The 57,671-nt window shown below is 44.0% G+C and carries 45 protein-coding genes (1 of these 45 running past the window's edge); 8 read left to right on the top strand and 37 right to left on the bottom strand.

Annotated elements, in window-relative coordinates:
• Both ACE5CV_RS11475 and eat read right to left on the bottom strand, forming a co-directional pair.
• On the bottom strand, positions 1-722 hold the 5' portion of the coding sequence (locus tag ACE5CV_RS11475) for an ethanolamine ammonia-lyase subunit EutB (protein ID WP_374950315.1). Its footprint begins 667 nt before the window's first position; 722 of the gene's 1,389 nt are visible here — the first part of the coding sequence; it begins with the start codon at positions 720-722; its stop codon lies beyond the left edge, outside the window.
• Positions 723-725: 3 nt separating this feature from the next.
• The gene (eat, locus tag ACE5CV_RS11470) at positions 726-2,066 is read right to left on the bottom strand and encodes an ethanolamine permease (RefSeq protein WP_374950314.1); all 1,341 of its coding nucleotides are present in this window, start codon (positions 2,064-2,066) and stop codon (positions 726-728) included.
• A gap of 255 nt (positions 2,067-2,321) precedes the next feature.
• Here eat and ACE5CV_RS11465 point away from each other — a divergent pair, with 255 nt between their 5' ends.
• Entirely contained in the window at positions 2,322-2,975 is a 654-nt protein-coding gene (locus ACE5CV_RS11465; RefSeq protein ID WP_374950313.1) for a phosphatase PAP2-related protein, read from the top strand.
• Positions 2,976-3,069: 94 nt separating this feature from the next.
• Positions 3,070-4,641: an alpha,alpha-trehalase TreA gene (treA, locus tag ACE5CV_RS11460; protein ID WP_374950312.1), complete on the top strand. Its 1,572-nt coding sequence runs from the start codon at positions 3,070-3,072 to the stop codon at positions 4,639-4,641.
• Positions 4,642-4,823: 182 nt separating this feature from the next.
• On the opposite strand, the gene ACE5CV_RS11455 is transcribed toward treA, so the two are convergent.
• From ACE5CV_RS11455 to ACE5CV_RS11445, 3 genes are all read right to left on the bottom strand, one after another.
• On the bottom strand, positions 4,824-5,117 hold the full coding sequence (locus ACE5CV_RS11455; RefSeq protein WP_374950311.1) for a TIGR03643 family protein: 294 nt from the start codon (positions 5,115-5,117) through the stop codon (positions 4,824-4,826).
• 94 nt (positions 5,118-5,211) lie between these two features.
• The gene (locus tag ACE5CV_RS11450) at positions 5,212-7,248 is read right to left on the bottom strand and encodes a glycoside hydrolase family 65 protein (RefSeq protein WP_374950310.1); all 2,037 of its coding nucleotides are present in this window, start codon (positions 7,246-7,248) and stop codon (positions 5,212-5,214) included.
• 13 nt (positions 7,249-7,261) lie between these two features.
• Positions 7,262-8,590, bottom strand: a complete 1,329-nt coding sequence (locus ACE5CV_RS11445) for a vanadium-dependent haloperoxidase (protein ID WP_374950309.1) — start codon at positions 8,588-8,590, stop codon at positions 7,262-7,264.
• 199 nt (positions 8,591-8,789) lie between these two features.
• Between ACE5CV_RS11445 and ACE5CV_RS11440 the strand changes: the two genes are divergently transcribed.
• The gene (locus tag ACE5CV_RS11440) at positions 8,790-9,728 is read left to right on the top strand and encodes a hypothetical protein (protein WP_374950308.1); all 939 of its coding nucleotides are present in this window, start codon (positions 8,790-8,792) and stop codon (positions 9,726-9,728) included.
• Between the two features lie 4 nt (positions 9,729-9,732).
• On the opposite strand, the gene ACE5CV_RS11435 is transcribed toward ACE5CV_RS11440, so the two are convergent.
• From ACE5CV_RS11435 to ACE5CV_RS11400, 8 genes are all read right to left on the bottom strand, one after another.
• Positions 9,733-13,023, bottom strand: coding sequence for an FG-GAP repeat domain-containing protein (locus tag ACE5CV_RS11435; RefSeq protein WP_374950307.1), 3,291 nt, complete (start codon positions 13,021-13,023; stop codon positions 9,733-9,735).
• Between the two features lie 47 nt (positions 13,024-13,070).
• Complete coding sequence (locus tag ACE5CV_RS11430) at positions 13,071-16,370, bottom strand: VCBS repeat-containing protein (protein ID WP_374950306.1); 3,300 nt, start codon at positions 16,368-16,370, stop codon at positions 13,071-13,073.
• Between the two features lie 81 nt (positions 16,371-16,451).
• Positions 16,452-17,996 (bottom strand): RagB/SusD family nutrient uptake outer membrane protein, encoded by a 1,545-nt coding sequence (locus ACE5CV_RS11425; RefSeq protein WP_374950305.1) that lies wholly within the window; start codon positions 17,994-17,996, stop codon positions 16,452-16,454.
• A 13-nt stretch (positions 17,997-18,009) separates the two neighbouring features.
• On the bottom strand, positions 18,010-20,991 hold the full coding sequence (locus ACE5CV_RS11420; protein ID WP_374950304.1) for a SusC/RagA family TonB-linked outer membrane protein: 2,982 nt from the start codon (positions 20,989-20,991) through the stop codon (positions 18,010-18,012).
• A 503-nt stretch (positions 20,992-21,494) separates the two neighbouring features.
• Positions 21,495-23,111 (bottom strand): DUF6377 domain-containing protein, encoded by a 1,617-nt coding sequence (locus ACE5CV_RS11415; protein WP_374950303.1) that lies wholly within the window; start codon positions 23,109-23,111, stop codon positions 21,495-21,497.
• Between the two features lie 265 nt (positions 23,112-23,376).
• Positions 23,377-25,836, bottom strand: a complete 2,460-nt coding sequence (locus ACE5CV_RS11410) for a glycoside hydrolase family 31 protein (protein WP_374950302.1) — start codon at positions 25,834-25,836, stop codon at positions 23,377-23,379.
• Between the two features lie 219 nt (positions 25,837-26,055).
• Positions 26,056-26,583, bottom strand: a complete 528-nt coding sequence (locus tag ACE5CV_RS11405) for an adenine phosphoribosyltransferase (RefSeq protein ID WP_374950301.1) — start codon at positions 26,581-26,583, stop codon at positions 26,056-26,058.
• 104 nt (positions 26,584-26,687) lie between these two features.
• Positions 26,688-27,419, bottom strand: coding sequence for a helix-hairpin-helix domain-containing protein (locus ACE5CV_RS11400; protein WP_374950300.1), 732 nt, complete (start codon positions 27,417-27,419; stop codon positions 26,688-26,690).
• A 62-nt stretch (positions 27,420-27,481) separates the two neighbouring features.
• On the opposite strand from ACE5CV_RS11400, the gene ACE5CV_RS11395 reads away from it, so the two are divergent.
• Positions 27,482-29,239, top strand: a complete 1,758-nt coding sequence (locus tag ACE5CV_RS11395; protein ID WP_374950299.1) for a lysophospholipid acyltransferase family protein — start codon at positions 27,482-27,484, stop codon at positions 29,237-29,239.
• Between the two features lie 55 nt (positions 29,240-29,294).
• Here ACE5CV_RS11395 and ACE5CV_RS11390 read toward each other — a convergent pair whose 3' ends face one another.
• The 8 genes from ACE5CV_RS11390 to rpsT all read right to left on the bottom strand — a co-directional run bounded on the left by ACE5CV_RS11390 (position 29,295) and on the right by rpsT (position 36,644).
• Positions 29,295-29,834, bottom strand: coding sequence for a DUF962 domain-containing protein (locus ACE5CV_RS11390; RefSeq protein WP_374950298.1), 540 nt, complete (start codon positions 29,832-29,834; stop codon positions 29,295-29,297).
• A 51-nt stretch (positions 29,835-29,885) separates the two neighbouring features.
• On the bottom strand, positions 29,886-31,451 hold the full coding sequence (gene rny, locus ACE5CV_RS11385; RefSeq protein ID WP_374950297.1) for a ribonuclease Y: 1,566 nt from the start codon (positions 31,449-31,451) through the stop codon (positions 29,886-29,888).
• Positions 31,452-31,748: 297 nt separating this feature from the next.
• On the bottom strand, positions 31,749-32,042 hold the full coding sequence (locus tag ACE5CV_RS11380; RefSeq protein WP_121246295.1) for a cell division protein ZapA: 294 nt from the start codon (positions 32,040-32,042) through the stop codon (positions 31,749-31,751).
• Between the two features lie 21 nt (positions 32,043-32,063).
• Positions 32,064-32,354: a hypothetical protein gene (locus ACE5CV_RS11375; protein ID WP_374950296.1), complete on the bottom strand. Its 291-nt coding sequence runs from the start codon at positions 32,352-32,354 to the stop codon at positions 32,064-32,066.
• 80 nt (positions 32,355-32,434) lie between these two features.
• Complete coding sequence (pheT, locus tag ACE5CV_RS11370) at positions 32,435-34,834, bottom strand: phenylalanine--tRNA ligase subunit beta (protein ID WP_374950295.1); 2,400 nt, start codon at positions 34,832-34,834, stop codon at positions 32,435-32,437.
• Between the two features lie 234 nt (positions 34,835-35,068).
• Positions 35,069-35,308 carry a hypothetical protein gene (locus ACE5CV_RS11365; RefSeq protein ID WP_374950294.1) on the bottom strand — a complete coding sequence of 80 codons (240 nt, stop codon included), beginning with the start codon at positions 35,306-35,308 and terminating at the stop codon, positions 35,069-35,071.
• A 102-nt stretch (positions 35,309-35,410) separates the two neighbouring features.
• Positions 35,411-36,109 carry a DNA repair protein RadC gene (radC, locus tag ACE5CV_RS11360; protein ID WP_374950293.1) on the bottom strand — a complete coding sequence of 233 codons (699 nt, stop codon included), beginning with the start codon at positions 36,107-36,109 and terminating at the stop codon, positions 35,411-35,413.
• A 280-nt stretch (positions 36,110-36,389) separates the two neighbouring features.
• The gene (gene rpsT, locus ACE5CV_RS11355) at positions 36,390-36,644 is read right to left on the bottom strand and encodes a 30S ribosomal protein S20 (protein ID WP_374950292.1); all 255 of its coding nucleotides are present in this window, start codon (positions 36,642-36,644) and stop codon (positions 36,390-36,392) included.
• A 300-nt stretch (positions 36,645-36,944) separates the two neighbouring features.
• Between rpsT and ACE5CV_RS11350 the strand changes: the two genes are divergently transcribed.
• A complete protein-coding gene (locus tag ACE5CV_RS11350; RefSeq protein WP_374950291.1) occupies positions 36,945-37,919 on the top strand; it encodes a zinc dependent phospholipase C family protein in 975 nt (324 codons plus the stop codon).
• Here the strand turns inward: ACE5CV_RS11350 and ACE5CV_RS11345 are convergent.
• From ACE5CV_RS11345 to ACE5CV_RS11315, 7 genes are all read right to left on the bottom strand, one after another.
• Positions 37,909-38,568 carry a DedA family protein gene (locus ACE5CV_RS11345; RefSeq protein WP_374950290.1) on the bottom strand — a complete coding sequence of 220 codons (660 nt, stop codon included), beginning with the start codon at positions 38,566-38,568 and terminating at the stop codon, positions 37,909-37,911. The genes ACE5CV_RS11350 and ACE5CV_RS11345 overlap by 11 nt on opposite strands.
• 46 nt (positions 38,569-38,614) lie before the next feature.
• Positions 38,615-39,370 carry a DUF4397 domain-containing protein gene (locus tag ACE5CV_RS11340; protein ID WP_374950289.1) on the bottom strand — a complete coding sequence of 252 codons (756 nt, stop codon included), beginning with the start codon at positions 39,368-39,370 and terminating at the stop codon, positions 38,615-38,617.
• A gap of 11 nt (positions 39,371-39,381) precedes the next feature.
• Positions 39,382-40,023 (bottom strand): DUF4397 domain-containing protein, encoded by a 642-nt coding sequence (locus tag ACE5CV_RS11335; RefSeq protein ID WP_374950288.1) that lies wholly within the window; start codon positions 40,021-40,023, stop codon positions 39,382-39,384.
• A gap of 191 nt (positions 40,024-40,214) precedes the next feature.
• Positions 40,215-41,339: a DNA polymerase III subunit beta gene (dnaN, locus tag ACE5CV_RS11330; protein WP_374950287.1), complete on the bottom strand. Its 1,125-nt coding sequence runs from the start codon at positions 41,337-41,339 to the stop codon at positions 40,215-40,217.
• 35 nt (positions 41,340-41,374) lie between these two features.
• The gene (gene gldG, locus ACE5CV_RS11325; protein ID WP_374950286.1) at positions 41,375-43,774 is read right to left on the bottom strand and encodes a gliding motility-associated ABC transporter substrate-binding protein GldG; all 2,400 of its coding nucleotides are present in this window, start codon (positions 43,772-43,774) and stop codon (positions 41,375-41,377) included.
• A gap of 115 nt (positions 43,775-43,889) precedes the next feature.
• On the bottom strand, positions 43,890-44,393 hold the full coding sequence (locus tag ACE5CV_RS11320) for a hypothetical protein (RefSeq protein WP_374950285.1): 504 nt from the start codon (positions 44,391-44,393) through the stop codon (positions 43,890-43,892).
• Between the two features lie 28 nt (positions 44,394-44,421).
• Complete coding sequence (locus ACE5CV_RS11315; RefSeq protein ID WP_374950284.1) at positions 44,422-45,126, bottom strand: ATP-binding cassette domain-containing protein; 705 nt, start codon at positions 45,124-45,126, stop codon at positions 44,422-44,424.
• Positions 45,127-45,258: 132 nt separating this feature from the next.
• Here ACE5CV_RS11315 and ACE5CV_RS11310 point away from each other — a divergent pair, with 132 nt between their 5' ends.
• Together ACE5CV_RS11310 and ACE5CV_RS11305 are read left to right on the top strand one after the other, a co-directional pair.
• Positions 45,259-46,737, top strand: coding sequence for a glycine--tRNA ligase (locus tag ACE5CV_RS11310; RefSeq protein ID WP_374950283.1), 1,479 nt, complete (start codon positions 45,259-45,261; stop codon positions 46,735-46,737).
• Between the two features lie 207 nt (positions 46,738-46,944).
• On the top strand, positions 46,945-48,084 hold the full coding sequence (locus tag ACE5CV_RS11305; protein WP_374950282.1) for an AI-2E family transporter: 1,140 nt from the start codon (positions 46,945-46,947) through the stop codon (positions 48,082-48,084).
• 71 nt (positions 48,085-48,155) lie between these two features.
• On the opposite strand, the gene ACE5CV_RS11300 is transcribed toward ACE5CV_RS11305, so the two are convergent.
• The 5 genes from ACE5CV_RS11300 to namA form a co-directional block, all read right to left on the bottom strand.
• Positions 48,156-49,490, bottom strand: a complete 1,335-nt coding sequence (locus ACE5CV_RS11300; protein ID WP_374950281.1) for a M16 family metallopeptidase — start codon at positions 49,488-49,490, stop codon at positions 48,156-48,158.
• An 11-nt stretch (positions 49,491-49,501) separates the two neighbouring features.
• Complete coding sequence (locus ACE5CV_RS11295) at positions 49,502-50,884, bottom strand: M16 family metallopeptidase (protein WP_374950280.1); 1,383 nt, start codon at positions 50,882-50,884, stop codon at positions 49,502-49,504.
• Positions 50,885-50,955: 71 nt separating this feature from the next.
• Positions 50,956-51,546, bottom strand: a complete 591-nt coding sequence (locus tag ACE5CV_RS11290) for a DUF4230 domain-containing protein (RefSeq protein ID WP_374950279.1) — start codon at positions 51,544-51,546, stop codon at positions 50,956-50,958.
• Between the two features lie 84 nt (positions 51,547-51,630).
• Positions 51,631-52,050 carry an OsmC family protein gene (locus ACE5CV_RS11285; RefSeq protein ID WP_374950278.1) on the bottom strand — a complete coding sequence of 140 codons (420 nt, stop codon included), beginning with the start codon at positions 52,048-52,050 and terminating at the stop codon, positions 51,631-51,633.
• A gap of 88 nt (positions 52,051-52,138) precedes the next feature.
• Positions 52,139-53,212 (bottom strand): NADPH dehydrogenase NamA, encoded by a 1,074-nt coding sequence (gene namA, locus ACE5CV_RS11280; RefSeq protein WP_374950277.1) that lies wholly within the window; start codon positions 53,210-53,212, stop codon positions 52,139-52,141.
• A 161-nt stretch (positions 53,213-53,373) separates the two neighbouring features.
• Here namA and ACE5CV_RS11275 point away from each other — a divergent pair, with 161 nt between their 5' ends.
• A complete protein-coding gene (locus ACE5CV_RS11275; protein WP_374950276.1) occupies positions 53,374-54,567 on the top strand; it encodes a cation:proton antiporter in 1,194 nt (397 codons plus the stop codon).
• Between the two features lie 27 nt (positions 54,568-54,594).
• On the opposite strand, the gene ACE5CV_RS11270 is transcribed toward ACE5CV_RS11275, so the two are convergent.
• The 4 genes from ACE5CV_RS11270 to ACE5CV_RS11255 form a co-directional block, all read right to left on the bottom strand.
• Complete coding sequence (locus tag ACE5CV_RS11270; protein WP_374950275.1) at positions 54,595-55,299, bottom strand: SDR family NAD(P)-dependent oxidoreductase; 705 nt, start codon at positions 55,297-55,299, stop codon at positions 54,595-54,597.
• Complete coding sequence (locus ACE5CV_RS11265; protein ID WP_374950274.1) at positions 55,296-55,694, bottom strand: type II toxin-antitoxin system VapC family toxin; 399 nt, start codon at positions 55,692-55,694, stop codon at positions 55,296-55,298. The genes ACE5CV_RS11270 and ACE5CV_RS11265 overlap by 4 nt, the downstream gene beginning before the upstream one ends.
• A complete protein-coding gene (locus tag ACE5CV_RS11260) occupies positions 55,648-55,893 on the bottom strand; it encodes a hypothetical protein (RefSeq protein WP_374950273.1) in 246 nt (81 codons plus the stop codon). Before ACE5CV_RS11260 ends, ACE5CV_RS11265 begins: the two co-directional genes overlap by 47 nt.
• A 22-nt stretch (positions 55,894-55,915) precedes the next feature.
• A partial coding sequence (locus ACE5CV_RS11255) for an aromatic amino acid hydroxylase (RefSeq protein ID WP_374950272.1) occupies positions 55,916-57,671 on the bottom strand: 1,756 nt, incomplete at its 5' end.

Here is a 57,671-nt window from a genome sequence, read left to right as displayed (position 1 = left end):
ACGGGCGCATTCTGATTTATCAGCTGGATGGTAGTCGTGATGTGGTTAAGTACACACGATTGGGTAGGTATCTCAAATTGTTCGCGAAGGCGATCAACCAGCGTAAGGATCTTCAATACGGCAGCCGGGCTATCCGAGGCAGGATTAATACCTATACAAGCATCGCCGCTGCCATACAGCAAACCGTCTATTAAACTGGCGGCAATTCCGCGGGCATCATCTGTAGGGTGATTAGGCTGCAAACGCGTTGCAAAATGCCCTGTAAGGCCAATAGTATTTCTAAAACGGGTAACCACCTCGCATTTTTTGGCCACAAGGATCAAATCCTGGTTGCGCATGATCTTGGATACGGCCGCAACCATTTCTGGCGTTAAACCTTGCTGAATATCGGTGAGGACGGCTGTGGAAGTTTCTTCCTCCAATAACCAATCGCGCAGTTGGCCAACGGTGAAACTACTTACCGACTGAAAAGCGATTGTATCGTGGCTGTCCATTATCAGTCTGGTAACTTCATCCTCCTCATATGGAATAATGGCTTCGTTCAAAAAATCCTTCAAAGGCACATCCGCCAGCGTCATTTGTGCTGCTACCCGCTCTTCATAAGTTTCGGCACAAAGTCCGGCCAATGCGTCGCCGGTCCTAAAGGGTGTTGCTTTGGCCAGCAGTTCTTTTAAACCGCTAAATTTATAAAGGCGGCTACCGATGGTGTGTTGATAAGCCATTCATTAAACGGGTTGTGGTGCATTCATCAGTTCATCATCCAAAACAGGCTTTTTATGTATGCCCATCAGCATAAACACAAGCAGGCAAAGCGCCAGTCCGCCAAAAAATAAAAGGCTGATCTTAAAATTATAGTACATAATGGCAACCATGCAAACAGCCGATAGCAGCAAGGCAATTGCCGGGAAAACCGGATAGAAAAAGGCTCTGAAGGGCCGCTCTAATAGTGGCTCGCGGCGGCGCAGTACAAAAAGGCTTACCATGCTCATCATATACATTACCACCGCCCCCATTACCGATAAAATGATGATCTGGCTGGTGGTGCCGGTATAGAGTGCTATAAAACTAACAAGCCCACCGGCCACTATGGCCCAATGCGGCGTTTTGAACTGGTGGTTAACCACAGCGAGCGGCCCGGGCAGAAAGCCGCTGCGGGCCATTGCAAATACCTGGCGGGATGACGCCAGTATAGTACCATGAAACGATGCAATTAACCCAAACAAACCTATACTGGCAAATAGCTGCGTTAATCCGCTGGTTTTGCCTAATGCAATGCCTATGGCTTCGGGCAGCGGGTAATCCAGTGCGCTTAGCTTGTGCCAGTCGGTGATACCGCCGGCAAAAATCATCACGCCAAGCGCCAAAAATACCAGAGTAGCTAACGCCGATAAGTACCCGCGGGGAATGTTCCGTTTAGGGTCTTTCACTTCCTCGGCCACCATGGCAACGCCCTCTATAGCCAGGTAAAACCAAACGGCAAACGGTAAGGCAGCAAAAACGCCTGCCCAGCCAAATGGCATAGGGTTGGTCATAAAGTTTGCCATTTTAAAATGCGGCCCTACCACGCCCATAAACAGCAGCAACTCCGCTACTGCTAAAATGGTAATGAAGACAGAGAACCCTGCCGACTCCTTCACCCCCCAGATATTTAATAAGATAAATACAATATTGAAAGCAACTGCCGACCAGAAAACATCAACCACAGGGTATAAAAAATGCAGGTAACTGCCCAGGGCAAAAGCAATGGCGGGCGTAGCAAATAAGAAATCTACCAGTGTGGCATATCCCGCAATTAGGCCGCCAAACGGCCCCATAGCGCGGTAGGCATACGCAAAGGCCCCGCCTGCGTGAGGTATAGCCGCGGTAAGTTCGGTATAGCTAAAAATAAAGGCTACATACATTACCGTTACAAGCAGTGTAGCAATTAAAAATCCCACAGTGCCTGATACTGCCCAGCCAAAGTTCCACCCAAAATATTCGCCGGAGATAACCAGCCCGACGGCAATGGCCCAAAGGTGCACCGGCCGTAAAACCTTTTTAAGTTGCTTGTTGTCGGGCGTTTCCAATGGTGGGTAAATTATAAAATTTGCAATGCCTTAAGATAACACTTATAAATTTTTAAACAAAAGCTTTTATTATTAAATTATTTATAATGATTTAGGTTCTATGTTAAAGACTGTAACAAGCGGCACCTGCCTTGCATCTTACACATAGCAATGTAATATTATCCGCAACACTGTTAACAGTACTTCAATGTTTACCTAACCTGTGCTTAATATTGACGGTTTTATTAAATTTGCGCTCCAAACTAATATTTGATAGTGCCTCAAAATAACACCCCTACGATAAGGCAGGTATGGACAGCTGCCCTGCAAACACATTACACCCGGTATAAGATACTTTCAGGTTCGTTTATCGTTGCGGTTATTTTATCGGCATTGCCATTGTTTTTTAACCAGATACAGAAACGTGAGGGCGTTGTACTTAACGATCTTGTATTAGCTTATTTGATTCCGCATAACGTATCAATTGCTATTTTCGCCTGCATTTGGGGGATGGCAGGGCTTGTCTTCTATCGCGCCCTTTACAAGCCCGAAATTTATATACATTATGTTTGGACGCTGATCTTTATCAGCATTGCACGGATCATCACCATCAGCATCGTTTCCCTTAACCCGCCTATCGGGCTGGTTGAACTTGTAGACCCGATTACCGGCGTATTTTATGGCAACACCGTTGTAACCAAAGACCTGTTTTTCTCGGGCCATACTGCCACTATGGTATTGATATGCCTTTGCCTTGAAAAAAAATCTGATAAAATCATTGGAGCTATTGCCACCTTAGCAGTAATGGTTTTATTGCTAATTCAGCATATCCATTATACAATCGATGTGTTGGCAGCCCCCTTTATAGTTTACATTATTTTCCGCCTGACCAAGTACTTTCTAAAGCGCGACCACACGCGCCAGTGGTAATCATTTATAACTTGCATACAGCTTGCAAATAGCCTGCTTTTAAGTAAATTTAGCATTCAGAACCGCTCTTTTACTTTAATAAATTAAGGCTCTCATGAAAAAGAATTTCCTTTTAGCGATTTGTTTGTTTATCAGCTTTTGGGCCGCGGCACAACAGCAAACCCCAAGGCAACAATTCCCCGGTTTGTTTGAGGCTGTGCAATCGTCAGATATCTTTCCGGATAACAAAACCTTTGTAGATTGTACACCCAAGTACGCCCCCAACCTGATCATGAAGGCTTATAACGAACAGCTGGGCAAAACCGGGTTCGACTTAAAAGAGTTTGTATTGGCTAACTTTACTGTTCCTGCAGGTGTTACCCATGCATTTACCACCAATGTTGATGAAGGTATCCGCAAACATATCGATACTTTATGGCAGGTGCTGCAGCGCAAGCCGGATGCAGCTACAAAGCTATCGTCATTAGCAGCTTTGCCTAACCCGTACATTGTACCTGGTGGCCGCTTCCGCGAGATTTACTACTGGGACAGCTATTTCACCATGCTGGGCCTGCAGGAAAGCAAGCAGTTTAAGGTGATCAATAACATGATAGACAATTTTGCTTATCTGATAGATACCTACGGTTTTATCCCAAACGGAAACAGGGCTTATTACTTAACCCGGTCACAGCCGCCGTTCTTCTCGCTGATGGTAGGTTTGCTGGCTAAAAGCGAAGGCGATCAGATCCTGGTTAAATATCAGCCGCAATTGATAAAAGAATATAATTACTGGATGCAGGGCAGCAATACATTAGGTTTAAACAGAGCTGCGCACCGTACGGTACGCATGGCCGATGGTACCCTGCTTAACCGCTACTGGGACGAAAGCGACCAGCCGCGCGAAGAATCATACATTAAAGATGTGGATGCCGCTAAAACCACCAAACAGCAATTGCCGGTGTTTTATCATCATATCCGGGCAGCAGCGGCTTCGGGCTGGGACTTTAGCAGCCGCTGGTTTGATGCGTCCGGCAAACTGGCTACCATCCAAACCACCAACCTGGTACCGGTAGACCTAAATTGCTTAATGTATAATCTGGAAATGACCATCGCTCGCAGTTACCAGGCTAAGGGCAACCTTGCACAAGCCAAAATTTACGAACTAAAGGCCCGGGCGCGCAAGAAAGCTATTCTGAAATTCTTTTGGGATGAAAAGAACGGCTGGTTTCAGGATTATAACTGGACCACAAAAAAATTATCTGCTATTCCAACCCTGGCAGCTGTATTTCCGCTGGAGTTTAAGATCGCATCGCCTGTTCAGGCACAAAAAATAGCCAATGGATTGAAAGCGAATTTCTTGAAACCGGGCGGGCTGGTAACCACACTTAATTTTAGCGGCCAGCAATGGGATGCACCAAACGGTTGGGCGCCGTTGCAATACATGGCTATAGATGGATTAGAAAATTATAATCAGCACGACCTGGCTAAAAATATTGCCACCCGTTGGATGCAGTTAAATATCCGTGTGTTTAAACAAACCGGTAAGCTTTTGGAAAAATATAACGTGGTAGATACCAGCCTTACCGCTGGCGGGGGTGAGTACCCACTACAGGATGGCTTTGGGTGGACAAACGGAGTGTTGCTGAAGCTGATGAACAAGTACCAGTTTGACAAGCAAGGTGAATAAAAACCAGTGTGAGTAAACCCATAATCGATGTAAGACCAAGCTGCTTTTTAAACCGATTTTATGTTAACCCAGATTTTTCATAACATATTGATTATCAATTAAATGATAGGAATTTTCAGAAAAAGTGTAAACCTTTGTTAATAGTTGTTCACTTTTTTTAAAGCTATTGAAATCGGATTTCATTAGCGCTTGCTGATCTTATTGAGCGTTATTTGCCGTTGCAGGTTACATTTGAAACGGTTAGTACCATCAACTTGCAGTTTGGAATGTTTGGTTTGCCTTCCCTGTACCCTTGCCCGCCACATCTTAAAACTCGAAAGCTTCATTTGCCTGCGCATCAGGTCGATCACATTTTGCTCGGTAAGTCCAAACTGACTTTTTATCGCATCGAAAGGTGTACGGTCCTCCCATGCCATTTCAATAACACGGTCGGTGTCAATAGCAGAAAGATCTTTGATCGTTTTGGAAATACTCATGATTAAATAACTCCACTAAAGGCAATTTGTTAGCGGTACAAACAAAAAGAGACGCTATACTTAGCGTCTCTCTATAACTACTTTATGGTATAGCTTACTTCACCGTATAAGTGGCTTTGTTTACCCCAACCCCCGTTATCTTTAAAGATTTCCAGTTAGCAGGCAGTTTGCTTTTGATCTGGGTTATGCCGGTAGGGGTGATATCCAGTCCCCCGAAGCCCATCAGCATAGCCTGAATAATGCCACCTGCACCCGTCGCAAAATATGGGTTGGTGCCACCCTTAGTTTCTGCAATTACCCGGAACGGCGGGTTCAGGTTGGGTTCGTAAGCATCTTTAAACCAATGATAAGCCTTTTCGCCATTACCAAGCCGCGCATACAACAGGGCAAAAACACCCTGCGTCATGGCAGGGGTGCCTTCGTTTGGTACGCGGGTTTCATAATACTCCAGGTCTTTTTTGATCTGTGCAGGATCGGTAATCGTTTTCAACGGATAGGCCAGTAAATTCACATCAGCCTGTTTTATGCCTTCGCCTTTATAAGTGGCAAACTCGCTGGTTACCCCATTGCTTATTTTTAGGATAGGGATATTTTGCGCTACGTGCTCCCAATCGGGATTGGCCGTCATACCTAATATTTTGGCGGCAGCGGTTGCGTTGCGCAGATTAACCTGCGCGGCGGCGTTAGTAAAGGCATTGTTATCAATATTTTCGGCCCACTCATCGGCCGCAACTACGTTTTTGATATCATAGTGGCCGGGGCCGTTACGTTCTACCCTGCTGCTCCAAAAATCGGCAGTTGCCTGCAGCAAAGGCCAGCCACGTTCACGCAGCCACTGCTTATCCTGTGTTACGCAATAATAGCTCCATGCCGCATTGGCCACATCGGCAGTAATGTGGTGCTCAAAGGGGCCACTTAGTGCCCAAACAGGCGTTTCCTCTACCCCGCTATCAGCACTCTCCCAGGGAAACATTGCCCCTTTATATCCGTGCGAGAAGGCATTCTTTCGCGCATTTTCCAATCTTTCAAAACGATACTCTACCATTGACCGTGCTATCTCCGGGTGCAGCACCAGCATAGCAGGATACATCCATAAGTCGGTATCCCAAAACACGTGGCCGTTATAACCCAGGCCAGACAGCCCCATCGGCGATGGTGACAAAGCCGTACCCTCACGCGAGAACGAGTACAAGTGATACAACATACTGTGCACATCCTGCTGTGCCTGCGCATCGCCTTCGATCTGGATGTCGCTTTTCCAAAGTTCATCCCAGGCCTTGTTATGAAATTGGATCAACCTGTCGCGGCCCTCCAGCTTTGCAAAAATGGTTAAACGTTCAGCTTCATTGAGCGGATCGGCATGGTGTGCAGAAGTGATAGATGACCCGGTTACGCCGTACTTATAAGTTTCGCCAGCGGCAACAGCACGGCTGAATTTCATCAGGTGCATATTGTTATCCCACATCTCGTGAATTACGCGCGGTTCTTTACCATGCTCCTCGTTGAATAGAAACGAGGTAGATGCACAAAGCTGCAGCTTGCCCGTTGGGCTTTTAGCTGTAGATGTAAGCAAACTGATGGTAACGTGCGGCCTGTCTATCTCGTTGTAATAGTTTTCTACCTGCTTCAATGCGTCGGGCGCTTCCATAACACTGGCCGCAGTAATATTGACGGGCTTTTTGGCCGTTACGGCTACATCCATTAAAACGGTAAACGGCAGCTGGCGCAACGAGTAGTAAGTGTAGCTGATAGTGGCTTTATCCGCATAGTCGAACGTTGTGGTAAACGCGGCGTGGTGCATATCCAGTTCCTGGCGCATGTTGCTTACCATTTTTGCATCAAGGCGCCTGCCATCAACTTCCAGGTACATATTCAGGAGGTTGAAGCTGTTCAAAAAATTGCTCACCCGGCCACGGCCATAAAGGTCGTACGCACCCGCAAGCACTACGTTTTTTACCTTGAACGGCTCGGGCGACGATACGATGCCAATCATCCCGTTAGCAGCGGTAATGCCGTAGTAGTTGGATGGGTCTATCTTGTCTGCCTTGATCACCCATGGGCTAACCGTTTGCGCCCGCAGCTGCAGCGAACCAAGTAACGACAACGCTGCCAGCGTAAATATTCTCTTCATCTTAAAAGTCTTTCTATTTGATCTTTAATTGTAATCTCTGATTTATCAACTGCCCGATACGGCGGCCATTCATGCTGCCTACAATACAGGCGTTTTTATAGTGGATACCGCCATAAACACGCGATAAGGCCGCCTCTTGTGCTGCTGCTCGGAAGGACGGAAACTTACGCGGCTCTATCCCGAATTCAGATTCGGACGAATCGGTGTAGGCTACGTTATCTCCAAAATCATGGGTGAGTACCTCTGCAGCTGCGGCCGAAATAACCGCATGGCCACTAATATATTCCGGGAATGGTGGTGTTTGGATATATGGCCGCCAGTCGGGGTCTATCAACTTAGTGATCACCGTTTCGGGCCTTACGCTGTTGGCTTTGTATTTAACGTACCAGCAGTTTATAAAGGCATCAAATAGTGCAATGGAGGTTTCGGTATATGCGGCTACGGTAGTACCGAAATCGGCCTTGGCAATCCTTGAACCCTCGCCTGCAATGTTCATCCAGTGGCCGCCTGGCGAGAATTTTTTAGTAGCGAATGATGCATGCCCGATAACATTCAGCTTGAATGCGTTGTCGTCCCAAAAATCGGCCATGTGGCGTTGTTCTTTATTTAAGCTATCGCCCAGGGCCTTTACCTCCATCACCGCTTTGTAGAATGTACCATTCTTGTCGGTCATGTTATACGGCGGAGCCTCGGGTGCAGGGATCTGCGATGCCGAATCGAGCACCATCGGGCGGATCTCGCCCCAGTGCGGCTCAAGCGCCTGGGCATACATAGGCGGCGTCGGGATCCAGCGGCCATCCTTACGGTTAACGGTGTATTTGCTGGCACTACGGGTTTGGGCATAATTATCGGCTTTGCTCCACATCATGATGTGTTTGGCAACAGAGTCTGCGTAAGCAACAGTATTGTCAAAAACAGCCGACGGCATACCGGCATCTTTTGCCTTCTGCTTCAGATCATCAATGTAAACCGACATACTGCCTTCCGGAAACGTTACTGTGTTACCTACGCTGCAAAACGCTAATAACGATGCAAACGGAAAATCAATTTCCTGATCCTTAGCAGGCTTTGGTGTTGGGCTGAGGTGTTTGATCTGCCCGGCTAATGAGCGAAAATGCTTAGGGTTGCCGGCTGCGATTACCTCGTAAGCGGCAACATTTGCGTAAGCATAATTACGTGATGCAATAACAGGAGGAAAATTATTTTCAAGTACGATATCATTAAGCTTTTTTACGGTAACACGGTACAGTTCAGGATCATCTGTGACCTTTTGGTAATCAGCTTTTTTACAGGAGGCAAATAGCAGCAATATACCCGCAATTAAATACAGGAAACGGTTCATAGCAATTAATTGGTTAAAGGAAAATATTTACCAGGTGGTAAAATGCAAAATGGCGATTTCCCTTTGTTTGAAGCTAATATAGCGTTTTTTAACAAATTGGCCGGTATAAAAACTGTTTGATTTTAACTGCCTTAATTAATTACTTTTGCAGCGGAAAAGCTATCCAACCAATTGCTTTTCCGGCTACTCTACTATTGTTATGAAAAAACCCGCCCTGTTAGTTATCGGCCTATTGTTGCTTGCCTTTATTAGTATTTACTTTATCATTCCTCAGAATATTTCAGCAGAAAGCGTTGTGCATATAGACGCTACCGACCGTAACGTTGCCAAATTTGTGGTACTAAAATCATCATGGAAAAAATGGTGGCCCGGCGAAAAAACCGCTAACGACAGCATCAACTACAGCTACAAAAACGTTAAGTACAGCCTTCTGAAAAGCTCAAACGGTGACATACAGATAAAGATTAAAAAAGGCAACGATACCCTCAGCAGCAAAATAAACTATCTTGCAACCGGCGAGGGCGAAACGGATGTTGCTTGGACAGCTACCCAACTCAGCAGCACGAACCCGTTTACCCGGATAGCGCAGTATACCAAGATCAAAGCGATTCAGACTGATATGGCAGAGGTACTTGCTACCTTCAAAAAATTCATGCAGATTGATGAAAATGTGTATGGATTAAAAGTTGCAATTAAAAAGGTAACGCAGCACTACTATCTAACCACCTCAATAAATACAACTGCTTACCCGGCTACAGAAACGGTTTATAAATTACTGAACGATCTTCAAAAACAGGTTACAGCAAAAGGCGCAAAAACAACCGGCAACCCTATATTAAACGTTAACCAAACCGACGACCGGGCATTTAGTGTTATGGTAGCATTACCCGTTAACAAGAATTTTGCTGCCGATGTTAATACCAAGATAAATGAAATGGTAGTTGGCGCCAATTTATTGCAAACCCAGGTTACCGGTGGCCGGCAAACTATTGCCAATGCATTTACGCAACTAAAACTGTATCAGAAAGACCACGTGCTCACATCCCCTGCAATGCCGTTTGAATCACTGATCACTAATCGGTTGGCAGAGAAAGACACTGCCAAGTGGGTAACCACCATTTACTACCCGATCTTTTAATAGCTTACCTGGTGATCAATACTAACTTACCATCATAAGTTGTGGCAACGTAACCGGTGCCACCGGCAGTTTTTATAGCTTGTAAACCATTTATCTCTTGCGAGTTAAGCATTGGGTTTAGCCAATACTGCGGCACCGACATCTGTTTGGTACGTTTGTCGTAATGCATGGTAACCAAACCTAAAGCATCATACTTGCCTTCGTAAGGTACAACGCCCCAAAAGTTGCCGTTTAATAATAGATCACCTTGGCCGTTGTTAAGGGACATAATTGAACGGATAGGTGCCTGTTGATACAAATAAGGCAATTCAGTAACCGCTTTAGCGTTCAGCACATCGCTAATGTAAATACTGCTAAATTGGTTAGCAATCAGGCGGCCGTTATCCGACAATTTGTCTTTAAAGATCTCGTCAGTTGTTTTATCAGCCATTTTCTGAAAACTCAAAAACTCTTTCTTTAAATAAGGCAGTTCCTGCTCCAGGTCATTCTTAGGGCGGAACGGGTAATAGTTCCCTTTATAAAAATAAGACAGTATCAGGTCATTTTTACCGTCGTTATCCATGTCATCGTTATAACCATAAAGCGGTTGTTTACCTGTAACGTTATACTTATTGTTCTCGCCCCAATTACCACCAATCAAATCAGCTTTGCCGTCTCCGTCTACATCGGCAATGGCGGCAGACTGCCACCAACCTTTGGCATCATCTAATAAAGGGGTTGAAAATTTGACCAGTTTATTGTTTTTGTTGAGGAAGATTTGGATAGGTTGCCACTCCGCAGCAATCACCAGATCATCCTTACCATTATGATCGATATCAGCTGCCGAGATCTGTGAAACAAATTGAATACCGGTTATCGCCGCGAACTGCGCTTTAGGCGCAACTGCAAAATTACAATCGCGTTTGTTCAACAGCACAACTGATGCCGCAGGAGCGGTATAATTAGTGAAGGATACACTGCTTGCCAGGAAAATGTCCTTTAAGCCATCACCGTCAAAATCATACAAAAATATTTTCGAAACCATATCCGCCACTGCCGGCAACGGTTTATACTGAAACTGAAAATTGCCTTTGTTAATGTACAGCCGCGATGGGGCGCGTTTATTTGCATCCAGAAAAGGGTGGTTAGCGCTCAGTACAATCAGGTCCTGCAAACCGTCGCCGTTTACATCGGCCCATTGCGCCCCGGTATCCCCATGGTCTTTATAAGCGTCGAACCCTTTAACGGTTACCTTTGTAAAGGCCCCGCTTTTTGAACCGGCAAGAATGTACTTTTCCTCGCCTGCAATCCCGCCGACATAAATATCATCCATCCCGTCATTATTAGCATCCGCCACTGCTACGGCAGCGGTATGCGGCAAATAAGCATGCGGCAGCAGGTTGTAGTAATTAAAGTCGGGCGTTTCAAAAGTTGATACCGTGGCTAATGTTTTAGCATTTACGGCAACACTTGTAAACTGTTTATCTGGTTCGATGTATCCGGCAACAAGCCCCGCCACATCTGTTGCTGTTTGCGTTTGCGCTTTATTGTAAGTGATTACCGTCTTTTTATTCAGGTTGAAGTTTTTGATGACCTGGTAAGAATTGTCGGGCCAAAGCACCATAATTTCTACCGGCTTATCGCCCGGCAAAAACGTAAACTGCAGGTTATTTCCCTGGGTGCTCTCATAGGCCGTGCTGGTTTGGATCTCCTGGTGATCTACCTGTTTTTGCGACCGCATAAAAAGTTTTGCCCCGATTCCGTCCGGATTTGATTTGGTGTATCTAACACTTAGTTTTAAAAATGACGGCTTTTTGTCGCCGCTATTCTCCATGGTCATATTCTGGTAGATATAGGCGTGTTCATCCATGTTGTTGGTCACCAGTTCCAGGTCGCCGTCATTATCCAGATCAACAGCTACAGATCCTGCCGAAATGGAAGGTTTTTCCATATCGTTACCGGTAGAGATATCATTGAACTTCAACTCGTCGGCACCATGATACAGATAGTTATGTACTTCGCCGTTAGGCATCAGGTTAATCTTTTCCCTGTCGAAGAAACGGCTGGTTTTGAAATCTTTTATAACGTTAGGGTCGCCCAGGTATTTCAGGTAATCCATATCGTTTAACCGCTTTTTTATCCCGTTCGAAAAAAACATATCCTTACGGCCGTCCATGTCAAAATCCTGCACCAATGGCGACCATGTCCAATCGGTAGCAGACATGCCCGAATAAAGCGCTACATCCACAAACTTTTTACCGTTACCTACATTTAGTTGAAGCGAATTTTTTGAATACTGATAATAATAGCCGGCGTTCACTTCCTGGTTGTAGATATCCAGCGGCTCATCGTTGATGGTAGATTTTAAGGCCTTGATATCTTCTGGCAGCATATCCGTGCTAATCACATCCAAATGGCCGTCCTTATTTACATCGCTTAAAGTATTGCCCATCGAGAAGAGGCTGGTATGGCCGAAGGCATTCTTCATTTCTTCTTTAAAAGTGCCGTTTTGCTGGTTGATGTAATAATAGTCCTGTTCAAAAAAGTCGTTGCTTACATAAATATCATCCCAGCCATCGTTATTGAGGTCGCCTACGCTGACACCCAAGCCATACCCGATCGGAGCAGAGTAAATGCCAGATCCTTGGGTAGCATCGACAAATTTGCCGTTATCATTACGAAAAAGGTGATCGCCGGCGTCGTGGCTTACTTTAAAACGCTGAGTAGAATCGCCGTAGGTATCATTGCTATGTACCGATGAGGTAAGCAGGAACATATCCAGGTCGCCATCTTTGTCATAGTCAAAAAAAGATGCCTGGGTGGAGAAACCTGCGAAATCCAATCCGCATTTAGCCGCAGATTCGGTAAACGTCATGTTGCCGTTGTTGATATACAACTGGTTCTTCCCTTTAAAATTCTTAAAATTAGCAACTACACTTACGTAGATATCTTTAAGCCCGTCGCCGTTTATGTCAACTACAGTTACACCGGTTTTCCAGTTACCGGTACCTGCCACGCCGGCTTTAGCGGTAATATCTTCAAACTGCAGGTTGCCCTTGTTCTGGTACAATTTGTTTGGCCCCTGGTTAGATGCAAAGTACAGGTCCTCTAATCCATCGTTATTAAAATCGGCAGATGCCACACCGGCACCATTATAGAAGTATAGATAATCAAGGATATTGACAGAATCCGACTCGGGGTTTTTATTCACGAAATCCACATGGCTTTTTTCTACAGGGAGCAGCTTAAAAATGCCGTCGCCGGGAGCTTTTTTCTGGCAGGAATTAAGGATGCTGACAATAGCTACAATCAGCAAACAGCAAAATGTAAATGATCTGTATATATTAGCTTTAAGCATGCGTACTAACGTAGTTTATAAGCCTTAAGCTTATCATCATTAACACCAAATAAATAATACTTTGTTCCCTGTGCATTTTTGATCACCAGCGACGAACGGATCTGTCCATTAAGCATCAGGCCGCTTTTAGCCGGCGGGAAATACTTGAAGCCACTTTTGGTGAACTGATAAACCTGCCCGTAACTGGCATCCAGGCGGCCAAGCTCGGGCTTAAACCCATAAAAGTTACCGCCCAAAATAATTGACGGTATGCCGCTGTTATCAATATCATCAACCAATATAGTGCCCACGTTAGATAGCTGGGCATTATATGGGAAGGGTGTAACGGCAAATTTGCCATTTCCCTGGTTAATAAACGCTGCCGAAGCAAGATAGTTCATTTCGTGCACTTCTGCTCCTTCCAGGGCTTCGTTGTTAAACACCTCATTGAACGGTTTGCCCGCATAGTCGGTGTATTTTAAATATTTCTTTTTTAGTAAAGGCATTTGGCCAACCAAATCCGGCTTCATGTGGAACACATAAGGCAAATGATCGGTACGGTACATTTGTGTTACACACTCTTTGGTGCCGTTATTGTCAAAATCCTTAATGTAGATCTTCATAGGTTCCCTGGCAGTTGCATGGAATTTAGAATTTAGGCCGATATTACCTGCCAGGATATCTAATTTACCATCGCCATTTATGTCAGCAACCTGTAAGCTGCCCCACCAGCCTTTGTAATTATCCAACTGATTATCAGCAGTGAACTTACCTTTGTTATTTTTAAAGATTTTAATGCCCATCCAGTTCCCTGCTATAACAAGGTCGGGGTAACCGTTCCCGTCAATGTCTGCCCATTGTGCAGCAGTAACCATCCCCGGTTTGTTGTTGCCTAACACCTGTTTACTTACATCGGTAAAATTGCCTTTGCCGTCGTTATGCATTACATAAGATTCCGGTGATATGCCATAAGTGCCCGGGACACTGCGACCGCCGATAAACAGATCAAGGTGGCCATCTTTATCATAATCAACAGCGGTGATTACCGATGCGTTAACCGGGGCATGTATGGCTTTTTGTGTATTGCGATGCAGGCCACCTTTACCATCATTCTCAAAAAAACGGGGAAAGTAAACAATTGTGCCCGCTTCATCGGCATTGCCACCAACCCCAACAATCAGGTCTTCATCTCCGTCGCCATCAAAATCGCCAAACACCGCCCCGGCATTTTCCAGGTAGGTTTGCGCCTCTAAATCTTTCGGGCGATATAATTTGAACCTGCCGCCAGGTTGCTGCACATAAATAGATGCCGGGCTATCTTTTGAACTGCCGAAATAAAAATCGGCAAGCCCGTCTTTATTGATATCTCCCTTAGCCATGTACGGGTTATCGGTGGATAGCATTTGCAGCATCAAACGCTCGTTGTCAAAATCAATAAAGCCGTCTTCGGTATGTTTAGGCACCGAGTCGAAAAGGGTTTTTTCTGCGGCTACAAAAATTGGCTTTACAGCCGGTTTAGTAAAGTTGTAAGAAAGCGCGGCATCAGAGATCTTGTAAGTATAAACTTTGTTAACCGCCACGTTTTTGGTTAGCTGATATTTGCCGCCCGGCCAAATGATGAGCAAAGAATCAAGCTTTGATATTTTGCCTAAACCCATTGTAATAAGGTTAGGTGCTACACTGCTCTCGAACCCACGTGTTGGTTGGTTATAAAATACAAATTGCTGCCCCTTTGCAAAAGCTTTTATAGTAGTGCCAATACCAAAGGTGTTTTGGCTATTACCTTTAAGTTTAAGTTGAATAAAGTTGTTACGTAGTTTTTCCGCATTGCTTTTGTAAACAAACATTGGCGAGTTCACATTATTTACAATCAAATCGTTATCGCCATCGCCGTCCAAATCTCCATAAGCAGCACCGTTGCTAAAAGACAACTGATCTAACCCATATTCTTTCACCTTGTTGGTAAAGGTAAGATCGTGATTATTGGAGAATGCGTAATTGATCAACGGCGTCGAAACCATTTTATCCTCAAAGCTGCGATAATTAAATTTACGTTTTTCGGCAATTTTTGCCATGTTTTCGCGGTTGCCTAAAAATTCTATATAATCCTGATCTGTCAAATCTTTGTATATTCCATTGGATACAAAAATATCTTTCCATCCGTCATTATCCATGTCAAAAAACAGTGCGCCCCAACTCCAGTCGGTTGCGCTTACGCCTGCCTTAAAAGCCACTTCAGAGAAGGTGCCGTCGCCATTATTTAACTGCAGGCAATTTTGCATGTACTGGTTAAAGTAACCGTCGTGTTGCTTAAGTTTAATTACATCGAATGATTCAAATGAAGTCATTGTTTTTAAACGCCTATCCCCTTCGGGCAGCATCTCTGTGGTAAAAATGTCAAAATTGCCGTCGTTGTTAATATCGGCTATGTCCGATCCCATTGAGGCGAGGCTCAAATGGCCGGTCTCCTGTTGAATATCCTCTTTAAAAGTGCCGTTCTTTTGATTAATATAAAGATAGTCGCGTTCAAAAAAATCGTTAGATACGTAAAGGTCCGGATAGCCGTCGCCGTTAATATCAGATACGGATACGCCCAGGCCAAAGCCAATATCGCTGGAGTATATGCCAGCAGCCTTGGTTATATTTATAAAATGGCTATTGTCGTTGCGGTATAACCTGGCCCCTCCTAATTTATCATCAATAGCCCGCAGGTTTTTGCTGAAATCAAATGACCCGATCGGGCGGAAGGAATTGTTCAGGATAAAGCAATCCAGGTCGCCATCGTTATCCATGTCAAAAAATATCGACTGGGTAGAAAGGCCGTTATCTACCAATCCATACTTAGCCGCTTCCTCTGTAAAGGTCCCGTTTTTTTGGTTGATGAAAAGTTCGTTACCCTTGCGGTCGATTATGTTGCCGCTATGGCAAACGTAAATATCCAGCCAGCCATCTCCGTTTATATCAACCATGGTAACACCGGTACTCCAGTATTTAGTGCCTTTTACTCCCGCCTTAGCAGTTATGTCCTCAAATTTCCAGTGGCCTTTGTTAAGGTATAACTGGTTACCGCCCTGGTTTGATGTCAGGTAAATATCGTTTAAGCCATCATTATTAACGTCGCCAATAGCAACGCCGCCGCCATTGTAGTAGTTACGAAAAGTAAATACGTTAGTCTTGTCCTGGTCGTTGAGTTTGTTGATAAAGTTTATTCCCAACTGTTCATTCTCCTGTATTGAAAACAGCAGGTTTTCTACACCGCCTTTTTTACAAGAGCATAGCGCAGCTATAGCAATAATCAGGATTAAAAGGGGTATTCGCTTAAACATTGCAGGGGTACAAAAAACAAACGTAGCGAATTTCTTCGCTACGTTTTAAATCAAATATAACTAATTGGAAACTGTTTTCAATTAATAACCAGCGTTTTGTTTCAGGTTAGGGTTTGTGTCAACAGCACGCTGCGGGATAGGGTAAACTGTAAAAGTTTTAGCCGATGCGTTAGGGCGCTGATCAACCGGATCGTTAAATTTCTCGAAACGGATCTGGTCATTTCTTCTCCAGCCTTCCCAGTACAATTCACGTCCGCGTTCTGCAAGCATAACAGCAGGTGTAACAGTTGCAATCGTTGTAGCACCACGCGGGGTACGTACGCGGTTAACAATACCTACCGCAGTTTCGCCGTTTGGATCGGTACCGCCACGCATAATCGCTTCTGCTTTTTCTAACATAACATCCGCGTAACGTAAGATCACGTAATCGTTATCAGAGTTGTCATCATTAACAGTGTTATTGGCAGATGGCTGCGGGAAGTATTTGAATACACGGATACCCTGCGCTTCTGTAGAGAAGTTAAGGTTAACCTCCGGCGTAAATATAAGTGGTTTGCCACCGCGTTGAGTTAACGCTTTGTTACCCGGGCCAAATTGCTGGCCAACTGCAAAACCTGCCCTTAAACCAATTTTATCGGTTAGGCCAGGGTAAGCAACACCACGGCGCTCATCGCTTGCCTCAAACGAATTATAGAAATCGGCAAGGGTGGTAAAGCCGTTCCATCCGTCTGGTGTCTGGTTGTAGTGCAAGCCCATTCTCCAGCGGTTTTTTGCTGATGCAGGTGCGCTTGTGGCTGTGTTGTAAAAACCAAAGATGTTACCTTTCGATTGCGTTGAGTTATCCCACGCAAAATCCTGAAAGTATTTACCTGCAGGCTCCATAGTGTAACCAGCGGCAGTGATCTTGTTAGCATACTCAATAACCTTGTTCATATCAGCTGCGGCAAATGTAAACGGCCCGCCAACTGCAGTTGATGTATAAACTGCCTTGTTCAGGTAAACTTTAGCTAATAGTGCCTGCGCAGCCGCTTTGTTTGCAATACCAATGTTTGCAGATGTTTGTTGCAGGTTAGCTTCGGCAAACTCCAAATCCTTGATGATAAAAGCAGTCCCTTCAGTACGGCTCATTACCGATGGTATAGAAGTTACAGGTGCAGCCGGATCACGGAATGGAGCCTGGCCGTATAAGTCAATGATCTGGAACATAAAGTAGGCACGTAAAAAAGCGGCCTGGCCTTTAATGTTTTGATCTGTTGCACTGTTAAATACCTGTGTTGCACGGAACACACCAATATTCAACTGATCCCAGGTATCATTTACCTGGTTATGAGTTGCTGTCCAGGTGTGGGTGTGCAATTTGCGCCATGTACCAAAATCTCCCCAGTCAGTACCACGTGTCGGGCCCATCATTTCATCTGTTGAGTGCTCTTGCAACGCGTAGGTATTTGCCTGGTCTGTTTGACCGTATAATTGTGAATAAACACCATTTAAATCTGCTGAACCAGCAGCAGCATTAGGGTCCTTTAATGAACGCGACCCGTAAAGCTTCTCGTCTAATTTTGCACAGCCGGCGGCAGTTAATAAAACCAACCCGCACACAACTGCTCTTGTAGCTATTTTTTTCATACTAATATTTTTTTTAGAAACTTGCATTTAACCCTAATGTGAATATACGTGCTTTTGGATAAGATGTATAATCGATACCTCTTGATGCCACATCGTTTCTTTGTTTATCTGTGTTAACCTCCGGATCCAAACCGCTGTAGTTGGTGATCAGGAACAAATTCTGGCCTGTTACAGATACTCTTAACGATTTAAATGTGCTTCCTTGTAAAGGGAAGTTGTAACCAATGCTTGCGTTACTTAACCTCAGGAAATCGCCTTTCTCTAAGAAACGGGTTGATACCTCGCCAGAGTTAAGCGGATTTTCGTTAGTAGCAGCAATGTCTCTTGTAACGTTACGGCCGCTCACTAAGTTACCTTTGTAAAAGAACGCGTTAGCAGTGTTATTATATACGTAGAAACCTGTCGCTGCGTTCAGGAAGAAATTCAACGTCCAGTTTTTGTAACCGAAGTTGTTGGTTAAACCTGCAGTAAATTTAGGGTTAGGGCTGCCTTGTAAGCTTAAAGCATCAATACCTTGTGGGTAGATACCAAAACCGTTTGCATCTAAACCTGAATAGTTAGGTAAGTTAAAGGTATACAACGGTACACCATTTGTGATCAGTTGCGAGTAAGCACCTGAAAGGCCTTGTCCGTCAACGTTACCGGTAACGATGTAGTTTTTAAAGTTGCTTAGGGTGTTTTTGATAAAGGTCATGTTATAAGCAATATCCCATGTGAAATCTTTACCCTGTACAGCCGCAAAGTTTAAACCAACCTCAACACCTTTGTTGATAACGTTACCATCAAGGTTTCTGTAGATCCTTGAAGACAAAGATGGCTGTGCGATATCCTGGTAGAATAACAGGTCTTTAATTGATTTGTTGAAATAATCAACACTACCGCTTAAACGGCCTTTAAGGATAGTGAAATCCAAACCTGCACCGTAAGTGGTGTTAGTTTGCCATTTCAGGTCAGGGTTACCCTGATAATCTGAAGCAACAGATTTACCATCAAACGTTAACTGACGGTTTACATCTAAAGATGCGTAAGAAGGGATTTCCTGGTTACCTGTTTTACCGTAGTTTAAACGTACGCTCAGGTCGTCAAAGAAACCACCTTTAGGCATAAAGCTTTCGCTGCTTACACGCCATTTAGCTGCAAGGGCCGGGAAGTTACCATATTTGTTGTTGGCACCAAAACGGGTAGAACCGTCACGACGGATAGTACCTGTCAAGATGTAACGATCTTTGTAAGAGTAGTTAACACGTGCAAAGTACGATTGTAAGCGGTAACTTGAGCTATCACCAACAGGGTAAGGCAAGTGTGTTTTGAAATCGTTGTAATCTTTAACTAAAACACCTGGCTGCGAAGTACCAAAGCCAAATTCGTTGCGGTTAAAGCTTCTGAAAGTTTGGTATGAGTAACCTACCAATGCAGTTAACGAACTGTTGTCACTCCATTTTTTGTCATAGTTTAAGGTATGCTCTGTAGTGTAATTCCTTAACTGGTTGTGTAATAATATCGCAGTACCATTACCGGTTGGTGAAGGGAAGTTAACCTGTCTGATACCGATAGCGTCTGTATAACCGATAACTTTAGGATCGTAAAAAGTTTTTCTTAAACCGTTAGATATATCGGCGCCAAAGTTGCCTTTGTAAGATAAGCCTTCAACCAACTTCAAGGTCATCGATAAGTTATTTAAGAAACGGTTGATGTTATCTCTGTCATCAATTTGATTTAATAATGACACCGGGTTACGGAAGCCGTTACCGTTAGGATAGCCATCAGTATTGTAACCATTTAAGTTGAAGTAGCGGCCCTGCTCGTCAAATACAGGTGCAGTAGGGTTAAGCTGTATTGCAGCACCAATCAAACTACCGTTAAAACCGGCGTTATTTGTAATAGGCGCAAACCTGTTCCTAACGTTAGAATAAGTTGATTGCAAATCAAATCTTAAGCGTTCGCCAAAGAAAGACTGGCCCGCATTGATACGTGCATTTAAACGTTTTAAACCAGAGTTTTTAACAACACCTTGCTGGTCGTCATAACCAACTGATGCACGGTAGCTACCGCCTGATGCGTTTGCACCGCCAAAGCCCAGGTTATAGTTTTGAGAGATCGAAGTACGGAAGATCTCTTTTTGCCAATCTGTATTACCGCCGTAATCAACACCGCCGTTAGCGACTGTACCTGCGTTAGCTCCAACTGCTGCAACTGCTGCCAGGAATTCGTCGCGGCTAAGCAAATCGTAACGTTTAGCTGTGCTTGCAACGCTGGTATTGGCAGAAAACTGGATACCCTGACCTTTACGGCCTTTACGGGTAGTAATTAAGATAACACCGTTAGCACCACGTGAACCGTAAATTGCTGCAGATGATGCATCTTTTAATATAGAGATGTTTTCGATATCGTTAGGGTTGATGAATGATAATGGGTTACGGGCAGATGAATTACCTGCACCAACACCATAACCACCTGATGTACCGCCGTTATCCAGAGGGATACCATCCACTACATATAGCGGGCCATCGCCGGAACGGATAGAACCCGCACCACGAATGTTAATTGTAGCACCAGCACCCGGCTCACCGCTTGACGGGGTAACCTGTACACCGGCGACACGGCCTTGTAATAATTGATCCGGAGTTGCAATAACACCCTTGTTAAATTCTTTTTGACCTAAAGACGATACCGAACCCGTTGCATCACGCACACGCTGGGTACCGTAACCAATTACAACTACCTCGTTAAGGTTTGTGCTGGCCGATTCCATGCTGGCGTTAATAGAAGTTTGGCCGTTTAAGTTAACGGTTAGTGTTGTGTAACCAATGTAAGTAAGCGTAAGGCTTGTGGTTGCTGCCGGTACTGATAGACGGAAAGTACCATCAACGCTTGTTAATGTGCCAGAGCCGGCACCCGCACCCACAGATACGCCTATTAACGGCGATCCGTCTTTTTTGTCGGTCACTTTACCTGTAATCACCTTGTTCTGGGCCAGCGCTGGCTGGACGAACAAGCAGGTTAAAGCAAAAAAACATAATGTGAGTAAGTGTTTAAATTGCATAGTTTGTGGTTTAATTTATAATTGGTTATATAATTCTAGTACATGGTTTTAATGTTGACGGGTGCAATTTTGCAAAGTTTGCATAACGGCCCTTCTAAAACTTCAAGCATTCAACATGCTATCTGCTAACAAAAAATAAATCTAAAACGGTATTATATTGGTTTATAATCGTAGCCCTTGCAGGCCATTGGTTTCAATTATACTGGCGTAATAACTTATTAAAGTAGTATTCACCTATACAAAGATGTATGTACTAATTGTTATTCCCTACTGTTTATGCTAATTTTTAAAAATATATAACAAATATCAATATTATATAATTGATTATCAATATATTAAAAACAGATTACACCTAAAAAATATAAACTTTTTTAATGTCTTTCTCCTCAAATACGCCGCAAAATAGCTGTTAAATAGTTTATAAAACTTCAGTGGAAACAGTTGATCTCGTAATCTCAGGCAATGGAATCAACCGCTTTAATATCCATGATCCTTTGCTCAAACTGCTCGGGATTTTTAGATTTTGCTTTGATCCTCATTTTGTATACATATATCGTATTGACCGAGTACTCCAGTATCTTGGCAATAGTTTCATTATCGTTTATGCCCATACGTATAAGGGCGAAGATCCGCAGATCGGTATTCAGCACTTCATGTTCCTGTGGCCATATCTGGTCTTTTTCTTCGAACAGTGAATTGAAAGTTGGTATAAAGTTGGGAAAGATCTTTAAAAAGATGTGATCAAAGCTATAGTATAGCGCTTCTCGCTCCTTTTTGATGTTGAGCGTATTGATAATTTGCCTTATGTCATCGTACTTTTTGATAGAAAGCTTGGTATCTACCGACATTTTCAACTTCTCCAATTTCAGGATATATCCCGATATGATCTTAAAAAACTGCCCGATGTACTCTTCCTTAATATGTGCATCTTCTTCCAGTTTGTAGTTAATGTCCTTTAATTGCAGGTTTTGATCTTCAATGATACGCTCTTTATGTTTAAGCTTGTCTAACTGCTTGTATATCATTATTAAAAACAAAATAACAAGTGATGCCAACCCGGTAATAGCCAAAAGGTACATCAATATGGTGTGCTTTTCTTTTTCGGAATGGTTTAACTCTTCTGCGGCCACTAAGGGCAATATGGCACCTATCTGTATCTTGCGCTGCCTGGCTCCGTAAAAATCAGCGTCGGCTTTGGCCAATTGTATAAAGTTGTAGGCGTCTTTAATGTTGCCCGTTTTATAAAGCTGCTCGGCAAGGGTAAAAAGCGCAACGGTTTCTTTTGTTGATGACTTAATATCGGCTATGGCCGACGCGATCAATAAATTCACACCTTCCTCCTGCCTGTTAGAGTTCAGGTATATTTGCCCTAATGAGCAACTGATCATTGCCCGGAGGTGCATAGAGATAGGTGCATTAGGCTTGATGAGCTTATTCAACTCTTCAGAACCACTTTGGTTATCATTGGCTGCGACATGCTTTAAACCTAAATAATAGATCTGATCTACCGAACCGGGCTTGCTGAGCATGATAGCTGAATCGATATAAGCGTTCCCTTTACGAATGTAATCTGGAGTGAAATATTTGTCGCTATTATATTTGGCCAGGTCGCTGTTACAACGATACATAATAAAATAGTACTCAACCTTCATCGAATCGTTAAGCAGTTTAGGATTTACCCTGTTCATGCAATCGAACGTTTCTTTAAACATGCCCGATGATAGCAGGATAAAGCCCAGCTTGATCTGACTGTAGTAAGCGCGCGACATATCGTTCATGCTTACACTAAGGTCTTTAAGCTTGTTTACATAAACATAGGCAGAATCGTACTGGTAGGATTTATATTCGTCGTACAGTTTAAGGCTTACATCATATTGCGCGCCGTAATTATTGCGTGATAATGAATGCTGTAATTGTTTAAGGGTTTTAATGCGCGCCTGCTTCCCGTTTTCATAGAGGTCTTTACGGCTTATTTCTGTTTTAAGGGCGCTTAAAAGGCTATCCGTCCCTGCTAATAGCATTACGGGGTGCGCAATTAGCAGCGTTAAAACTATCCGTAAAATTATCCGCATACAGTTGGCTTACAAAACGACATTAAAGTTAATAACTAAAAATTAAACGTATTACATATTACGGCGCGTTTAATCGTTTTTGCTATAATGGCATCCAATGCCGATTTTTAGTTGAAGACTGTTAGCAACCTATTAATTAACAATTCATTTTTGATAATTTTTTGGCTCCGAAACCGGTGGCGTTAGTGCAAATGTTTACACTAAGTGCAACAAAAAAGCATGCAGCACAACGGTGCAGGCTCTTAAATGTATCTGTTAAGTTACACTAATAGCTGATGGTAAACTGGTCGTTTAGGTTTTTAAAAATCAGACTCCGGATCTTTTCGCCTTCCAATGGGTTAGACAATCCGGTAGGGTCGAAACGGGATATAGGCACCATTAACGCCTGAAAATCATCCTTTACGTTGGTTGCTTTTCCGTTAAGCTTAACCTGTGCCCCATCAAACCCGTGCAGCACTATTTTAACCATGCCAAACTTCGATTTTCCCGAACCTTCCGCTTTGCCAAAATAGATGGTTTTCTTAGCAGCATCATAGGTGATCATTTTTTTGAAGTATTCGCCTTTTTCGTAATCAAATGTTTCGCCGTCATCTTCATAGTAAACAAATTTGTTATTAACATCGCCTTTGTAAACATGTACAAACAGAGTGTCTGAAGGCTTCTCGGTAGTGTTCTGGATCTGCGTTTGCATCGGTATAATGCTGCTTTCCTTTACAAATACAGGCAGTTGAGAAATTACAAGGTCCAACCCTATTTTGCTGTTGCCCTGTTGCATTTTACCATTGTATAAATTATACCATTTGCCAGCCGGAAAATACAACTTGCCGAATGAAGTTACCCCATCAAATGGAAACACCAAAAATGCATGCCCAAACATATATTGGTTTTCGTACAAGCCATTATATACATTCTCATCATGTGTATAATCGATGGTGAGCGAGCGCATAACCGGTTTACCTGTCTGGCTGGCTTCGTAAAATGTTGAATATAAATACGGCAGCAAACGGTACCGCAGGTTGATGTAATTGCGGGTTATCTCTAACACTTCTTCGCCATAAGCCCATGGCTCAGATGATTTAGAGTTGATACCGGTATGATTACGAAAATATGGATTAAATGCCCCTATTTGCATCCAGCGGGCGTATAGCGATGGCGATGCCCCACCAGTAAAACCACCCACATCCATGCCGGTAAACGGTACGCCGCTCAGCCCAAGGCTATTCATCAGCCTGACACCTAAAAGCATGTGGCTGTCTTCAGCACGGTTATCACCTGTCCACATGGCTGCATAGCGTTGCAAGCCTGCATATCCCGACCGCGTTAAAATGAACGGCCTTTTGTTATCGCGGGCTGCTTTGTACCCTTCATAGCTGGAGCGGATCATTTGTAGGCCATAAACATTATGTATCTGTGGGTGCGATGCTGTTTTCCCTTCAAAATTAAACAGGATATTATCCGGTGCTTTCTGGCCCCAGGTGCTAAACTCGTTCATATCGTTCCAGATACCGCTTACGCCTTCGTCGGCGTATTTTTTCAATTCACCGCCCCACCAGCTGCGCCCTTTAGGATTGGTAAAATCCGGAAAGTTACACCAGCCCGGCCAAACCTGCCCGGTGTAGTTGGTACCATCAGGGTACTTGGCAAAAATATCTTCCTTTAAACCACGATCATAAACACCGTAACCTTTCTCAGCCTTAATACCCGGGTCAACAATCAGTGTCACCTTAAAGGCCATATCCTTTAGTTTTTTTATCATTCCTGCAGGATCGGGAAAACGCTCTTTATCCCAGCTAAATACTTTGTATTTATCCATGTAATGAATATCCAGCGTAATACCATCCGCAGGAATTTTCTTTTCGCGCAGGGTGCTGGCTATCCGCATTACTTCACTTTCCGGATAGTAACTATAGCGGTTTTGCTGATATCCCAAACTCCAAAGCGGCGGCATTTTCATTAAACCGGTTAAACTGCTGTATGATCTGATGATATCGGCAACTTTGGTGTGCGCTATAAAATAGTAATTCATCTCGCCGCCCTTGGCTCCGAAAGATGCAAATCTGTCGTTGCTTGCACCAAAGTTGAAATCGCTTTGCCAGGTGTTATCAAAAAATATCCCGTAATTAACTTTATGGTGCACGCCGATATAAAAAGGAATGGTACTGTAAATCGGGTCCTGACTGGTTGAATAAGCGTAGGTATCGCTGTTCCAGTTGGTGTATGCGTTGCCTTTACGGTCCAAACCGCCGGTTTTTTCACCCAGGCCAATAAAGTGTTCGCCCTCCTGCATTTTTTTGTAAGTGGTAACGCTTTCGTTCACCCATGAGGTGCTCAAGCCCGGCTCATCCTGGTTAATTACCTCACCTGCTAAATTGCTGAAGGTAATATTATAAGGGCTTTTGCGAATATTTACCTTCAACGAATCGGTGTTGATGTTGATCTCATTATCGTTTTGGGTGATGCTCACCTTTGTGGCAACCGGTTTAGAGATTACCGCATATGAAAAATCGTCTGACAGTTTTTGTTTATCCATCCGCACCCTGATAATGTTAGGGCTGTAGACCGTTACACGGATAAACGCGCCATCGGTACCGATATCAACCGTTTGGTTATCTATGGTGACACTTTTAACGTTACCTGCCTGCCTGATGGGATTTTGTGCCGATGATGTTTGTACACATACGGCAAATAGTGCAGCTAACGCCACACAACGGTTGATTATCTTCATTATTTTAAAACGGTTTATCAATGATGTTAAGTGAATTCAGTTCACTCAACTACGGAGCGTAGTTGTTAGTCACTTTCCGGAACGTGAAATTATAACAGATTTGCGGTACCACGCAGCGTTTGCACAGCTTATAGAATTTTTATAACAAAAAACCCGCTGATTTGGTCAATCAGCGGGTTTTTGAAGTTTTATTTATATGGTAATTAAGACGCAATAAACTTAATAATTGGCAAGAATGATGATATTTTCACTTATCGGCGCTATTTTTTTAACACCGTTTAAAAAACCTAATCCCACTACAAAGCTAAAGCCGGCCACGGTGCCGCCCATTTCCCGGATCAGTTCACTGGTTGCTGTAACGGTGCCACCGGTGGCCAAAAGATCATCGTGAATCATGATCCTGTCGCCGGGAGTAAAAGCATCAGCATGGATCTCGATTGTAGCGGTACCATATTCCAGTTCATAAACTTTCTGGTTAACTTTATGCGGCAGCTTGCCGGCCTTGCGGACGGGGATAAAAGGTACCCCCAGCTTAGTTGCCAGCGTAAGACCAAACAGAAATCCTCTGCTCTCTATTCCGGCAATCGCGTCTATCTGTGCCCCTTTCAACCGTTCTAAGAAGGCCTGGCTTATTTCTTCGCACAAAACCGGATCTTTTAGTATCGGAGTAATGTCTTTGAAAATAATGCCAGGCTTGGGGAAATCATGGATATCGCGGATAGCGTCTTTTATTTGCTGTTGTATCATTTAAAAATTATGTAAGGTTCAAGTTTTCGTAAAACTGGCTCGTCAATAATGGCGATATCCCGCAGGTTGTCCATTGACGCGTAATCGCCGTGTTGTTTGCGGTATTAAATTATGGCATTAACCTGCTTATAGTTCAGGTAGGGCATCAGCCTTAGCTTATCAAAAGTAATGCTGTTAATCGCTATCTTACGAATCCTCGCCGGGTTAACCTTTACCTGTGGCGCTATCTCGCGGTATTTAAGCTCGTCCATCCCAAACACTTCCTTTAGCTGTTCTTTGTTTACATAGCCGCCAAGCCTTTCGCGGTAATTGATGATGCGGTTGGCAAATGCGCCCCCAATCCCATTTACCAGGGTTAAAGCGGACGAGTCGGAAGAGTTTAATTCAACCACAACCGGCCGCTTTTCCACTTCGGCATTAATGGTGATGTACGGCGCCAGGCGCTGATAATCGGCAGGCGTAACTCCATAGATTTTTTTCAAATCAGTCGCCTTGCGGAAGCTCCCGCCTTTGGCAATATAATTGGTTATTGTATGAGCCTGGCGTTCGCTTAAGCCCAGTTCCTGCCACCGTTTTGGCGTGGTGGTGTTAGGGTCAAATTTAGCTAATGCAACATTTACTTGGCTCGGGCTGTCTTTTGATTGTTTGAAATATCCGCTTTTGTTAAGTTGTGTTATAGCGGTGTTAAATTCGTTAATGTTAATTGTGTTATCTTTGCTAAACCATTGATAAACGTAAGGCGCTGCCAAAGTTACAGCTATCAATACAAGCAGCACGGTGATACCGTTCCAGTCCCTTTTAGTTAAGGAAAGGTAATTTTTAACGTGCGCTTTCATATTGTGGCCTAAATAAGGGTTAAATTAAATAATTTACAACAAATTTATTCTGTTACACCTCCATGAAAGTTATCACCACCGAAGAGTTTGCTAAAGCCACCAAGCTTGATGCGTTAAAAATGCCCGGACTGGCTTCTCTCCTGATGGAATTAATGAAGATAAACCAGGTGAACGACCTGTTTGCCCAGGCACAACCCAAAGAAGGCCCCGACTTTGTAGATGCTATTTTAGAAGGCTGCGGGATAGAAATAGATTTTGACGAACGCGAATTAAAGAACATACCCAAAGATGGCGCTTTCATTGCCATTGCCAATCATCCGTATGGTGGCATTGAGGGGATGATATTGTTGAAGATATTGTGTACCGTTAGGCCAGATGCCAAACTGATGGCTAACTTTCTGCTGAAAAAGATACCTAACCTTGCCGATTATTTTATTGCAGTAAACCCATTTGAAAATGTGGAGCATTCATCCAGCATCAGCGGCTTAAAAAACACATTGGAACTATTGGCAAACGGCACGCCTATAGGCATTTTCCCTGCCGGGGAGGTATCTACGTTTAAACTGGAGAAAAAAGAGGTTACAGACCGCCTTTGGCACCCTGTAGTGGGTAAGATCATCGCTAAATCTAAAGTGCCTGTTGTGCCTATATATTTTCATGGTAATAACGGCCTGCTATTTAATTTGCTTAGCATGATTTCGCCTGCATTGCGCACTGCCAAGCTGCCGTCGGAATTATTTAACAAACAGGGGCATACCATTAAACTGCGTATTGGTAAGCCCATTAAGGTGGCCGATATTCCGGATAATAACAACAGTGTTAAGCTGCTTAATTATCTGCGCGCCAAAACCTACGCTTTAGGTGCCGGTTTAGAAGAAGAGAAAAAGATCTTTAATCCACGCAACCTGTTCAAGGTTAACAGCCTGCCTGAAGCTATTGTTAACGAAACGCCGGTAGATAAACTGGAAAGAGAAATTGAACCGCTGCGCGAACATTATAAGGTTTGGACCGAGAAGAACTATGAGGTATTTATCACTCCTACTAACCTCATCCCGAACGTTATCCGCGAGATTGGCAGGCTTAGGGAGATCACCTTCCGTGAGGTTGGCGAAGGCACCAATAAAGCGACCGATTTAGATGGCTACGATATTTACTATCACCATCTATTCATCTGGGACCAGGAAGCCAAACTAATTGTTGGGGCTTATCGCATTGGCTTGGGCGATGAGATCTTTTACAGCGTTGGCAAAAAGGGCTTTTATATAAACGAGCTATTCAAGATCAAAGAGCAGTTTACGCCGATATTGAAAAAGAGCCTTGAACTGGGACGCTCATTCATCCGCAAGGAATATCAGACCAAACCGTTGCCCCTCTTTTTGTTATGGAAGGGCATCCTTAAATTTTTGATGGATAACCCGCGTTACCGGTATCTGATAGGCCCGGTGAGCATTAGCAACTCGTTCTCCCAGTTTTCTAAATCGCTTATTGTAGATTATATTAATCGTAACCACTTTGACCATGAGCTGGCGCAGTACGTTAAACCCCGTAAAAAGTTTAAGGTAAATTTTGAGAACATTGACACCGACCTGTTAAGATCGGCAAGTGAGGACACCTTTAAAGGCCTGGATAACCTGATATCTGATGTGGAAACCCATAACATGAAGGTGCCCGTGCTGCTACGCCAGTACATTCAATTGAATGCAAAGATCATCAGCTTTAACATCGACCCTAAATTTGCCGATTGCCTGGATGGTTTTCTGGTCTTAGACCTGGAGAAAGTACCGGCTGATATATTGGAGAAAGTAGGGAAGAACCTGTAACCGGGTTTTAACGGATTTAGTCGCTTTTACGTACCTGAAAAAGTCTGGACAAGGGTTAATACTTCAATCCTATTCTTTTAGCTAAAAAGTGCAGCACCCAAATGGGAGTGTATAATACAAGCTTTTTGTCATCATCAAAAGATGACCCGTTTCCTTCGATTTTACCACCGATATATTGGCCAAGCCATGATAAGGCAAAAATAGCGGTGCCTACCCAAATCAGCGGAGGGCCGCCGGCTAATTGCCATTCGGCTAATTTAGAAACCCCGTAGCTTAAGCCAAACAGTACCAACAGCAAAGTGTATGAAAGATTTGGCGATGACTTTAAGGTATAGTAAACACTAAAGGCGATTATAAATGAGGCCCAGTTTAAAAAGCCGTTATACTGACCTAAAAATTTTATATAAGGGAACGGTATAGCCCAGGTAATGGCCAATAAGCCGAATAGCATTAATGGTACGCAAATAAAGTGCAGCAGCCTGTTGGTTGGGTGCTGATGGCTTTTGTTTAACCGGTTAAAATAAACCTCGACAGGGCGCAGGTTTTCCTTTACCGGAATAGTTCTTTTACTAGTACTTGAATGTTGCTTTGCCATAAAACAAAAAAGCCCTCTCCGTTTACAGAGAGGGCTCAAATTTAAGCTTAATTATTTTGCAAACGCTACCGAACGGGTTTCCCTGATAACGGTAACTTTTATTTGGCCCGGGTAGGTCATTTCTGTTTGAATACGGTTGGATATATCTGCTGCAAGCACTTCGCTTTGCGCATCAGAGATCTTTTCACTCTCTACCACAACGCGAAGTTCGCGGCCCGCCTGGATAGCAAATGTTTTCTCGACACCCGGATATGATAAAGCAAGCTCCTCCAGCTCTTTCAAGCGTTTGATGTAACTTTCTACCACCTCGCGGCGTGCACCCGGCCTTGCCCCTGATATGGCGTCACAAACCTGTATGATCGGTGATAGCATTGATGTCATTTCCACCTCATCATGGTGGGCGCCAATGGCATTGCACACTTCCGGATGTTCCTTATATTTTTCAGCAAGCTGCATACCCAAAATAGCGTGAGGCAGTTCGGGGTTATCATCAGGTACTTTACCAATATCATGCAACAGACCTGCACGTTTAGCCAGTTTAACGTTAAGGCCCAGCTCTGCCGCCATGGTAGCGCAGAAGTTAGCAACCTCACGCGAGTGTTGCAGCAGGTTTTGGCCGTACGATGATCGGTAACGCATACGTCCTACCATCCTGATCAGTTCCGGGTGTAAACCGTTTATACCCAGATCGATCACAGTACGCTCACCTATCTCAACAATTTCTTCTTCAATTTGCTTTTTGGTTTTGGCAACAACCTCTTCTATACGCGCAGGGTGTATACGTCCGTCCGTCACCAGGCGGTGCATTGCCAAGCGGGCAATTTCCCTGCGTACAGGGTCAAACCCTGAAAGGATAATGGCTTCCGGGGTATCATCCACAATAATTTCAATACCGGTTGCGGCTTCCAGCGCACGGATATTACGACCCTCGCGGCCAATGATGCGGCCCTTGATCTCGTCATTTTCGATATTAAAGATCGACACCGTATTTTCGATAGCACTTTCGGTAGCGGTACGTTGTATGGTTTGAATAACGATCTTTTTGGCTTCTTTGGTTGCGGTTAATTTGGCTTCGTCAACAATGTCTTTTATCTGCGCCATCGCTTTACTGCGGGCCTCTTCGCGCAGGTTGTCTACCAGTTGGTTCTTGGCATCTTCGGCACTCAGGCCTGCAATTGTTTCTAACTGCTGTACGTGCTGGTTCTTTAAAATTTCAACTTCTTCCTGTTTCTTGATCAGGATATCTGTTTGCGATTCGAGTTTTTTGCGGGCGTTATCCAGCTCGTTTTCTTTACGGGTAAGATTATCCAGCTTCTGGTTGTATGATTGCTCTTTCTGTTTTATACCGTTTTCGCGCTGATTAAGCACGTTGTTTTTAGCGTTAACTTCCTGCTCATGCTCGGCTTTTAACTGTAAAAATTTCTCTTTAGCTTCTAACTGGCGGTTCTTTTTAAGAATCTCGGCATTGTTCTCAGCGTCTTTTAAAATCTTTTTAACTTTATTCTGAGCGTTTATTTCCTGGTCTTTAAACAGCTTGCGAAGCAGGAAACGCCCTATGACTATTCCCGTCGGGATGCCCATTAGCAGCCCGATGATAATGTATAATATAGTGTTCATTCTTATTTAGGTTATATATAATAAAAAAACCGCAACTAAACTTTTAAGTGTCATGTATTGTAAAAACTTCTCTAAGGATGTTGTGAATCACGGGTTACCGTTAAATACACGATCAACGCATGCCTCTTTGATCCGTAGATATTGAAGCATTAAGTTTTTAATAGTGAAACTTAAAATTTAACTGCGGTTAAATCTTAAACTGGCTCGTTTTGAGTCAAAAGCTGAAAGTTTAAAGTCAAAAGCTTTTATCACTTTTTATTCTACACTTTTAACTTTTAACCTATTTTTTAAAGAACGTTATTGTTTCGAAAAAAAATCGTTCAGCAAATGATCCAACTGGTAAACCTTCTCTGCCACCTCGGTATCATCCGTGGTAACTTTTTTATCTGCCTTTAATGATGATGTTGCGTAATGCAGCACACACATTGAAAGCAAATCCTGTTTATCCCTAACCGCGTAATTTTCCTGATATTCTTTTATACGGTCGTTGATCAGCTTAGCTGCCCTTCTTATTATTTCCTCTTCTTCCATGTTTACCTTTAAGGGGTAAACTCTGTCAGCAATGTTTATTTTTATTGAGATTTCTCCCATTTGAGCTTTTCACTTTCTGTACTACTTTTTAAGCAATACAATACACTTATCTATTTCCTGCACAAAGTCGTTAATTTTTTGCTTAATGTCAACACTTTTTTCATTTGTTTCTGAAAAAGACTTCGCCAGTTTCAATACACGAAGCTTCTCCTCCAGGTCTTTTGATTTATTAGTGCTGGCCTTTAAAGCCACATTTAACGCCTCGCTTTCCAATTTAAGCAGGTCATTCTCTTCCTGCAAAGCAGCACAAAGCTCTATCAACTGCTCCGTTTTTTCTACAACTTTACTTAATTGTTCTGCTACTGAGGCCATTTTTGGTTATTGGTTGATTGGGTTGATTGGATGAATAGTTTTTTAGCTTATAACTGTTTACTCAACCAACTACTCACTAATTATTTCCTGATCTCCGCTCCTGCTTCCTTGCCTAAATTATAAATTAATTTTTGCATCAGGGTATCAATCGCTTTATCGGTTAAAGTTTTCTCGGTGTCCTGCAATATAAAGCTTAGCGCGTATGATTTTTTTCCGGCAGGCAATTTATCACCCTGGTAAACGTCAAATACGTTTACTTCTTTCAGCAGTTTTTTGTCAGTCCGCGTGGCTATCTGCTTCAACTGGCCAAATGATACCAACCGGTCTATCAGCATGCTTAAATCCCTCCGCACTGCCGGGAATTTGCTCACCTCCTGATAAACGATCACATTTTTCCGCACCAGGTTCAGTATCATGTCGAAGTTAAAGTCGGCGTAGAACACTTCCTTATCCACGTCAGCCTTTTTTAAAGCCGCAGGCGCTACCGAGCCTAAAGTAACCAGCACTTTATTGCCGCGCACATATTGCAGGCCGTAGGCAAGATTATTTGCGGCGGTATCTTCAAGCGTAAAGTCTGTAATATTCAGTTTTTTAAGGATCCCGTCAACAATTGCCTTGAGGTTGTAAAAACTGGTCGGGGCTTGCTTGCGGTTCCACTGCTCGCCCGAGTTTGCGCCGGTCAAAAAGATGCTGAAACGCTGTGCCTCAATGTACTTCTCATCTATAAAACTATAAATTTTACCGAATTCATACAGCTTCAGATCTGCCACCCGGCGGTTTTGATTATAAGCCACAGCTTCTAAACCCGAGAACAGCATACTTTGCCGCATCACATCCAGATCGCTGCTCAATGGGTTCAGTATTTTAACCGCATGTTCAACATCATCAGAGTAGCTCGATTTGGTAAGCGAGTTGCCCATGATCTCGTTAAAGCCGTTAGCAGTTAACAGATCTGAAATCAAATTCTGAACGGTATCACGTTCGGGCCTGTTAGAGGTGTTGAGCGATGCCCTGATCTGTACCGGGATCTCAATATTGTTATATCCGTAAATGCGCAATATTTCTTCTACCACATCCACTTCCCGGGTTACATCCACACGATATGGGGGTACTTTAAGGGACAGGCCTTCAGCAGTTTCGTTCACAATCTCTATATCCAATGCCTGAATAATACCTTTGACTGTATCATTACCAATGGCCTTGCCAATCAGCCTGTCGATATTGCTGTAGCTTACCTCCACATTAAAAGGTGCAACGGGTACCGGGTAATGGTCAAAGATATCTGACGATACCTTACCACCGGCCACTTCCTGTATCAGCAACGCTGCACGCTTAAGTGCAAACACAGTCATATCCGGGTCGGTACCGCGCTCAAACCGAAACGAAGCATCTGTCTTCAACCCAAACCTTTTTGATGTTTTACGCACCGATACAGCGTTAAAATACGCACTCTCCAGGAAAATAGCCGTTGTAGCTTCACTTACGCCGCTTTTTGCACCGCCAAACACGCCGGCAATACACATGGGCTCCTCAGCATTGCATATCATCAGGTCGTCGGCATGCAGCTTACGGTCAGCATCATCAAGGGTTTTGAAGATAGTGCCCTCAGCAACATTCTTAACAATAACTTTATTACCCGCTATGGCCGCCGCGTCAAATGCATGCAACGGCTGTCCCAGTTCATGCAGTACGTAATTAGTAACATCAACCACGTTATTGATGCTGCGTACACCGATAACGGCTAAACGCTCTTTTAACCAGGCCGGTGACTCTTTAACCTCAATACCTGTGATGGTTAAACCCGAATATCTTGGTGCCGATTGCTCGTTCTCTACCACAACTTCTATTTGCCCGTCGGTATTATCAACCTTAAATGCCGATACATCCGGTCGGGTAATGCCAATCTTCAGGAAAGCGGCAATATCGCGCGCCGTACCCAGGTGCGATGCTGCATCGGCACGGTTGGGGGTAAGGCCTATCTCGTACAGGTAATCATCGTTCAGTTTAAAATAGTCTTTGGCGGGCGTGCCTACTACGGTATCTGCATCTAGCACCATAATGCCGGCATGGTCGGTACCCAGGCCAATCTCGTCTTCCGCGCAGATCATCCCTTCAGATACTTCTCCCCTTATCTTTGACTTACCTATCTTAAAAGGCTCGCCCACGGTTGGGTAGATAGTAGTGCCTACAGTTGCAACCACAACCTTTTGGCCGGCAGCAACGTTATGCGCGCCACAAACTATCTGCAATGGCTCAACGCCGCCTACATCAACTTTAGTAACGTGCAGGTGGTCGCTATTGGGATGATCTACACACTCCAGCACGTAGCCTATGATAAGCCCCTCGAGCCCGCCCGGAATAGCCTGAACCTTATCCAGGCTCTCTACCTCCAGGCCGGTTCCGGTAAGTATTTTAGATAATTCTTCCGGAGTTTTATCCGTCGCAATGAATTCTTTAAGCCAATTGTACGATATCTTCATTATACCGGCAAAGATACAATTTAGGCAGAAAGGTAAAAGGCGTTTCGGCGTACGATTTTGGATTTACAATTTACAGTAGATTGTAACATTAATAATCGCTGTGTGCAATTGTATAAAACAAACGTGCCATTGCCAGATACAAAGCATTTCCCCTTTTAACCGCATTGATATGCATAGTTGTTAAGGTTGCTCGTAACCCGCAATGGCGCGTATAGTGTTTGTGCTAATTAACGGCTATTCGTCGTCGTCGGTAGATGTGTCGTCATCTCCAAGGTTTAGAGTGTATGATGGCTCTGCTGCCTCATAAGCCTGGTTAGCCTGGTCGGTTTCATCGGTTTCGCCAATAGGTTCGTTAGTTTCATCGAATCCATTGCTGTGAAGGTCTTGCTGGCTCATTTGATCGTCGTTCTCGGTTTGGCTCAACTGATCATCCTGTTGCAGCATATCGTCTTGTTCTTCGGGTTGGTTTATCATAGTTTGTGGCTTTTATGTGTTATATTAGAACGTTGCGCACGTCTGGTTGTTTTCAATAAACAACATTTGGCGGGCAAGTTAATAAGTTGCTACAATCTAACATCATAACAACCCCTCATCGCCAAAACTAAAATAACCGCTATCGGTAATGATAAGGTGATCCAGTACGTTGATATCCAGCATGCGGCCGGCATCGGCGATTTTTTTGGTAAGCACAAGGTCGTCCCTGCTGGGCTTCAAGTTGCCCGATGGGTGGTTGTGTACCATAATAAGGGCGCTGGCCTGATGCTGCAGCGCCATGTGGAATATAATTTTAGGGTCGGCAACAGTGCCGCTCAGGCCACCCTTGCTTACCAGTTCTTTAGCCAATACTTTATTAGACCTGCCTATCAGCATTATCCAAAACTCCTCGTGGTTAAGGTCCATCAGATGTCGCCGCATAATGTTGTATCCGTCGCGGCTGCTTTTCACCTCATCCGGCACAGCAACTTCGGTATCACCTCTTCTGCGGCCAATCTCCAGCGCGGCGATAATGGATATCGCCTTAGCCTCACCAATACCTTTAAACTTACTCAATTCGCTTATAGAAGCTTTTCCCAGCCTGTTTAGATCGTTATCATAATGATGGAGGATGCGTTTGCTCAGCTCCACAGCGCTTTCGTTGCGGCTGCCGCTGCCAATGAGTATAGCAATAAGCTCCGCATCAGTTAGCGCGCGCCTACCCTGACCGCTTAGTTTTTCGCGCGGACGGTCTTCCTCGGCCCATGATTTAATGCTGATCTTGTTATGATATTCTTCCAACGGAGGTTAGGTTTTATCAGCCTAAAATAAAGGAAAATTTAATATTCCCACCCCTTGTATTTTGTAAAAGGCGCTTCCGACAAAGGAATCCTTCTGATATACCTGTCGCGCTGGTTACGGAGCCACTTCCGGGCACCTGCTTTAGGCTTTATTTTAATGAAAAAAGGTCGTTCTATTTGCGTTAAGCGTAAACCCATGCATCTAAAATAGAAAAACTCAAGCAAACAAAAAAAGGGATACTGCTTGCGCAATATCCCTTTTGTATATTTTGATTAAGCGATTAGCTTAAGCCATTAACAAATTTGGTAAGCTTTGATTTATTGTTCGAAGCTTTGTTTTTGTGAATAACATTCTTTTTAGCCAAACGATCTAACATAGAGATCACTTTAGTTAATAAAGGGGTAGCATCAGCTTTAACTGTAGTACCTCTTAATTTTTTAATAGCGTTTCTGGTGGTTTTTGCCTGATACCTATTACGCAGACGCTTCGCAGCGTTTGACCTGATTCTTTTTAAGGATGATTTATGATTTGCCATCGTATAGCTTTGTTATTCTTTTCTTTATTTTAGAGGTGCAAATATAGGTTGATAAAATTTAATTTGCAAACGGTAATTTGATATTTTTTGATATGAAGTATCAACCCGATGGCAATTTACAAATTATTATCTTGTCCGCAGCTTGTCAACTGCCACCATTGTCATTACTTTTGGCTCCGTCTCATCGATCATACGCCTGTTGAACACACCAGGTTTGTATAGTTATCATCCATAACGCGGCAGGCACATGCAGTTCATTCACCCCAAACGGACAAACAAAGTTTTATATCTTTACCCTTAATGAAGCGCAGCCTTTTAACACTAATTACAGGGATCATCATCGTTACTATCTGCTGCTCCTGGGGCTTTTTTGCGCATCACCGCATTCACAGGCTGGCAGTATTCACATTGCCTAAAGGGATGTCGGCTTTCTACAAAAGCAACATCGAGTTCATTACAGCGCATGCCATTAGTGCCGATAAAAAGCGTTACGTAGACAGCTCCGAGGCACCTCACCACTTCCTTGACGCAGACCATTATGGTAAGCAGCCATTCAAAAACATTCCGCAGCACTGGATAGATGCTGCTGCCAAATACTCAAGTGATACGCTAAATAAATACGGCACCGTTCCCTGGGCTATTACCAGCAACTATTATTGGCTGGTAAGGGCATTTAAAGCGCATGATACTACGGCTATACTTACGCTCTCGGCCAACCTTGGCCACTATGTTTCTGATGCGCATGTACCACTGCACCTCACCCAAAACTACGACGGGCAGCTTACTAACCAACCCGGGCTGCATGCCTTTTGGGAAAGCCGCCTGCCGGAATTATTCAGCAACGATTACCATTATAACGTGGGCAAAGCGCGTTATATAGCGAATCCGCTTGCCGAGGCTTTTCGCATTTGCCGTACTTCATTCAAAAGTCTGGATACCGTACTGCGGGCAGAGCGGTTGCTGAACAGGAACTTTACCGATGCTACAAAATATGCTATGGAGCAGCGCGGCAACCGCAAGGTGAAGGTATACTCGGTTGCGTACAGCAGGGCATACCATAAAGCGTTACAAGGTATGGTGCAGCGGCGGATGCGATCGTCGATATTGGCTGTGGGCAGCTTTTGGTTTTCAGCATGGGTGGATGCAGGGCAGCCAAATTTAGACAAGCTTATTGCAAAACCACTCACAAAAGATGAAAAGCAAAAGCTTTACCACGAAGAAACCTTATACCGTGCCGGTAAAGCTGTTAACTGGCAACCGGATATTACTGAGTAGGCTGTTGTTTTTTGCTTAAACGGCTTTTTATCAGTGCATAAATTGGTGGCAGTATAGAGAGTAGTATAATACCGATAGCAACCAGCGAGAAGTTCTTTTTAAAGAAAGGTACGTTACCAAACAGGTAACCACCATACAGGAAAATCACTATCCAGGCTACGCCGCCAATAATGTTGTAGATACTGTAACGGGCGAAAGGCATCTTACCGACCCCTGCTACAAATGGTGCAATGGTGCGTATAATTGGCACAAAACGGCTAAAGATAACCGCCTTACCACCGTGCTTATCAAAAAAAGCCTTGGTTTGCAGGTAGTAGCTCAGCTTAAGTATTTTGTTCTCTTCTTTAAATACCCGGGCGCCCAGATAATTGCCCAACGCATAATTAACAGAGTTACCTGCAAAAGCGGCGACAATAAGTATGATACAAAGCAAATTGATATCCAGGCCGGATGAACCACCTGCGATTAATGCTCCTGCAGCAAACAAAAGCGAATCGCCGGGCAAAAAAGGGGTAACTACAAAGCCTGTTTCTGCAAAGATGATCACAAAAAGGATCAGGTAGGTCCAGCCCTGGTATTGGCTGGTTATCTGGGCAAGGTGCTTATCAATATGCAGGATAAAGTCTATCAGGCTGTGTAATACTTCCACTTTTATTCAAATTTTAGCCAAAAATAGCAAGATTAACCGTAAAGCCTTAATTATATTTAAGTGGTACGGTATTCAGTATGATGTTGGTATTGAACGCTGCCGTATCCTGCCTGCCGGTAAGGCCGTAAGCATAAACGGTGTACAGTCTGCCATCCAGGATAGGCACATTACGCATCGATTTAATAGCTATTCCCGGCGCTGCAGACGATACTACATTAAAGTTATAATTGCCCGCGGTAACTTCTATAAACTTGCTCACCCCCTTATAGCCTATCCCCCTGAATGCCGTAGTATCATTAGCGGTTAGGTTAAGTGGAGGCGCGTTTGGCGATACATTTACAAACCTGATCTTACCACGCCCAATGGCGGGCAGGCTGCTGGTATCGGTTATAATCACTGATGACAAGGAACTATCGGCACGTAAGCCGGTGACAAACCAGGTGTACCGCACATTGCGCTGAAACGTATCCACCTCGGGCAGCAGGTTCACTATCTCCAGGTTATTAACCCGCGACGGCCGCAATAGAAAAGGTGTTTCGGCAACGTTCAGCAAAAAGTAACCGGATGCGGTTGGGTACGTGTAGTTAGTGGTACCCAACTGCACAAAGCTTGTGTTTAGACGCGAGTACAAATTAAACGGAAGCACATCCGGGCTAACATTAATAAGGTTTACCTGGGCGTTTGCCGTGTTTAAAGTAGTGCCGTTATCTTTGCCGCATGATGCCAGCATTGGTAAAAACATACTGCCCGCTACAAACAGCGCTAAATAAAATAGAATGCCGCCTTTATATGTATTGATCATTTTTTTAAAATCTATCGGTTAACTACCAGCCCTGTACCTAATGCATTACCACCGACGCCATTTAAACTGCCTTTAATGAATAGCGTATAGATCCTGCCGGCAACAAGTGTGCGGGTTTCATCAATTTTTGCTATTGCCGAGCCGGTTTCAAAAACGCGGACGCTTTTAGGGCCTGCTTTTACTGGTAAAAATATGGTGGTTGTTTTAAATGCACGTTTATTAAAGCGGATAGTATCCTTTGCGATGCTGATATCCAGGTTGCCTGCGTCCGGCGATGCGTTAACAACGCGGATCATGGCACGGCTTGCAGTATCGGTTTTGAGGGTATCTATGGAAGAGAAAGCAAGATCAGGACTGCGGCCGGCAACATAAAGCGAATAAGCTTTACCGCTATCTAAAACCAGGTTAAGGTTGAGCAAAACAACCGGGCTGCGCGGCTTTTTAAAATCATAACTCTGCTTACCTACCGATACGCCTATGTAACCGGATGAACCCAAAGGATAAAGGCTGGATGATATATTGATGCGGGTACCGTTCACATAGTAGTTCAGCGTATCTGTACCGGCATTAATAACGTTAAGATTGGTGGTTTGGGTTGTTGCCGGCACGTCATCACCTTTTTTGCATGATGCCAACCCAAACGCTAAAGCCATAATTATTAATAAAACCTTTACCTTAATATTCATATAAATAAGCAGATGCTATATAACTGTACAATTATAGGATTTGTTATACTGGCAACAAAAAAGTCCGGGTGGTTGCCCGGACTTTTTTGTTTTAATTGCGGTGACGAGTAGTAAGTTGAGACTTACTCAACACTTATCACGCTTAATTTTATCAGTATTTATGCGTAGCTATTCAGCATAACCGGCATAACCAGCATCAGCACATCTTCGTTCTCGTCGCCGCCTTGTGGCAGTAATAAACCTGCGCGGTTAGGAGTCGACATTTCTAATGACACTTCTTCGCAGCTCAGGTTCTTTAACATTTCTATCAGGAAACGGGCGTTAAAACCAATTTCCAGGTCATCACCTTCGTACTGGCAGCTTAAACGCTCGTGCGCTTCGTTTGCAAAATCGATATCTTCTGATGATATGTTCAGTTCGCTGCCGGTGATCTTCAATCTCACCTGGTGAGTGGTTTTGTTAGCGTAAATAGCCACACGGCTTAACGATCCCAGGAACGCTAAACGGTCGATGGCCAGTTTATTAGGGTTTTCTTTAGGGATAACAGCTTCATAATCCGGGTAACGCTCATCAATTAAACGACAAACCAAGTTAATATTGCCGAACTTAAAGAAAGCGCTGGTGCTGTTATATTCAACCGAAACGTTCACATCATCTGCCGGTAAAGCTGATTTTAAAAGCGTAAGGGCTTTTTTTGGTAAAATAAATGAGGTAGTGCTATCGGCCTTGGCATCTTTACGGCGGTAACGCACCAGTTTGTGTGCGTCGGTTGCTACAAAGGTTAAATGCTGGCTGCTTAACTGGCAGTAAACACCCGTCATAGCCGGGCGCAATTCATCGTTACTAACGGCAAAAATAGTTTTGTTGATCGCCTCGCCTAAAACTGATGCAGGCAGGTTAACTGATGATGCATTTTCCACAACCGGAATTTTCGGGAAATCTTCTCCGTTTTCGCCGCTTAGTTTGTATTTACCATCACCGGCACTTATTTCAATAGCAAACGTTTTATCATCTACAGAAAAAGCAACAGGCTGCTCCGGTAATGATTTAAGCGTATCCAGCAATATGCGCGATGGGATGGCAATACGGCCGTTCTCCTTAGCCTCTACAGCTAATGAAGTGGTCATGCTGGTTTGCAGGTCGGTAGCAGAAATGGTTAAATTCCCGTCTTTTATCTCGAACAAAAAGTTTTCCAATATAGGCAATACCGTACTATTGCTCAACGCGCCGCTTACAGACTGCAGTTGCTTGAGTAAGGTTGAAGTGGAAACTATAAATCTCATGTTTGTTTAACGTTTATCTACCAAAAGTATAAAATTTACTGGGCATACTTTCGCCTGCGGATATAATGTTGAAAAATAGCGAATATTAACACTGCACCTATCGGCACTATATTATTAATTAACTGCCAAAACAGTTTTTCGTTACGAATGCGGGCACGGTTAAGCATACGGATTTTGATCTCTTTAGACCGTAAGCTTATCAAGCCCGAATCGTCGGTCATATAGTCAGCAATATTTAAAAGCAGGTTTTTATTGCCATAACTTTTTTGGCTGTAACGATCGTAGCCCAACGGATATGGAGAGCCGTCGGCACCCACCTGGTTCTTTAGCAGATCACCGTCACTTAATACTACCATCTTAGTAGGTTTGCTTTGCGCTGTAACTGCTACCTGCTCGTTTACACTATCAGGCACGGGTCGGTTCCTGAAAACCGATTTAAAGCTTCCCTCCAGTAACACAGCAACGTTTTTGGGTTGGCTTTGAAAGTCTTTCGGATCGGGCTCTTGCTGTAAGGCCTGTAATGACAGTGTATGGGGCGTGCTGATCTTTTTATTGAACGGTGAAGAGGCAAGCAGCACCGTCGATTTAATATACTTAGCATTAAGCACATCGATAGTACTCGCAAACTGGCTGCTGATGCCATCCAGATTCTTAACAATGGGATGCTTCGATAAGGGTACGTAGATAGGGTAAAACAACCAGGGTAACATCTGAATCTGCGGCTGTCCGCCAACATTACCTGTATTTACCGGTATCTGCATGGCGTTCATATCGGCAATCAAATCATAATTTATCCTTACGCCGTAATCAAACAGTTGGTCGTCCAGATTTAGTCGCTTGTTAAAGGCTAACTGGTCGGCATGGCCACGCAAGCTATCCATCTCGGCGCTTACCTGGTCTAGCGCCCAAAGTACCCGGCCGCCACGCATAACATATTGGTCTATCTTAAATTTCTCCGCTTCGGTAAAGGCAGTATTAGGCTTAGGCACTACCAACAGGCTTACTTTTTTCAGGCTGTCGAAAGAAATGGTGCTTAAATTTACCCTGCCTACCAAAAAACCGTCCGCCAGCGAGCGCATGGCGTCATTCAACTGCAGGTCGGTTAATTCGCCGTGGCCTTCGGTAAAGCCTATACGCTCCTTGCCGCCACGGGTAATCTTCTTTATGGCTGATGTAAAGGCGTATTCCAGGTTCTGGATAGAATTGTTCAGCTGCTCGTCCGGTGTAACGTTCATGCTGCTTTGGGCCTGTAACAGCTTTACAGGAATGCCCCTGTCGCCATAAGTAACCAGGGCAAAAGGGAAGATTACCTTTTGCGATACGCCATCGTCTGTTTTAACGCTTAAGTTTTGCGCCTGGATACCTTTAGCATCCAGATCCTCAAACACTTGCTTTTGCTGATCTTCTGACAATCCCTTTAACGGATCGATAAAGGCAAACTGCAGTTTACCATGACTGTATGCCTGCAGGTCGCTTAGCATATCGCGGGTAGCCGATTGCAGCCTTTTCATCCCCCCGGGGAAGTTTTCGCCCTGCAGGTACACATTTACATTTATATTATGCTGCAGGCTGTCTACCATTCTACGGCTAACCGCCGAGAGTGTAAAGCGCTTCTCGGCAGTGAAATCGAACCGGGTAAAAACTCTTGTGGAAAGCAGGCTGACGGACAGCATCAACCCCAGCGTGGTCAAAAAGGCTGTATTAACTAATTTCTTTTTCAGCTGGCGATGGATCACGAAAAGAGTAAGCCAGATAAACAAGGTTGATAGTACGATGAAGTAAACCAGATCGCGGGTATCTAATACGCCCCGGCTAATCGACTCGTAATGTTCAGTTATTCCCAGAGATGAAAGGCCCAGATTTTGCAGCGAAAGTATGGTGCTCAGCGAATCGAACCCGCTGTACATAAAAAAGCTTAAAAACACGGCGATGGTAAATGCAATGACCTGGTTTTTACTCACCGACGAGGCAAACAAACCAATAGCGGTAAAGGCAGCCCCTAACAAAAACAAGCCAATGTATGAGCCGATGACGGCCCCTGTATCGATATTGCCCTGAGGCGTCCCGAGCGTGTGAACCGAGAAATAGTAAACCAGTGTAGGCACCAAAGCAAAAAGCACAATGGCCACCCCCGCCAGGTATTTGCCCAGCACTATTTGTAAATGCGTAAGCGGGCGGGTAAGCAAAAGCTCAAACGTACCTTCGCGGCGCTCTTCAGCCAGTGAGCGCATGGTTATAGCGGGTACCAGGAACATAAAAAGGTAAGGCGCGGTGCTAAACATGCTATCCAACCCGGCATAGCCGTAAGCGAGTATGCTGGTATCCGGAAACACCCATAAAAACAAGCCTAAAACCAGCAAAAACACACCGATGGTTACGTAAGCCACCAACGAACTGAGATAGGTAGAAATTTCTTTTTTAAAGATGGAAAGCACGGTGTAAAGTTAATGGTTAAGTTGAAATAGTCAGCGTTTTTGGTATCGGCAAAAAGTTAACGATCTGTATAGTGCCGGCCTTGGTTCTTATCAATTTTTAATTCTTGCGCTAGGCTTACCAGCCCAGCCTGTATGCTACCCGTAACGCGGTTTGCCTGAGCCGGCCGCCTCCCCAGTTCTCGTACCGGATGCCGAAATCTATCCCGGAGTGCTTGCCGGTAGCAAATACAAAGCCCGGCCCCGCATCAAATACAAAAAGTTTGTTTTTGTTGTAATTGGTCTCTATCACCGTACCGGCATCCGCCTCGATATATATGCCCGGACTAAAGTAAAATTTGCCGCCTGCCTTTAAGGGCACAAACCCTGCCGGCGATTGCGACGCATTACTGCCTATAAGCGCGCTTTTGTAATAAAAACTGGTGTACCCGGCGGTGAATGTTAAAGCCACGGGCGCCACAATAGGCAACTCCATTTTACCTGAACCACCAAGGCCGATGTTATATATACTGTTTGTAGGCAACCCCAGCTCTAACCCTACACTGAATGTTTTGGTTGGGGTTGTTTGAGCCCCTGCCTTTAAAGCCAATAGTATAAATACAATGAAAGTGAATTTTTTCATAAATGCACGAAATATGAAGTTTTAACCGTCAATTGGTTAAACCGATAAAGATGTTTTCTAGCGTTTGCCCGCCGTTTTTCGTTCGAAGCCCCTGCAAGGTATCATTAGCTACGATAGTGCCTTTGTTGATGATGATCACCCTGTTGCAAACAGCTTCAACCTCCTGCATAATGTGGGTACTTAAAACAATGGTTTTGGTTTTGCCCAGGTCTACAATCAATTGCCGTATGCCGATCAGTTGGTTAGGGTCTAATCCTGATGTTGGTTCATCCAGGATCAGCACATCCGGGTTGTGCAGGATAGCCTGTGCAAGGCCAACCCTTTGCCTGTAACCCTTTGATAACTGGCCGATACGTTTATGCTGCTCCGGCCCCAAGCCTGTTTGCTCAATCACCTCGGCAATGCGTTTGCCCGGCTGCTGCATATGATGGATGCCGGCAATAAAGCCCAGCGCCTCTTTTACATACATATCAGTATATAGCGGGTTGTTTTCGGGCAGGTAGCCAATGCGGCGTTTTACCTCCAGCGGCTGTGTGCTGATATCAAACCCGCATACCGATGCTGTGCCACCGCTTTGCGGGATAAAACACGTAAGCATTTTCATGGTGGTGCTTTTGCCCGCGCCGTTAGGCCCTAAAAAACCCAGCACACCGGGGCCGGCTTCAAAGCTGATGCTATCCACTGCTTTTTGCCCGCCGTAAATTTTTGTTAAAGCCTTTACCGAAATGCTCATGGGGTAAATGTAGAAATTTAGTCGGAAAGTCAGTAAGACCGTATGACAATCCCCATATCCCAATTCTTTCTTAAGGACTTTACGGCTTTCAGACTTTCGGACTTCACCTCTAAAAACTATCTTTGCCTCATTATGAGCAAACCAACCGACGAACTTTTTAAAAATGTTATATCACATTGTAAAGAATACGGCTTTGTTTTTCAATCAAGCGAAATTTATGACGGCCTGAGCGCTGTTTATGATTACGGCCAGAACGGCTCAGAATTGAAGAACAACATCAAAACTTACTGGTGGAAATCAATGGTGCAAATGCATGATAACATTGTCGGTATCGATTCGGCCATATTTATGCATCCAACCATCTGGAAGGCGAGCGGCCACGTAGACGGCTTTAGCGACCCGATGATTGATAACAAGGTAACCAATAAACGATACAGGGCCGATCAGTTGCTGGAAGATAAAATTGCTAAATATGAAGCTGACGGAGAAGCAGATAAAGCCGCTGCTTTGCAAACCGCGATGGACAATGCTTTAAAGGCAGAAGACCTTCCGCGTCTAAAAGAACTGATCATTGAGCAGGATATACAAGACCCGCTAAGTAAAGATAAACCAGACTGGACAGACGTACGCCAGTTTAACCTGATGTTCAGCACCCAAATGGGCGCTATAGCAGGTGATGCTGATGTAGTTTACCTGCGCCCTGAAACCGCACAGGGTATTTTTGTAAATTACCTGAACGTACAAAAATCGGGCAGGATGAAGATTCCTTTCGGTATTGCACAAATCGGCAAGGCGTTCCGTAATGAGGTGATTGCCCGTCAGTTTATCATCCGCATGCGTGAGTTTGAGCAAATGGAGATGCAATATTTTGTACGCCCCGGCACACAACGCGAATGGTTTGAAAAGTGGAAAGAAGCCCGCTTAAAATGGCACCTTGCCCTGGGTACCGATGCAGCAAAATACCGTTACCACGAGCATACCAAGCTGGCACATTATGCCGATGCCGCTTACGATATTGAATTCGATTTTCCGTTTGGCTTTAAAGAAGTGGAAGGGATACACAGCCGTACCGATTTTGATCTGAGCCAGCACGAGAAATTCTCGCGCAAAAAAATGCAGTACTTTGACCCTGAACTGGATGAGAATGGTAAGCCTTATGGCAACTATATTCCTTACGTTATCGAAACTTCGATAGGGTTAGACAGGATGTTCCTGCTTACGATGATCAATGCATACGAGGAAGAAGACCTGAGTACCCCGGAGCGCCAGGACAGCCGTACGGTTTTACGACTGCACCCTTGCCTTGCACCGGTTAAAGCTGCTATTTTCCCGCTCACCAAGAAAGACGGCCTGCCCGAGAAGGCGCGTGAGATAATGGATAAGCTGAAGCTTGATTTCAATATCCAATACGAAGAAAAAGATGCCATCGGCAAGCGCTATCGTCGCCAGGATGCCATAGGTACACCATTTTGTATCACGGTAGATCATCAGACATTGGAAGACAACACTGTAACCATCCGTCACCGCGATACCATGGTGCAGGAGCGTGTTGCGGCTGATGACCTGGAGAAGATAATTGGCGGCCTGGTAAGCTGGAAAAACCTTTTGTAGCCCAACTCTCAATAAAAGGGAGCGGCTGTCTATACTTAACCCCTTACGCGTCACTGCAAGGAGCGAAACAATCTCAAAGGTGCATATCAGGTATGCCTGGTTACAGATTATTTCATTCCTTGCAAAGGCGCTTTTTTATTGAAACCTCTTCTTGTTCAAACAATTCGCAAACTAACTCCTTTTGTGTGTATATGAAAACACACTTACATGCAAGTTAAGATCAAAGATCAGCCTTTTTATCTCCAAAGTACAGCCGTACTGTTTGGCTTGATATTATTGGTTTACGTACTATCGCAGCTTGCAGATATATTGGTACCGCTTGCATTTGCTGCTTTTCTATCGGTTTTATTAAACCCGCTTTGTAATTTGTTGCAACGCCGTAAAGTACCCCGTGTGGCATCAATCATTATTGCCATGCTGGTAATGATCTTATTGGTGGTTGTTGTGTTTTATTTCCTGTCCACCCAAATTATTCAATTCGGTGATTCACTGCCGATGCTGAAACAGAAATTTGGTGAGATCTCCAAAAACTTAAAAACCTGGATCCAGGGCACGTTCGGTATTGCTACTGCTAAGCAAGACCAGATGGTTAAGGAGGCGTTAAATAATAGCCAGTCTATGGTGGGTAAAACCCTTGGCGGGTTGTTAGGTACGCTAAGTATCGTGTTCTTACTGCCGGTTTACATGTTTTTGATGCTATTATACAAAACACTTATACTTAATTTCCTTTATGAAGTGTTTTCTGAAGAGAACTCTAAAAAAGTAAGTGACGTATTAAGCGAAACTAAAAGCGCCATACAAAGCTACATTGTAGGCCTGCTGATAGAAATGCTGATTGTGGCCGCAATGAATTCGGCGGCATTAGTGCTGCTCGGCGTTAAATACGGAATCCTGATAGGTTGCATTGGCGCGATACTTAACCTCATCCCCTACCTGGGTGGTATAATTGCTATTGCTTTGCCTGTGCTAATGGCTACTGTTACTAAAGACGGCTACTCTACCCAGTTAGGTGTTATTATTGCCTACATTGTTATCCAGTTTATTGATAACAATATTTTGGTGCCGCGCATCGTATCATCAAAAGTGCAGATCAATGCTTTAATGTCTATCATAGTGGTGTTACTGGGTAACCAGTTATGGGGCGTATCTGGTATGTTTTTATCCATACCATTTGTGGCTGTATTAAAGATCATCTTTGACCGTATTGACGATCTGAAACCCTGGGGCAAACTACTGGGTGATAATATCCCTACCCGCCACATGGGCGAGATGTGGCGAAACCGTAACAAACGCAAGGCAGTGCTCCCTAAACAAGAGCAGGAAAAAATAAACCCAGCCACTAATTAAACGATCATTTAAATAAAAAAGAGCCGCACCTTAACAGATGCGGCTCTTTTTATTAGTGGCTGATGTTACTGTTAATGACTAACAGCGTTTTCGCCTTTATTGAGAGTGCCGTTGGTGAACAACAACGGGTTAACCTTTTTTGTATCGCCCTGGTAAACCCAGACCATGTTACCAATGTATTTACGGAAAGCATCGCTCACCTGCTCGGGCGTTAGCTTTTTAACGTCATTTACCAAAGTTATTGAGCGCTTCCAATTATTGTGCAACACCTCGTTTGATGCTATTGACGATGCCTGGGCGTTATTAGTTTCGTTTTTGTAATAAAAGCTGGTAAGGTATGTTACTTTCATATCTGCTACTTCGGCAGCGTTAAAGCCCTGGGTTTTGATCTTATCAACCAATTTATCAAATACGGCTATATATTTATCCGGCTGCGTTGTAGATACCGATACCCTTGCAACGCTGGTAGCACCCGCGCTGAACCAAGCAGACGGCGCATATGACAAGCCGTTGTTAGTACGGATATCCAGGAAGTGCTTATCGTAAAAGATCCGCATAGCTACGTTAAAAGCATCAAAATCGGGTGTGCCCGGTGCAGGCCCGCTGGTTGTGCCCTCAACATAGTTGGTGGCCAGTTCCCTGTTCTCTGATGAGAAGGTATTTTTATACACGCGGAAAAAGTCTTTCTTCAGTTCAAAAGGCGCGCCTTGTTTTATACCGGCAAGCATACCCTTTACTTTTGCCTCAATGTCTGCACGTTCCATATCAGCAACAACAACTATCGTCATGCGTGATTTGGTTAGTATAGATTGATAATAGGCTTTGGTACCCTGGGGTGTAAGGGCTGTAAGGCTGGCTACCGTACCAGATGGATCGGTTGCGTAGCTACGGCCTGCAAACGCCACTTTATCGGCAAATTTATTGATGGCTACATCTGGCTGGCCTTCTTCAGATTTTAACTGGGTGATAGCATCCTGCTTAACGCGCGCAAATTCTTTTGCGTCAAAAGCAGGCATTGTTATCGCCTCGGTGTATAAAGGCCATGCAGTGTTAAAATCGCTTTTAATACAATTAAGCACAACTGTTGCGTAGTTTTTATTAGTGTAACCGTAAACGTTCGCGCTGATCTTTTCCAGCGCGTTCTTAAAGCTGTTTTTATCATGCTTAAGCGTTCCGCATTCGGTAAGGGCATTCATGGCCATTGATTCGATACCTGCCCTGGCTGCCGGATAGTTTTGCACCCCGCCTTTTATAACGGTTTGTATCACTACAATATCGTTACCGCTTGGCTGTACAATTACCTTTACGCCATCCACCATCATATCGTAAGCGGGTTTTTGTGCCAAGGCTGGTTTAAAGCTGCCGGCTGCGGCAATTATCAGTAAACTGTATATATATTTTTTCATCTGCTGTCGAGTTATTTTGATACAAAATATGAACCTGCCTTAGCTGTTTTGTTGGCTTCCGGGCTTATAATTATGCCTGCTACCATTGGCTTACCTATGATGTAAGTGTCCAGATATTTTTTAATATCGGCGCGGGTAACCTTCTGGTAGTTTTTATCCAGATCGGTAGCATAGTTAAGCGAAGTACTGCACCAGTTAAAACTAAGCTGACTGGCCAGGCTTGATGGTTTTTCTTTTTGGCGGACACTGGCACGCAGTAAAATTGCTTTGGCATCTGTAAGCTGCTCATCAGTATAATAATCCGCATTGCCAAACATGCTTACCTGGCGCATAAACTCGTCATAACACTCCTTAAGTTTTGTTGGATTTGGGGTGATGCTGATATCGATAGGGCCGGTGTATTTGCTGGTTTGGTAACCTACATAAACCCCGCTCGCAAGGCCTTTATCAACCAAAGCCTGTTGCAGTTTTGAGGAGTTAAGCCCGACAATGGTCGAAAATACATCTGCAGCGATAGTGGCGGCCGAATCTGTAAGGTACGACGGTCCCTGCCATGCAAACTCCATATTAGGAGTTTGTGCTATAGACATTTCCTTTACAAAGAATTCGTTTTTAGTAAGCGGCTTAAATGGTGGGATAGGATATTTTTTGATCGGGTCTTCGCCGGTACCTTCCCAGCTGCCAAAAATATCTTCTGCTTTTTTAAAGGCATCATCATGTTTAACATCGCCAACGATGGTAAGCAGGCTGTTATTGGGGATGTAATATTTCCCTTTAATTACCATCATCTTTTCGGGTGTGGCGGTGTTGATCACTTCATGAATTCCGATTGGGTTTTTGCGGGTGATCAGATCGCCCCAAAGTTTCTTTTGCACCTCAAAGTACAGCTGAAAACCCGGGTCGCTTTCTGCACGCTGAAATTCACCGTCGACAACGGGGCGCTCTTTCTGCATATCTTCTTCACGGTATATCGGGTAGCGGATAGCTGCATTCATAAATTTTAAACCCTGCGCAAGGCTATCACGGTCAAAAGTAAAGTAGTAATTTACACGTTCTACGTTAGTAGTACCATTCCAGATGGCACCCAGCTCCTGCGTGCGTTTTAAGAATTTTTCCTGGTTTGGATAATCTTTATTGGCCTTAAAGAACATGTGTTCGAACAGGTGGGATAATCCGCTGTACTCCGGCCCTTCGGTGTAGGCACCATTTTTAACAGCTATCTCTATAGTGGCTAAGGGAACTTTAGAATTCTCTATCACCACAACTTCCAATCCGTTCGGAAGCTTTTTCCAGAAATACCCTTCGGGCAGCCTGGGTTGCTGGGCAAACGGAGCAAAGGAGCACAAGGCCCCGGCAGCGGTAAGCGTCAGTTGTTTAATAATTTTAGGGATCATTACTTATGGATTTATTGTGACACCATAAATATATCAGTTATTAAACTAAAAGCTTAAGAGCTAACAGGAATTTATTTAAAATTTAACACAATTGTTTTAGCCGAAACATTTTCCAGAAAAGGTTTAAAAATCAGCTGGGCATTTTGCCGGGCTTTATCCATTATCTTCATGTCGGTAGCGCCGGCCAGCATCTTCTTTTCGGCAAGCTTATAAACATCCTCTACCATGGTTTTACTTTTGTCGGCAAACCAAACGCCCGATACATCATACACGCGCGATTTTTGGTGATCGAGCTTAACGTAACAAATCTCGGGTTTGGGCAGGGTTACCAATACGCTATCTTTGGTTTGCGTGATGTCGGACTTTTTCACTTTAGTCAAATCGATACAGGCGGTTACCTCGCCAACAGCTACAAACAGCACTCTCGAATCGGGCAGGATCATGTGCAGTTCTTTCTTCTCAACCACATCCTTCATTGCATATTTCACCAGTTCGAGCTTACCCATTGATACAATGCGCGATACCATTACATCTTCGGTAACCTCGGTACGTGTGGTGGTAAACTGGTGCTTGATATAAAAAAACAGAAATATCAAAAAACCGGTAATAACCAAGGCGAAAACCAATGTAAGGGATATACGCGAACGGGATGTATTAAGCATAAAGGAGGATTTAAATATGGGTACAAAAAAAGATAGCGATAGTTTGTACTACCGCTACCTTTTAACAAACATAAAACGGTTTGTTTATGCGTAAGTTACGTTAAGGGTAATAGGTACACTTAATGCTTTTGATACGATACAGCCGGATTTTGCTCCTTCGGCAACTTCCTTAAATTTAGCCTCGTCCACGCCATCTATAACCGATGCTTTAAGCTCCAGGTGGATGCCTTTGATTTCCAAAGCCTGCATGTCAAGGTCAAGGATAGCGTCGGTTGTCAAATCGCCTGGGGTAATTCCCTGCTGAGTTAACGCCGCGCCAACTGCCATGGTAAAACAGCCTGCGTGTGCAGCCGCTATCAGTTCTTCGGGGTTGGTACCAATACCATCTGCGAAGCGGGTTTTAAAAGAATATTGTGTTTGGTTAAGAATGGTGCTTTGGGTGGTTATTTCGCCTTTGCCCTCTTGCAGGGTGCCATTCCAATGTGCATTTGCTGTACGTTTCATAGTATGTTTTATTTTTGAGTTGATACGAATGTAATGATATGTTGTGTTGATTTAAAATATCCTGTGTTATGATTATATGAGGTTTTGTCTATTTACGCCATTGCGCCCTGTCATACTGATCTGGCCATTTAACTTCATGGCCCAGCTCATGCGCAGCACGCAGCGGGAAATGCGGATCGCGCAACAATTCGCGCGCCAGCAAAACCACATCAGCCTGGCCGGTATTGATTATGTCATCGGCCTGTTGCGCCTCGGTAATTAAACCTACTGCGCCTGTTAAAATGCCGGCCTGCTTTTTAACGGCTTCGGCAAATTGCACCTGGTAACCTGGTTTTACAGGAATTTTTGCGCCGGCAATGTTGCCTCCTGTAGAGCAGTCTACCAGGTCTACGCCTTTTTCTTTCAATATTTTGGAGAGCGCTACAGAATCTTCAATTCCCCAGCCGCCTTCAGTCCATTCTGTGGCAGATAAGCGTACAAACAGTGGATACTCCGCCGGCCAAACTTCTTGTACTGCTGTTATCAGTTCCAATAAAAACCGAATGCGTTGCTCGAAACTGCCGCCATACTCATCGGTACGCTGATTGCTTAACGGCGACAAGAACTGATGAATTAAGTACCCGTGCGCACCGTGCAGCTCAATTACCTTGAAACCTGCTGCCAAAGCACGTTCTGCTGCTGCTTTAAAATCGCTGATTATTTTTGTGATCGCTGTTTTGTCCAGTTCGATCGGCGCCACTTCATCCAGGGTGAAAGGGATAGGGCTGGGCGCGTAAGTATCCCAGCCGTTTTCTGCATCCGGTGCAATTTGCTTGCCGCCAACCCAGGGCTGCTGGTGGCTGGCTTTACGGCCCGCATGCGACAGCTGGATACCAGCAACCGCGCCTTGCTCTTCAATATAATTAGTTATCTCTTTTAGCTTTGCGATATGCTCATTTTTCCAGATACCCAGGTCGGCGAAAGAAATACGGCCTTCAGGAGATACCGCTGTAGCCTCGGTAATAAGCAACCCGGCACCACCTACCGCGCGTACCCCTAAATGCACCAGGTGCCAGTTAGTTGCAAAACCGTCAATACTTGAGTACTGGCACATAGGCGATACCACAATACGGTTTTTAAATTCGATGTTCTTTATTTTTAACGGAGAAAATAGATGCGGCATATCATTCTTTTTGTGCAAATATGGATACAAACAATCGTTGCTGTTTCATGGTTTTGTAAAATACACCTTACTGCAACTTATTATACATTGAACATTTTGCGGGATGTGGTGTTGATGGCTTGGACCCTGATAGTTGAGGCCGCTACAAATTATTACTTAATTTGACCACTTACACCACACTTATCATCCTCAGCGGACTGGTTATCTTTTCGTACCTGTTTGATCTGATAGCCGGTAAAACCAAAATCCCGTCTGTAATACTGCTGCTGTTTTTAGGAATTGGCATCAAACTTATTGTCGATTATTTCGGGCTCGTTAAATTTAATTTTACAACCATACTGCCCGCTTTAGGCACTTTAGGGCTAATATTGATCGTTTTTGAGGGCTCACTGGAATTGAAGTACGGGACCGACAAAAATGCGATCATCAGAAAATCGTTCCTGTCGGCACTCACCATACTGCTAGCAACAGCTGTTTTGGTAACCTGGGCTTTTCATTACATCAGTAATGATAGCATTTACCGCTGCTTTATCAACGCAATCCCTTATTGTGTAGTTAGCTCCGCCATTGCCATTCCCTCTGCGTCAGGTGTAAGTAAAGAAAAGAAAGAGTTTATTATTTACGAATCGTCGTTTTCTGATATCCTTACGGTGGTACTGTTCAACTTCATGATCAATAATAAGCAGATCAGCTTTTCCTCATTTACAGCACTAGGTGCCGATCTGGGGTTGATACTGGTTGTTGCCGTGTGCTCCTGCCTGTTGTTGTTATACCTTATAGGCAGGTTAACGCATCATATTAAATCTTTCCTCATCATTTCAATACTTATCCTGGTATACAGCATCGGGCAATCGTTTCACCTGTCGTCGCTGATAATTGTTCTGGCGCTGGGCCTGTTCCTGAACAACGCCGGGCAGATAAAAATGACCTGGTTCCGCAAATATTTTATTTACCCAACGCTGGGCTATGATATTAAACAGTTGTTCCAGCTGTCTGCAGAAAGTGCTTTTATCATGCGCACCTTTTTCTTTATCATATTTGGCTATACAATGGATGTTTACCAGTTGCAAAACCTGTATACAGTGATAAACGGCGGACTGATATTGTTGGTGATATACCTGGTAAGGTTCCTGTACCTTAAACTGGTATTAAAATCGGGTCTAATGCCAGAACTGGTGATCATCCCACGTGGATTGATAAGCGTATTGCTTTATTATAACATCCCTGCGGAACTTAAGATCCCGGCATTAGGCACCGGGTTGTTATTTGTAGTGATATTAGGCACCAGCATCATCATGAGCCTGGGTTTACTTGGCACTAAAAGAAGCAGTTCGCAAGAATTTCAGGATGTTTAATATGACGGCAATTTAAGCCAGATGAGATTATGGGGTGCTTACTGCAACAGGTAATACTTTGCCGTTAAAGAAACGGTGACCGGTTATGGCAAAGTCGGCAATATATTTACCCATTTCAAAGGCCATTACCGGCGACTCATAGCCCGGGAAAGCCTGCTCCAGCATCTCGGTTTGTGCCGATCCGAGGGCAAGGCAATTTACTTTAATACCTTGCTCAACCAACTCCTGCGCCAGGCATTCAGTTAATGTGTGTAGTGCGGCTTTACTGGCCGAATAGGCCGACAGTCCGTTGAACTTGGCGCTCCCCTGGAAACCTCCCATACTACCGATGTTTACAATATGCGACCCGTCGCCCATAAACTGCAGCAGGCTTTGAATAATGCGCACATGGCCTATGTAATTGCTTTGCAGCATCTCTACAAAATCCGACTCCAACAATTCTGTAAAAGGTTTATTGATCAGCACCCCTGCGTTGTTTACCAACACATCTATCTTACCATCAAAATTTGAGGTTATGAATTGCTGCAGGCCCGCATAATCATCATGTACAATATCAAAGGCGATAGCATAGAGCTCACATTCCGGGTTTAAACCTTTTGCAATTTCCAGCAAACGCTCCAGCTTATTTTGCGATCGCGCCAAAGCGATCACCTTGTGTTTACCGGATAAGATCAATTCCAGTACCGCCTCGAAACCAACACCACTGCTGGCACCTGTTATAATAATATTCATAGATCAAATGGATTTATTAGTTCCACCTTATTACCAAGGGATTTAAAATCAAAAATATTGTTGGTCAGCAAAGGTAAACCTTCAACTACGGCCGTTGCATAAATTACTGCATCAGGAAGCTTTATGCGATGGTCTCTGCGGATGTTTATTGCCTCTTCAGCAATTCTGTCAGACAATGTAACAATAGGTAATTCATTACAAAGTTCAATTAGAAACGATTGTTCTGCAAAATTTTTGTTTGCATAACCTAACGCTTCTATTTTACTTATTACAGATATTTTGGCTTGCGTATTAAATAATTTGATTAACGGAAGTTTAGAATTTGATAAATAAATGAGGACATTTGTATCAAAAATCACGATCCCATTCCTTTCTGATTTCCCGCTGCCATTCAACAGGATCTTTTATGTCAACAAAGAGATCTTTACCTTTCGCAGCGTCGACAATTTTTTTAATTCGCTCATATTGCGTTAACGGTTCCATTAATTGCGCATCATTTTCCTGTTCAATACTATGTACATAGGGAATCTCATTGAGGATCTTTCTGAGAGATTCTGTACGGTTGTCATCAACTTTTACAATCAGCGTTGTCATACCCTAAGTTACAAGTTTAACTTTAAACAACCAACTTCTCTTCAACCGGATGTTTGATCAGATACAGCCCGTCGTTAATCAACTTTTTATACCCGGGCTCATTCGCTGCCTTGCGTTCCAAAAACTGCCGGATCTCTGCAGCCAGCTCCGGCTCGCCGTTTTCATGGTCAAGCAATTCCAATATTTCCATAGCGCAAAGCCAGTCGTCGTAATGGTAGCGCTGCAGCATCATCCAAATGTTGCCCAAAAAACTTAGCTCCCCGCCGGTGTGCCGCCTGTTTCGCACCTGCTGATAAAGTTTATGCAGTTCTAATGTTTTATAATCATATTCAGCATGATGAGTGCCGGTATTTGATTTATATGCAATTTCTAAGAAAGCGTCTTTATCTGCCGCGCCGCAAAAAACAGATGTTATTTTTTCGCCAACGGCCATATCATAAACGCCCCATGTCGGCTCAAAAAGCACATTGCCTGCATTATCAGTTACGGTACAATCTGTAAAGGTGATCAGCACGATCTTATCGTTATGGGAATGAATATTTTTAACTTTGCCGGCCACGGTTATCCCGCTTACAAAGCGTAAAGTGGTATTATTTTCTGCTATCAGGACTAAAGCGTTAAGTTCTTGGGCGGTGAATTCTTCCAGCGGTTTATCATATCCGCTCAATTTACCAACCGGCGAGCTGAAACCATCCTTGTGGTATTCTTTACCATGCGTGTCAATCTGTTTATTTTTGATTGCTAAGGCGGTAGGGCCGGTGGTTTTTATAAATGCGGGCTCTCCCTGCGGATCCTTCATAAATTCGGTAAATGTACCCGATACCTGCAACCCGGAACTGTAAACTACGGTACTCGTATTTTTACTATCGATCCCTTTTTGCAGGCCGTACGCCCCACCCCTTCTGAATGACATCGTATCGGCAAACTCTTCTAAAACGTTTATCAGGTTTTGAAAGTTAGGCGTTACAAACAGCTGTGGCTGGGTTGTAGTGATATCATAACTGTAATTGACTGCATCTATGGTGTAAGGCAGTTTCTTTAAGTCGTCCATCATGCAGCTGGCGCTTTCGCCTATCGATGATAGCAACCCTGCGCCGTAGATTTTGGGTTCTGTTAAAGTGCCTATCAACCCGTATTCTACCGTCCACCAATGCAGGCGGCTTAGCAATGCCATTTCTGATGGTTCCCCTATATGTTCCTGACGATAGGCTACCAGGTCTTCGGCTTTCTTAATTTCAGCTTCGTCTGCATCGGGCATTTCTTTAAGTATAGATAAGGCCCTTATCGCTTCGTACAATTCAAAATCCTGTGCGCTGAACATGGCTTTGGCCCCTATCGACCCAAAGTAGCTCAGGTATTCGTGATAATCCTTATCGGCGATAATAGGTGCATGCCCTGCCGATTCATGGATAATATCCGGGGCGGGTGTGTATTCGATATGCTTTAGCTGGCGTATATCGGCAGCGATAACTAACACTTTATAAGCCTGGTATTCCATAAACGCGGCAGGGGGAATAAAACCATCTACAGTTACCGCGCCCCATCCTATTTTGGCCAAAGCGTTATTCATATCCTGTAAATCGGGGATCTTTTCAATAGTTAGCCCTGCCTTTTGCAAACCCGGAATGTAGGGATAATAGGCAACATCCTTTAAATAGCTGTAATTCTGTCGCATTACATACCGCCAAACCGCATGATCTACGGCGGTGTAATGTTCATAATGCTGGTTAACAATAAACTGTTTTAAATGAAGAGGGAGTGCCGCCACCTGCGGGTTA

It is taken from the genome of Mucilaginibacter sp. (assembly GCF_964263795.1).
In the GTDB taxonomy this organism is placed as follows: Bacteria; Bacteroidota; Bacteroidia; order Sphingobacteriales; family Sphingobacteriaceae; genus Mucilaginibacter.
This window is presented reverse-complemented; position numbering and strand designations above follow the sequence as displayed.

Coding starts and splice junctions, on each gene's coding strand:
- treA (WP_374950312.1), top strand. CDS start 3,070: ATGAAAAAGAATTTCCTTTTAGCGATTTGTTTGTTTATCAGCTTTTGG.
- ACE5CV_RS11455 (WP_374950311.1), bottom strand. CDS start 5,117: ATGAGTATTTCCAAAACGATCAAAGATCTTTCTGCTATTGACACCGAC.
- ACE5CV_RS11450 (WP_374950310.1), bottom strand. CDS start 7,248: ATGAAGAGAATATTTACGCTGGCAGCGTTGTCGTTACTTGGTTCGCTG.
- ACE5CV_RS11445 (WP_374950309.1), bottom strand. CDS start 8,590: ATGAACCGTTTCCTGTATTTAATTGCGGGTATATTGCTGCTATTTGCC.
- ACE5CV_RS11440 (WP_374950308.1), top strand. CDS start 8,790: ATGAAAAAACCCGCCCTGTTAGTTATCGGCCTATTGTTGCTTGCCTTT.
- ACE5CV_RS11430 (WP_374950306.1), bottom strand. CDS start 16,370: ATGTTTAAGCGAATACCCCTTTTAATCCTGATTATTGCTATAGCTGCG.
- ACE5CV_RS11425 (WP_374950305.1), bottom strand. CDS start 17,996: ATGAAAAAAATAGCTACAAGAGCAGTTGTGTGCGGGTTGGTTTTATTA.
- ACE5CV_RS11415 (WP_374950303.1), bottom strand. CDS start 23,111: ATGCGGATAATTTTACGGATAGTTTTAACGCTGCTAATTGCGCACCCC.
- ACE5CV_RS11410 (WP_374950302.1), bottom strand. CDS start 25,836: ATGAAGATAATCAACCGTTGTGTGGCGTTAGCTGCACTATTTGCCGTA.
- ACE5CV_RS11405 (WP_374950301.1), bottom strand. CDS start 26,583: ATGATACAACAGCAAATAAAAGACGCTATCCGCGATATCCATGATTTC.
- ACE5CV_RS11400 (WP_374950300.1), bottom strand. CDS start 27,419: ATGAAAGCGCACGTTAAAAATTACCTTTCCTTAACTAAAAGGGACTGG.
- ACE5CV_RS11395 (WP_374950299.1), top strand. CDS start 27,482: ATGAAAGTTATCACCACCGAAGAGTTTGCTAAAGCCACCAAGCTTGAT.
- ACE5CV_RS11390 (WP_374950298.1), bottom strand. CDS start 29,834: ATGGCAAAGCAACATTCAAGTACTAGTAAAAGAACTATTCCGGTAAAG.
- rny (WP_374950297.1), bottom strand. CDS start 31,451: ATGAACACTATATTATACATTATCATCGGGCTGCTAATGGGCATCCCG.
- ACE5CV_RS11380 (WP_121246295.1), bottom strand. CDS start 32,042: ATGGGAGAAATCTCAATAAAAATAAACATTGCTGACAGAGTTTACCCC.
- ACE5CV_RS11375 (WP_374950296.1), bottom strand. CDS start 32,354: ATGGCCTCAGTAGCAGAACAATTAAGTAAAGTTGTAGAAAAAACGGAG.
- pheT (WP_374950295.1), bottom strand. CDS start 34,834: ATGAAGATATCGTACAATTGGCTTAAAGAATTCATTGCGACGGATAAA.
- ACE5CV_RS11365 (WP_374950294.1), bottom strand. CDS start 35,308: ATGATAAACCAACCCGAAGAACAAGACGATATGCTGCAACAGGATGAT.
- rpsT (WP_374950292.1), bottom strand. CDS start 36,644: ATGGCAAATCATAAATCATCCTTAAAAAGAATCAGGTCAAACGCTGCG.
- ACE5CV_RS11350 (WP_374950291.1), top strand. CDS start 36,945: ATGAAGCGCAGCCTTTTAACACTAATTACAGGGATCATCATCGTTACT.
- ACE5CV_RS11340 (WP_374950289.1), bottom strand. CDS start 39,370: ATGATCAATACATATAAAGGCGGCATTCTATTTTATTTAGCGCTGTTT.
- ACE5CV_RS11335 (WP_374950288.1), bottom strand. CDS start 40,023: ATGGCTTTAGCGTTTGGGTTGGCATCATGCAAAAAAGGTGATGACGTG.
- dnaN (WP_374950287.1), bottom strand. CDS start 41,339: ATGAGATTTATAGTTTCCACTTCAACCTTACTCAAGCAACTGCAGTCT.
- ACE5CV_RS11320 (WP_374950285.1), bottom strand. CDS start 44,393: ATGAAAAAATTCACTTTCATTGTATTTATACTATTGGCTTTAAAGGCA.
- ACE5CV_RS11315 (WP_374950284.1), bottom strand. CDS start 45,126: ATGAGCATTTCGGTAAAGGCTTTAACAAAAATTTACGGCGGGCAAAAA.
- ACE5CV_RS11310 (WP_374950283.1), top strand. CDS start 45,259: ATGAGCAAACCAACCGACGAACTTTTTAAAAATGTTATATCACATTGT.
- ACE5CV_RS11305 (WP_374950282.1), top strand. CDS start 46,945: ATGCAAGTTAAGATCAAAGATCAGCCTTTTTATCTCCAAAGTACAGCC.
- ACE5CV_RS11300 (WP_374950281.1), bottom strand. CDS start 49,490: ATGAAAAAATATATATACAGTTTACTGATAATTGCCGCAGCCGGCAGC.
- ACE5CV_RS11295 (WP_374950280.1), bottom strand. CDS start 50,884: ATGATCCCTAAAATTATTAAACAACTGACGCTTACCGCTGCCGGGGCC.
- ACE5CV_RS11290 (WP_374950279.1), bottom strand. CDS start 51,546: ATGCTTAATACATCCCGTTCGCGTATATCCCTTACATTGGTTTTCGCC.
- ACE5CV_RS11285 (WP_374950278.1), bottom strand. CDS start 52,050: ATGAAACGTACAGCAAATGCACATTGGAATGGCACCCTGCAAGAGGGC.
- namA (WP_374950277.1), bottom strand. CDS start 53,212: ATGCCGCATCTATTTTCTCCGTTAAAAATAAAGAACATCGAATTTAAA.
- ACE5CV_RS11270 (WP_374950275.1), bottom strand. CDS start 55,299: ATGAATATTATTATAACAGGTGCCAGCAGTGGTGTTGGTTTCGAGGCG.
- ACE5CV_RS11260 (WP_374950273.1), bottom strand. CDS start 55,893: ATGACAACGCTGATTGTAAAAGTTGATGACAACCGTACAGAATCTCTC.